The sequence below is a fragment of the Gloeobacter violaceus PCC 7421 genome (genome assembly GCF_000011385.1).
Classification (GTDB): domain Bacteria; phylum Cyanobacteriota; class Cyanobacteriia; order Gloeobacterales; family Gloeobacteraceae; genus Gloeobacter; species Gloeobacter violaceus.
This window is the reverse complement of record NC_005125.1, coordinates 1-56,838: the sequence shown is the minus strand read 5'-3', so window position 1 is coordinate 56,838 and position 56,838 is coordinate 1. Positions and strand designations below refer to the sequence as shown.

Genomic DNA, 56,838 nt, shown 5'->3' with positions numbered 1-56,838 from the left:
CGGGTCGTCCTGGACAAGCGCACGCTGCGGGTGCTCATCTCGCCGGTGCTCGCCCCCCGGGGCGACAACCTGCTCAAGGGCGTGGTGCTCACGGTTCAGGATCTCTCCAAAGAAGCCGAACTCAACCAGGCCAAAAGCCAGTTCATCAGCAACGTCTCCCACGAGTTGCGCACGCCGCTTTCGAGCATCAAGTCCTACATCGAGACGGTGTACGAGTTTGGCGACAGCCTGGATGATTCGACCAAGAACGAATTTCTCAAAACCGCCAATCAGGAGACCGACCGGTTGACGCGCCTGGTCAACGACGTACTGGATCTTTCGCGCCTGGAATCGGGCCGCGAGTATCACTTTGAGCCGGTGGACCTCGTCCAGCCCATCGAGCAGACCCTGCGTACCCACCGCCTCACCGCCCGCGACCGCGAGATTGAACTGGTGAGCGACATCGCCACCGACCTGCCGCTGGTCCTGGGCAATTACGACCTGCTGCAGCAGGTCTTCTCCAACCTGGTCGGAAACGCCCTCAAATTTACCGAGCCGGGGGGGCGGGTCACCCTCTCGGCCCGCCGCACCGACGACCCGGCCAAAGTGCGCGTCGCCGTCACCGACACCGGCATCGGCATCTCCGAGGAGGACCAGCGCCGCATTTTCGAGCGCTTCTTTCGGGTCGAAAACCGGGTGCACACCCTGGAGGGCACGGGCCTGGGGCTTTCGATCGTCGACAATATCGTCAAGAAGCACAACGCCCAGGTCCACATCGAAAGCGAAGTGGGCCAAGGTTCGACCTTCTGGTTCGACGTCGAAGCCTACATGGAAACCTGCGAGTGGCCCCGACGCGAGCAGGAAGAAGTGATCTGAGCACCTTTTGGCGAACGTCCCTTCCCTACTGAATCTATAAGCTTTGCAAAGGAGCGGGCAGGTAGGGGATGGCTTCCGAATCACTGCAGGGTTTTGCGATCGGCCGGGTGGTGGGCGGGCGCTATCGCCTCCTCGGCCGGCTCGACGGCGGCAGCATGGGCAGCGTCTACGAGGCGGCCGACACCAAACTGGCGGGCAAGGTGGTGGCCCTCAAGGTGATGCACCGCAGCCTCGCGGGCGACACCGAGGTGGTGAAGCTTTTGCGCCAGCGCTTCGAGGAGGAGGCGCGCCTCAGCGCCATTCTAGGGAGCCACCCGCGCATCATCCAGGTGACCGACTACGGCGTCGAAGGCCCCCAACCCTATCTGGTGATGGAATTACTCAAAGGCCGCAGCCTCAAGGAAGTGCTTGCCCAGGGACCGATGCCCCCCGGCCGGGCGGTGCGCCTGGCGGTGCAGTTGTGCGACGGTCTGCAGCACGCCCACGCCGCCCAGGCCACCGTCGAGGGCCGCACGATCCGGGGGATCATCCACCGCGACATCAAACCGGGCAACCTCTTTTTGATCGAGGACGAATCGCTGGGCGAGACGGTCAAGATCCTCGATTTCGGCATCGCCAAGGCCAACAGCGACATCTCTCTAGCCCTCGGCACCCAGGCGGGCTTCGTGGGCACCTCCGGTTACGCGAGCCCCGAGCAGTTGCGCGGCGAAGCGCTCGATGCGCGCTCCGACATCTACTCGCTGGGGGTGGTACTGTACCAGATGCTCACCGGCCAGATGCCCCTCAAGCCGAAAACCGAAACTTTCGCAGGCTGGTACCATGCCCACAACTACACCACCCCCACCGGCTTTCAGGCCCACCGGCTCCCCTACATGCTTCCGCCTGCCCTGGCGGCAGTGGTCCTCTCCTGCCTCGAAAAAGATCCCGCCAACCGGCCCCAGAGCATGCAGATGCTCGGGATGCAGTTGCAGTGGGCGATGGGCTGGTTTCCCAGGGAGGAAACTTCCCAACCGCTGCTGCCTAGAGATGTGTTTATCGGCGGTGCGATTGCACTACTGGCTCTGGTTGGTTTTTTGTTCCTGCTCAGCTGAATGGCCCGGTTTTATGACAGCGCAAGGAGCCGTTCAGGCGCGCTGCTGTCGACCCTGCCGAATCGCGTCGTATACTGATAGGCATGGCATTGGTGTCATGGCGTTTCGCTTCTGCAGTGCTTTTGGGTATGGTTCCGCTCGCTGGATGCTCAGGTCCTCCGGGTAAGCGAACCGAAGCGAACATTCAACTTTCCGATTGCCGATTGGCAGCGCCTGCTCAAGCGGAGCGGGTCGAAGCGCGTTGCGGGCGGCTTGGGGTCTACGAGGATCGCGCGGCGCGCTCCGGGCGGCAGATCGCTTTGCATTTGGCAGTCTTGCCCGCCACCGGGCGGCAAGTCGACTCTGATCCGCTGTTCATGCTCGCGGGCGGCCCCGGTCAGGCGGCCACCGAAGCGTTCGTGCCGCTCATCAAAGCCTTCGAGCGCGTCAACCGCAGGCGGGACATCGTGCTGATAGACCAGCGCGGCACGGGCCGATCCAACCCCCTCGACTGCCCGATCGATCCGAATACCGCGACACCCGAGCGGGCACTGGCAAGCGCGGCCGATTGCGCAAAGTCACTCCAGGCAAATCTAAAGCTCTACACGACCGCCATCGCCGCGGATGACCTCGACGCAGTCCGCTCCGCCTTAGGCTATGGGCGCATCAATCTTTACGGCGGCTCCTACGGCACCCGCCTGGCGCTGGCCTACCTGCGCCGGCACCCCGAGCGCGTGCGCACGGCGGTCCTCGACGGCGTCAATCCGCCCGACACCAGCCTGGGGGAAACGGTCGCAGCCGATGCCCAGCGCGTCCTGGAGATAGCCTTTGCCCGCTGCCGGGCCGACAACGCCTGCAACAAAGCGTTCCCGAGCCTAGGCAGCAAATTTAAAGCCCTACTGGCACGTCTGGACCGGGAGCCGCTCACCGTCACCGTCGCCGACCCGACCAGCGGCCTGCCCCGCTCGGTAAAGCTCGACAGGACGGTTCTGGCCCTCACTATCCAGTCGCTAAGCTACGCCCCGGAGACAGTGAGTCTGCTGCCGCTATTGATTCACACGGCCCACCAAAGCGGCGACTGGCGGCCCTTGGCGGCCCAGTTGCAACTGACGGTGGGCAACATCGGCGATCAGGTGAGCCTCGGGATGCGCCTCTCGGTGCTGTGCGCCGAGGACATTCCATTTATTAGCAGCAAGGAGGCGGGTCGTACCTACCTGGGAAATGCCTGGGTGCAGGCCCTGCGCGAGACGTGCAGCGTCTGGCCCCGGGGGGCGATCCCGGCCGATTTTAAACGGCCTGTCACCTCCAATGTTCCGGTGCTCTTGCTCTCGGGCGAGGCGGACCCTATCACCCCACCGCGCAACGCCGAGCGCGCCCGGCGCACCCTGCCGAACGCCCTCGCCCTGGTGGTGCCGGGTGCGGGCCACATCACCGCGTTTCGCGGCTGCACCCCTCGGATCGTGGCGGATTTTCTGGCGGCGGGCCGTGCGCGCGGTCTGGATACCGCCTGCTTGAAAAAAAACCGGGCGCTCCCTTTTTTTGTCGATCCGAGCGGACCGGAGGCTTGAAGCGTGTGATCGAAGCGCGGGAGATTTATAAATCGTTCGGCGCGGTGGCGGCGGTGCGGGGGGTGAGCTTTACCGCCCCCGACGGGCAGATAACCGGGCTATTGGGACCCAACGGGGCGGGCAAGACGACGCTGCTGCGCATCCTCGCCACGGTTTTCAAACCTGACGGCGGCAGTGCCCTGGTGGATGGATTCGCTGCAGCAAGTTCCCCACGCGAAGTGCAAAGCCGCATCGGCGTGCTGCCGGATAACCGTGGTCTTTATGCGCGCCTGACGGCCCGCGAAAATGTCCGCTACTACGGCCGGCTGCACGGGCTCAAAGGCGACGCTCTCGAAGGGCGCATCGACGAGTTGGCCGGGTTGCTGGAGATGGGCGAATTTATCGAGCGGCGCACCGAGGGCTTCTCCCAGGGCCAGCGCCTCAAAGTCGCCATCGCCCGCGCCCTGGTCCATGCCCCCGGCAACCTGCTGCTCGACGAGCCCACCAACGGCCTCGATGTGATGAGCACCCGTGCCCTGCGCCAGATCCTGCGCCGGTTGCGCGACGAGGGTTGCTGCGTGCTGTTTTCAAGCCACGTCATGCAGGAAATTGCCTCTCTGTGCGATCGGATCGTGATCATCGCCGACGGAGCGGTTGCCGCGGAGGGCACCGCGGAGCAACTGCTCGCCGCCACCGGCAAAGCGAGCCTCGAAGACGCCTTCGTGGCTGTGATCGGCAGCGAAGAAGGCTTGTTGTTATGAAACCATCTGCCCGCCGGCAAGATGCGCTCGATCGCATCGGTGTCGTTTTCTGCAAAGAGGTGATCGACAACCTGCGCGACCGGCGCACGCTGCTCACGGCACTGCTCACTCCCCTGACCGGCCCGCTGATCCTGGCGGCAACGGTGATCTTGGCTGGACAGGTGATTTCCCAGGAGGCGGAGAAGCCCGTTACCCTACCGGTGGCCGGAACCCAAAATGCACCGCAGCTGGTGGCGTTTCTAGAAAGCCAGCCGGGGGTCGAAGTGCGGCCCCTGGTCGCCGTAGACGAAGCGCAGGTGCGCAGTGGTCAGTACGACTTTGCCCTGGTGATCCCACCCGAATTCGGCCGCGAGTGGCGTGCCGGCCGACCGGCCGCGGTGCGTCTGATCGTCGATACGGGGCGCCGGCAGACCAGCGGCGCCCTGGCACGGGTGCGCGCGCTCCTAGCCGCCTACAGCCGCCAGATTGCTTCGCTGCGGCTTTTGGCCCGGGGGATCAACCCGGCCATCCAGCAGGCGGTGGCAGTCGAGAGCGTCGATGTGGCCTCCTCCGAGGGACGGGCGGCTTTTATCCTCGGACTGATGCCTTTTTACCTGATGTTCGCGGCCTTTATCGGCGGCTTCTACGTGGCTATCGACACCACCACCGGCGAGCGCGAACGCGGTTCGCTTGAACCACTGGTGATCAACCCCGTCGCCCGCTGGGAGCTGATTGTCGGCAAACTGGCGGCCACGCTGCTGTTTGCGCTGGTGGTGGTGGCCGAAACGCTCGTCGGACTGGCGGCGGTGCTCGCGGTTGTCCCCCTCGAGCAGTTCGGATTGCGCTACAGCTTCAACCCGTCGATGTTTGTGGGTCTATTTTTGCTCTGCCTGCCGGTGGTGCTGTTGGCGGGAGCGGTCCTCACGATCCTCGCCTCCTACGCCCGCAGCTTCAAAGAGGCCCAGAATTATCTGACGCCGATCATTTTGGTACCGACGTTCCCCAGTTTGCTGGTGGCCCTGCTGCCGCTCAAAGCGGAAGGATGGGCGGCATTTGTGCCCATCTACAGCCAGTTGCTGTTGATGAGCCAGATTATCAAAGGCGAGGCGGTGAACGGGGGGTTCGCCGCCGTCTCTTCGCTGTTTACCCTGGTAGTGGGTGGGGTGCTTGTCTGGCTTGCCACGCGCATCTTCGACCGCGAGTCGGTGGTTTGAAAAGTGTCGGGTGTCGGAGCGCGCTCTGACACCCGACACCTGAATTTACCGGTAGCTGGGAGGGCGCAGATTGACCAGTTCCTCGGGCGAAGCGAGCATGTCGATGGCCACGAAGAAGATCTCGCCCTTCGGATTGAGGGCGAAGCGCCAGGCGATATTCATCGCCACGTTGACGCCGAACCACGGGGTCTGGACTTTGCCGGTCACCTTGAGCTTTTTGGAGCCGTCCGGCAGCACTTCGGTGATGCCTTCGATCGGCTTCATCGTGAGCCCCTGGGCCTCCTCGCGCATGTAGGCGGCAATCGCCTCGCGGCCGACGATCGGCTTTTGAAAGGGCGGCTGCAGGGCGCCCTCGGGCTCGAACAGGGCGACAGCCGCCTCGAAGTTGTCGCTGTTCATCGCCTCGAAGTACCTGAGGGGCGTCGGGTCATCCACCCCTTTGACATCGATGCGCTCGGTGGAAACGGGCTCGGTGCGCTCGAACTGGAAATCCTCCGCCTCCGGAGCCTCATCGGGAACGACCGACGGGTCGAAGCCCATGTTGAGCACGATGTCGCGCAGTACCTGGATCTGCTGGCCGCCGTCCAGGTTTTTGATGCTCTCGAACAACAGCTGCGCGTCGGTGGACATTTGGTAGTTGGCCGGGATGGGGGCAACAGTCCCCTGGGCCATCCACTCGGCCAGCTGGTACCAAAATCCCAGTTTGGTGTTGACGCTGAAGTAGCCGTAGGAGCGGCTGATGGGTGTGTCGGCCCGGCGGGCAAGGTCGAACATCACCCGCGTCTGCTCGGCGGGGGGCATCTGCTTGATCTGGTCGAGCATGCCTTCGACTAGGGCCATGCTCGCCGCACCCAGGGCGGCACGGGTGATCGTGCGCCCGGTCTCGGTGTAAGCGTACCAGAGCAACGCGAGCCGATCTTCAAGGCTGAGCCGGTTGAAATCGGCCAGGATGCCCGGAATGGGGCTGGGCTTGCCGGTCTCGGCAAATATCGCCTGGGCCGATTCAAGGGTAAACGCCATGGAAGAACCTCCGGAGTGATTCGGGATTGAAGTTGCAATATCTAGACAGAGCGCACCAAAACAAAGGAGGACAGCCGGCAACGGCTGCTCCTGCAGCTAAACAGGGGAGCGAAAAAAAAGATGCATGCCCGACAAGGGGCTGCTCGCTCGGGAGAGGCGCACAACCGCACCTGTCATCATCGTATAACCACTCTTGCGCGGAGCAGCCAGAAGATGCGGAATTTTTCTTTGCTTTACTTTACAAAACTTCGTTAAAATCGGCCTTGATTCCACTTCGGTTGACAGTTTTGCCTATTAATGTTAAGTTTTGTGTAGAAACATTTAAGACTGCTTAGCAAAGGACGCGCCATGCTGCTGTACTTGAGCTTGATCGGTGTAGGATTTGCCGCCTGTGTTGTAATCGGTTCGGTGGCCTGGTATGCCTCCAAGCGGCCGGTAGGCTGGGAAGGTGCCGAGACGCCGGGTTGGGTCAAAAAGCTCGGAGCCGACAAGCTGCGCACGCAGGGCTAAGCACCTCAAATTGGCCGTACGTTGGAGCCTGCACGCATGCGTGCAGGCTCCTTTGGCGTTGCGCGGGCACTGTCCTCAGTCGATGTAGCGGTCGATGGCCTGATTGAGCGCCTGGATTTCTTCGTGCGCACCCCCGTTTTCGACCGCGTGCACGACGCAGTCGCTCAGGTGTTCTTTCAAAACGAGTTTGGCCACCTGATTGAGGGCGGCGCGCACCGCCGAGATCTGCACCAGCACGTCCGGGCAGGGCCGATCCTCGCGCACCATGTTTCCGATGCCCCGCACGTGGCCCTCAATGCGCGCCAGTCGGTCGAGCAGCACCTTGGTGTGAACGGGATCGTGGGTGTGGGTAGTGCCCGTCGGGCTGGTGGGCAGGCTTGGACGTACTTCGGAGGCCATAGTCGTCGGATGTCTTCCCGTTCAACGTATGCCATAACTGTTCTCCCGGCAACATGCTCGAAGCGCGACTCAGTGAATTGCGCAGAAAATCTGCGAGTAATCTGCACAGCGATTGGCTTTTTCACCCTTGTTCAAAAAGGTGAAAACTGGAACGATTTTTGTAGCACATTTCACTTTTTCCCGGAAGATCGACTATGCTGCGCAACCTTCCTGCAATCGTCCCTCTGGCTGTACTGGCGCTGAATCTGGCCCCAGCCTCCCCCGTCGCCGCCCAGGCGAATGTCGCGTTCGGCTCCACCCGCGTCGTGACCAACGACATTATTGGAGGTGCGCCCGGCACCCCCCGCAATGTCACGATCACCAACAACGGCAATGCCGCTTTGAACCTCTCCGGTCTGACGCTCACTGGCGTCAGCGGCGGCGAGGAGACCCAGTTTCAGCTCACTCCCGCTCAACCCCTGCCGCTCGTATTGACACCCGGGGCCTCGACCACCGTGGGGGTCGTCTTCAACCCGACGGTGGCCGGGCCGGTGATCGCCCGGCTGGGTTTGACCAGCGATGCCGCCAACAACGCTTCGGTTTCCGTCTCGCTGCAGGGTCTGGGTACCCTAGGTATCGGCACCGGCAAAGAGCCGTCGCTGCAGTGGGTCCTCGACACTTATTTGATTCCCGTCAACGTCGGGGATACCAATCCGGCCACCGATGCACTGCCAGCCACGGTGCCGCTGGGTGAAGAAATCAGCCCGCCGCAGTTTCGCAAGGCCAGTTCTTCCCCGGTCACCGTCGAGGCGCTCGCGGTATTCAGCGGTCAGGGTGCCCCCGGCTATGTGGTGAGCCTCGGCTACTACACCGCCGGCAACCCCAACGCCAAGACCCAGCTGTTTACCGTACCCAACGCAAACTACCAATCGCTCGCCCCGGCCACCACCGGCACCTTGAGCTTCGATCCGGGAAACAACAGCTTCGGTCTCTACTCAGTCTGGCCGTTTCTTTCTAATCGGACGGTCTACAGCGAAGAGCGTCTGAACACGTTTTCAGGGGCTATCCCGCACCAGACGCGCATCTACCCTCTCAAAAAATCCGACGGCACGCGCGAGCCGAACGCTTATGTGGTGTCTATCGAGGAGACTACTATCAACTTCGACTTTCAAGACCTCGTCTTGATCGTGCGCAATGTCAAACCCGTGCCCCCAGGTGATTTCTACGGCAACGTCGGCAAGTCGGACATTCTTTTGCGCAACCCGGTGACGGGGGAAAATACCGTCTGGCAGATGAACGACGCGGCTTTTCTGGAGGCTTTCCCTGTCGCACCTGTTGGTGATGCCAACTGGGAAATCGTCGGTACCCCCGATTTGAACTTCGACGGCAAAGTGGATATCCTCTGGCGCAACAAAGCCACCGGCGCCAATAGCGTCTGGCTGATGAACGGCACCGCCTTCGTCTCCTCCGTAGTCCTGGCGTCGGTGGGCGATCTGAACTGGCAGATAGCCGGGACGGGCGATTTGAACTTCGACGGCAAAGTGGATATCCTCTGGCGCAACAAAGTCACCGGTGCCAACAGCGTCTGGCTGATGAACGGCAGCGCCTTCGTCTCCTCCGTAGCCCTGCCGGCGGTGGCGGACCTGGGCTGGCAAATTGTCGGAGCGGGCGATTTTACCGGCGACAGTCGGCCGGACATTCTCTGGCGCAACCAGACCACCGGCGCCAACACCGTCTGGAGGATGAGCGGCACCACCTTTGGGGCCGCCGTGGCCATTGCCTCAGTGAGCGATCCGGGTTGGCTGATCGGCGGGGTGGGAGACTACAACTCCGACAACAAACCGGACATTCTCTGGCACAACCAGACCACCGGCGTCAACAGCATCTGGAGGATGAACGGGACGACGCTGAGTTCTTCGGTGGCAATCCCTGCCCTGGAGGATCTCAACTGGCAGATCCGCGGCCCCCGCTAGCGCTGGGACGGGGCCACTTGGGTGGCCCCGTCCCCTTGTGGACCTTGCCAACGGGCACTAATCCTGGAAGACTGCCCATAGAACGGGTAACATTTCTTGGAATCGGCCTGTGCATTTAATCAAATCGGTTCGGCTCGCTGCGATTGCCCTGGCATGGGCGGGGGGATCTGCGCTTTGCTGGAACGGGCCGCTGAGGGCAGAGCCGATTGTCAACGCCACCCCCGCCCAACTGGTCGTCAACGACGTGTTGGGCGGGACTGCAAGCACCCCTCAAACTGTGACGATCGCCAACGGCGGTTCGACCGGCTTGAGCATCCAGAGTCTTACCATCGTCACCATCGACGGTACCCCCGGTCAATTTCAGATTGCTTCACAGCCGACGCTGCCTGCGACGGTCGCACCCGGCACCTCCGTGAGCGTCGGGATCGTCTTTAACCCGACGGCGGCCGGACCGGCCATTGCCCGCCTCGACATTGCCACCGATGCCCCGGCCACTCCCACGGCCTCGATGTCGCTGCAGGGCCTGGGCACCAAAGGCATCGGCGGCAACCTCGAACCCTCGCTGCAGTGGATTTTCGATACGTACTTGATCGCGGTCGATGTAGGCGACCCAGACCCCGCCGAGACCGATCTGGCGGGGTCGGTCCCCCTGGGTGGGGAAATGAGTATTCAGCGCTTTCTCAAAGCCGGTTCGGGACCGGTCACCGTCGAGCCTTTGGCGGTCTTTGCTCCCCAAAGCAACTCGGGGCTCGTCTTTCGCGTCGGGCATCATCCGTCGGGCAACCCGGCCGCCAAAAGCGAACTGTTCACCGTCGCCGACGCCAACCACCAAACCCTTGCCCCGCCGGTGACGGGCAAGCGCGAGTTCGATCCGGGAGTGGGAAGTTTTGGCTTTTATGCCATTTTGCCCTTCCAGGGCAACCGCGAAGTCTTCCTCGAGGACGGGTTGAACACGTTCACCGACGCCCTGCCGCACCATATGCGGGTCTATCCCCTCAAAAAAAGCGACGGCACCGTCGAACTCAACGCCTTTGTCGTAGCGCTCGAAGGGATCACCACCAGTTTTGACTTTCAAGATCTCGTCTTTGTCGTGCGCAACGCCAGGCCGATTCCCCCCGCCCATTTCAGCGGCGGCGGCTTGTCGAATCTCCTCTGGCGCAACGGCCAGACGGGCGCCAACACCCTCTGGACAGTGCAGAGCGACACCCTCGGTTCTGCGGCCTCCTTTAGCGCACAAGCGATTGCTCTGCCTGCGGTCGGCGACCCGAACTGGAAGATTGTCGGCACCGGCGACTTCAATTTCGATACCAAGGCGGACATCCTCTGGCGCAACACCGCCACGGGTGCCAACACCGTCTGGCTGATGAACGGCACCGTCCTCGCTTCGACGGTCGCTTTGCCTGCGGTAGGGGATTTGGGCTGGCACATTGGCGGCACGGGCGATTTTGATTTCGACGGCAGTGCGGATATTCTCTGGCGCAACCACTCGACTGGTGCCAACACCGTCTGGTTGATGAATCGCACGACCTTCATCGCCTCGGTGCCCCTGCCGGCGGTGGGGGATCTCGCCTGGCAGATCGGCGGCACCGGCGATTTTGATTTCGACGGGCGCACCGACGTTCTCTGGCGCAATACCGTCACGGGGGTCAACAGCCTCTGGCTGATGGATCAGACCACTCTGAAAAACACCGCCGCACTGCCGGCCGTGGGGCTTGATTGGCAAATCGGCGGGGTGGGCGACTACGATGCCGACAACCGTCCCGATATTCTCTGGCGCAACACCGCCACCGGCGCCAACGCCGTCTGGTTGATGAACGATACGGTCCTGGGCGTCTCCGCCACCCTGCCTCCAGTCGCCGACTCAAAATGGCAAATCCGCGGACCGCGCTAGCAGCAGGTCAGCCCGGTCTTCAAAAACTATCCTGGCCGGTTTTGACCTGCAGGCGATCGATGCCCGCTTTGATCCAGGCGAGGCACTGCGTCTCTGAGGCAAACAGCTTCGGGGCGGCAATATTGTCGAGGCCGCCCGGCAGATAGTGATCGTAAAAAATCCTGTCCCCGATCCGGCAGACGACAATTAGGTTGTCGCAGTAAACGTAGCGCCGCGCAAAATGATCGTCGGCGATCGGCGTATCGCCGTGGCGGTCGAGGTGCTCATGGGCGATCTCGACAATGCCCGTAAGGGTGGACGAGTAAAGACCGGCGGGATTTTCGGTGCGGTGCCAGCGACTGCGATAGGCGAGGGCAGAAAGCAACCAGTACGAATAAATCTCCTTACCGACCATGGCACCGTAGCGAAACGGCACGATCAAAAAGCCCCGGTGCGAGACCGAATTTTCGTACAGCAGACGTTTCACGGGCGTTCCACCTGCAGGAGAGCAACCGGTGTGGATTCAGTCTACCAGTGGGTCCATCCTTCAGATCAGCAATGCTGTACTGCGTGTCCGGGCGGGGTGCGGCGGGGCTGCCGGCCCGGATCGCCGTGGGCTGCCTGCCAGTACTTGAAGTGAATACTCACCCATTGATGTCTTTTTGCAAGCTTTTCTGTGGCGTCGGGTATGGGCATTTAAGCTGATGTCAGCGACTTATCCCATTACCTTTCTGTAACATTCTGCAGAAATACGGCCATGCCACAACAACTGCTCAGCCGAGCGACGTTGGGGGAGCGCAGACCTCAGATGGTTTACCTTGCTGCTCACCGCGATTGGCCCCTGAGCGTCGGCACGACCTCGCAGGTTGTGCCCCGTACGGGTATTGCTGTGGTTCAGACCGACTCCTGGGCGCTGACGGTCTGGCTCATCGAGGCTATCAACGCCATCTTGGACGGCAAAGATTTTCACACCCGCCGTCCCCCCGGCAAGATCCAGCGCAGCGGCCGCTTCGAGGTCATTGAGGGCAATTTGTTCGTCTGGGGTTGGCCGTGGAGCTGGAGCCGCAGCAGTATTCAGGTGGCCCGGCACGTGCCCACCGCCCTCGGCGAAAAGCTGAACCTCCTGTGCGGCGCGACTGCCGCCCGAAGCGCCGAATATCCCGGCTGATGGGCGTCCGTTCTGTGCACCCGGCCGGCCGATGCGAGTGGCTGCGGATGCGCTGTGCTCTGTGGCCGGACGCGGATCCGGCCGAGTTGCCGACGAAAATCGATCGTTAGTCGAGGATGCAGCTTCTACCGTCAACTACGGGTTCTGACCGATTCTCTAGATTTCCAGCCGGGCAAAGATGGTATCCAAGTGCTTCAGGTGGTGCCTCGGCTCGAAGCAGGCTGCCAATTCGGCCGGGGCCAGGAGGATCTGCACCTCAGGATCGGCCTCGATCAGGGCTCGAAAATCGCCTCCCTCGCGGTTCCAGGCTTTGTGAGCGTTGGTCTGTACGATGCGGTAGGCTTCCTCGCGGGTGAGACCTTTTGCTACCAGTGCCAGGAGCACCCGTTGGCTGAAGACGACGCCGCCATAGCGATGCAGGTTGCGTGCCATGTTCTCGGGGTAGACCGCAAGCTTTTCGACCAGAGCGGTGAATTTGACGAGCATGTAGTGCACGAGGATCGCACTGTCCGGTAGAATCACCCGTTCCACAGACGAGTGGGAGATGTCGCGCTCGTGCCAGAGGGCCATATTCTCCAGGGCCGCCGTGGCGTTGGAGCGCACGATGCGCGCCAGCCCGGTCAGTTGCTCGGAGGCGATCGGATTGCGCTTGTGGGGCATGGCCGAGGAACCTTTCTGGCCCGCGGCGAAGTATTCCTCCACTTCGAGCACGTCGGTGCGCTGCAAGTTGCGGATCTCGACGGCAAAGCGTTCGATCGACCCGGCCGTCAGCGCCAGGGCCTGCACAAATTCGGCGTGGCGGTCGCGGCTGATCACCTGGGTGGAGGCGGTGTCGGGAACCAAACCCAATAGCTCGCAGGCGCGCGCTTCGACGCGCGGATCGAGATTGGCATAGGTGCCCACCGCTCCGGAGAGCTTGCCCGCTGCCAGACGCGGTCTGAGGGCGCGCAGGCGCTCGGCGTGGCGGGCGAGTTCTGCAAGCCAACCCGCGAGCTTGAAGCCGAAGGTGATGGGCTCGGCGTGGATGCCGTGGGTGCGGCCGATCATCACGGTGTCTCGGTGCTCGCGCGCCTTTGCGCGCGTGGCGGCGATCAGTTCCTCCAGTCTTAGAGCAAGGACATCGAGCGTCTGCACCAGCTGCAGCGCCAGGGCCGTATCGAGTACGTCCGAACTGGTGAGCCCCAGGTGGATGAATCTTCCTGCCGGGCCGACATGCTCGTTGACACTCGTCAAAAACGCGATCACATCGTGGCGCACTTCGGCTTCCAATTCAGCGATGCGCCCGACGTCGAAGCCGGCCTTGGTGCGGATCTCCTGCCACGCCCCCTGCGGAATCTCACCCAACTCCACCATTGCCTCGCAGGCGGCCAGTTCTACCTTTAACCAGTTGCGATACTTCTGCTCCTCAGTCCACAGAGCGCCCATCTCGGGCAGGGTATAGCGCTCGATCACAGTCTGTTCCGTCCAAAGGCGACAGCCTCACATTGTACCAAGAGGTTGCCGCAGACCGGACAGACTCAGCGGGCCGCATCAAGGCTCAGCAATTCCTCGAAGCGCCGGCGCATCGCGTCCACATCGAACTCCTCCACCGGCTGGATATCGCCGAAGAAGTATTGCTTGAGTTCCTGCACGTCGAAGGATCGACTTTCCAAGGGTTTCATAAGGTTGCTCCTGGCGTGAGTGCAAGATATGGGGCGAGTTAAAAAGCTTAACAGATGCAATAATTCTTAACTTAGAGACACTTCGCGGGTCTGTCAAGCCCTTTTGGGGAATCCGGTCCACTTTTTCGTATTTTTTGCGACAGTACCCGCTGCATCTGTCCGGGTGCACAGGTGCAGCGGGTGCGGGTCGGGTCTCAATGGAGTCGAAGTGCGCTGGAGTATCGCCGTGCTGCTCAAGAACAAAACCACCGACAGCCTTGTCGAAATCAACGACATCGCTCAACTGGTCAACCCGGTCGCGGAGCGGGTAAAGGCCCAGAACCAGGCCGGTGAGGAGGAGCAAAATCCCGAGATGTTCGCCAAGGCGGATCTGGTCTTTCCGTCCGGCGAGGCGCTGCCGCGCTGTTGGATAGACGCGGACTATCGCTTGAGCGTCGGCTGAGGGGCCAACAGCGCTTCGAGCACCTCAACCGGGCTAGCGTACCAGGCGGCGAGACCCGCCAGTTCCGCCCCGAGCCAGTCGTGCCACTCGTCGGCCACGACGGAGCGCCAGTCGGCGAGATAGCCCGCCTCGACGAGCGCTTCGCACAAGGCGCGGGGGGAGACCCACCACAGCTGGGCAAGACGCAAGATTTCCACGGGCCGCTCGGGCAAGTAGGTCGCTCTCAAGTGGCGCTGTAATGTCCAGGCGTGCGCGGTGGGCACAGCTTGGGCGAACAGATGCACGCAATTCGGTCGGGTGGCGGCGATCAGCCAGCGCAGGTGCAAAGGCGAGGGCGGCAGGCTCCACAGCAGCAAGTGTTCGTAGTCATGGGCCGGTTGCGGCCGGTCGTAGTGCACCGGCAGCCCGCGAGGCAACTGCGGCCTTGCGTGGCCGTAGAGCAGCACCGGGGAAGCTTGGGCAGCGACGAATGCGTGCAAAAAGGCTGCAGCTTCGCAGTGCCGATGGTCATGCCAGCGGATCGGCCGGTCCAATGGGGGCGGTTCCGGTAGTTCGATGGGGGCGGGGTGGGCGGCGCGCAGGCCCACCAACTCCAGTTCAACTTTTGAATGGCCCTGCCAGTTGTTCTCTTTGACCTGAAAGGCGATATCGACAAACGGCGGCAGTGGCAGCCACTCGGCCATCCGCCAGCCCACCGCCCGCCGCTCGGCGGTGCCGTCGCTCACGGTGAGATTGAGGTGGGTGCGGGTCTTGCCCATCGCCTTTTGCTCGACGACGCGCGCTCCTGCCACCCAAAAGACCGGTTCGGCGTTACCCAGACCGCAAGGTTGCAACCGGTCGATCTCCCCCAGCAGCCGACGATCGACCCGGGCAAGTTGCACCTGGGCGTCCACCTCGACGAGGGGGGCGACCTGCTCAGGGGCAAGCCGGGCGCGGGCAAATTGTACAAGCCGCTCCCGAAAGGCCGGCAAGTTGGCGGCAAGCAGCGAAAAGCCGCCCGCCATCGGGTGGCCGCCAAAGCCTGTGAGCAATTCAGCGCTGTCTTTGAGCGCTTCGTAGACGTGGAATTCGGGGGTACCCCGGGCCGAGCCGCGGGCGTGTTCGCCTTCGATGGCGGCGATAAACACCGGCGCGCCGTGGCGGTCCTTGAGGCGGCTTGCCACGATGCCGATCACGCCGTGGTGCCAGCCCTCGCGCGCCAGCACAATCACCCGCTCGCATCCGAGATCCAGCCCCCCGGCTTGCTCGACTTCGAGCATCCGGGCCGCCTCCGCCTCGATCTGCGCGCATAGTGCTTGGCGGTGCTGGTTGGCCAGTTCACACTCGGCGGCCCGCTCGGCGGCCACGGCCGGATCGTCGGTGGTCAACAGCTCGATGACTGTCACCGGATCGCCGATGCGGCCCACGGCGTTGATGCGCGGCCCGAGGGCGAAGCCGATGGCCTCGGGCTTGAGGTCGCTTCGACCGGCCAGGCCCGAGGCGGCAAGCAGGGCCTGCACCCCGGTATTGGACGAGCCGGGGATTTTTGCGAGTCCCGAGAGCACCCAGGCGCGGTTGACCCCTACCAAAGGCGCCAGGTCGGCCACGGTTCCCAGGGTAAACAGTTCCAGCAGACAATCGGCGAGGCCGGTTCTCCCCAGACGCCGGGCCAATTCTCCGGCCAGCACGTAGGCTACCCCCACCCCGGCCAGGGCCGCGTAGGGCGAAGTTCTGGGAATCATCTTGGGGTTGAGAATGGCGTCGGCGGGGGGGAGGCGCTCGGGCAGGTCGTGGTGATCGGTGATGATGACGCCCATGCCCAGTTCCACTGCCCGGGCGATGGGCGCATAGGCGCAGATGCCGTTGTCCACCGTCAAAATCAGCCCAATGCCCCGTTCATAAAAGGCTTCGACGATGCGCAGGTTGATACCGTAGCCTTCCTGCAGGCGGCTTGGGATTGCATACTCGATGTGTCCCCCCAGGCTGCGCACCGCCCGCAGCAGTAGCGCCGTGCTGGTCATGCCGTCGCAGTCGTAGTCGCCGCAGATGGCGATTGCCGTGCCCGACTCGATAGCTTGCGCCAGCAGGTCGAGCGCCCGGGGTAGTTGGTCGAACGCTTCGCCTGCTGAGGGCAGTACCCAGCTTTCGGGGGCCAGAAAATGCTCCGCCAATTCGCAGGTGGTGAGGCCGCGGTTGATCAGCACCTGGGCAATCAGCGGCGAGAGGCCGAACGCCTCGGCCAGTTGCCGGGCCTGCACCGGATCTTCTTGAGCAATCCGCCAGCGCTGTTTGGGGAGCATCGAGGACAAACCTATTGGCACAGATCTTAGCGGATGCGGTCCCCTCAGCCAACGGCCGCCGCCGCCGGACGATAAAAAAGGCAGGGCTCCTATCGAAGCTGCCCTGCCGGTATTGAAACAAGGTATTGAAGTATGCAGTGCAACGGAGCACCACTAGATCGATAGGGATCAGACGTTATCGATCGTCCGGTGGGCCTGATCTTTGAGATCTTCTTTCTTGTGCTCAGCCGAAGCTTCCACCTGCTTGGCCTTACCCTCAAGCTCCAGCTTCGGATCGTCGGTCAGGTCGCCCCAGGCTTCCTGAGCCTTGCCTTGCACATCCTTGGCGGTCGCTTCGGCACGTTTGTCAATTCCCATGACTTCCTCTTCCTCCCGCGATGTGAATCGTTGTGGCTCGACTTGCGTCGCTACATCTATATTCGGTAGATGCCGGGTTAACCGCCTCTACCTGCGGACACGTTGCAGGCTACGCAAAAAGAGAGGTTGAGCGGCCTGCCGATACGTCCGTGTGGCAACGCCGATACTGTCCCGCTCACAATCCGCTGGGATGCAATGAGCATCAAGACGTCCATTCTTTTCCGGGTTCGGGCCTCGGTGGTTTCGGGGCTAGGATGGGGGCGCCGAGCTCTGCTGGAAGTGCCGCCGTGTCCGTTGTCCCCAATCCGCCCAGGCGCAACACCATCGAGATTGCAAACGACGCTGCGGCCCCCTTTGACCCTCAGCGCTGGATTGCGACGATGAGCGGGGGGCTCACCGCCGCTCTGGGCGACAGCGCACAGATACTGGTGGCAAGCGACCTTACCTGGTTCCCGCTCGCGGACGACCCGGCGGTGCGCATTGTCCCTGACCTGTTTGTGGTCTTCGGTCGCCCGGCGGGTTCGCGTGGGGCGTACTACCAGTGGCAGGAGGACCATATCGCTCCCCAGGTGGTCTTCGAGCTGGTCTCGCCGGTCGAATCGCTCACCCAGGCGGCCAAAGAATTCGCCTTCTACGACCGCCACGGCGTCGAGGAGTACTACCTTTACGACCCGCTCAAAGAGGACATCTGCGGCTGGTTGCGCTACGAAAACCGGCTGGAAGTCATCGATCCTGTGCAAGGCTGGCTGAGCCCGCGCCTGGGCTTGCGTTTCGAGATCACCCGCGAGGGACTGACGCTGCTGCTTCCCGGCGGCGCGCCAATCGCCGCTGAGGCGCAACGGGAGCACGAGCGCGCCCTGGCATTGCAGCAACTGGAGGAGGAGCGCCAACGGGCCAATCTCGAACGGCTGCGCGCCGAGCGCCTTGCCGAGCAACTGCGCACTCTGGGTATCGACCCGGATAAGCTCTAAAATTAATTCGAAGGTTCGTCTGGCTAGGACTTTATGGATCATTCCCCGGACTTTATGAAACTGGTGGCCGACGCCAAAACCCGCGTCCGCGAATGCAAGATTGCCGAGGTGCGCGAGCGGCAGGCGCGGGGCGAAAATTTTCACCTGGTGGATGTGCGCGAAGATTCTGAATGGCAGGCGGGACATATTCCCGGCGCCAGGCACATCGGCAAAGGCGTGATCGAACGCGACATCGAACAGGCGATTCCCGAGCGCGCCGCGCCGATTGTGCTCTACTGCGGCGGCGGCTACCGCTCGGCGTTGGCGGCGGACAGCCTGCAAAAAATGGGCTACACCGCGGTCGTCTCGATGGACGGCGGCATGCGCGGCTGGCGCGAAGCGGGCTATGCGGAACAGAGACCCTGAAGGCCTACCCTTGAACAACCGCCCGCTGCGGGATAAGCTTTTGGCCTCAGGAACTGTTCGGCCGCCGCCTCGTCAATGGGCTGTGCCCCCTCGCTCAAGCCCGGTCGGGAGTTGACAATGTTCCGGATTCTCCTTTTGATTGCTCTGCTGGCCCTGCCGCCCGGTGCGGCTTTGGCTGCCGAAGCCGGTGACATCGACGGCGACGGCCGCGTCGATGCCGGGGACATCCAGGCTATCGACGCCTACCTTGAAGGTGCTGTCGTCCTGCAGGACAGCCAGATAGCAAGTGCTGACGCCGACGGGGACGGCAAGATCACCCGGCGCGACCGCGACCTGCTCAAGCGCCGCGTCGATGGGGTGGCCCTCAAGGGTGAGGCCCGCGTGGGCGACGGCGGCGGCGGCAAGATCGATCTCACCAGCGCCGACAGTGGCGTGGTCACCGACAAGGAGACCGGCCGGCCCCTCGCCGGGGTGGACGTGTCGCTGCCCGACGAAGGGATTACCGTGCGCACCGACAGCGAGGGCCGCTTCAAGCTGCCCAAGGCGACCGGCGGCAAGATCCTCACCGCCAAGGCCAACAACTACGCGCCTTTTTCGCTCTCGGCGGCCACCGGTTCTCCCGGCGGCGGTTTCAACCTGGAGCTGGAGCGCCTGTCTCCCAGACTGCAGGTAATCGACGACGAATTGCACCACCTGGGCGACGACCGCTTCGGCAGCGGTTCGGCCAACGCCACCGATTTTCGCCTGCGCGCCGAGGGGATCGCCTACGTGCGCACTTTCACCCTCAAAAACCAGCCCACCGGCGACATGATTTTGCGCATCGGCTCGGTGATCGGCCTCGATACGCCGCAGTCCGCCGCCGCGGGTCAGACCCAGGTAGCCTTCTTCGGCACCGAACAGGACGGCCTGCGCGTCTACCTCAACGGCAACATGATCAAACAAATCTATATCAATGGCGACAACATCCCCGTCAAGTTGCCGCGCTGGCTGCTCAACTCCGGCAAGAACGAACTGCGCATCGAGACCCACGCCTTCAACCAGCCCGCTTTCATGTCCGCCGGGGGATTGGCGGGATTGTTGGGCGCCTTTGGCATCGGCGGCATGGGCATGATGGCGGGAGCAGGCATTGTCGATCACGACGACCTTGAATTTGCCCACCTGGTGCTCGAAGACAGCGCCGGCCGTCCCCAGGAATTCAGTTCCCGCGGCCGGGTCTACGGCGGCGAGACTCCCCGCGGGGGCGAGGTCTATACTCCCCAGGTGCGTCCATGACTTCCGCCTCACCCTCCTCGGGGCGTTCAAAGATGGTCGATTTCGAGAGGGTGCTGGTCACCAGCCGCGCGGAATGGCGGGGGTGGCTTACCGATAACCACACCCGTACCAAAAGCATTTGGCTGGTCACCTACAAAAAACGCAGCGGCATGCCCCATGTGCCCTACGACGTCGTCGTCGAGGAGGCGCTGTGCTTCGGTTGGATCGACAGCCGCCCCGGCAAACTGGACGAGCGGCGCAGCATGCTGTTGCTCTCGCCGCGTCGTTCGGGCAGTCCCTGGTCAAAAATCAACAAAGCGCGGGTGGAGCGACTTATCGAGCAGGGCTTGATGACCGCTGTGGGAATGCAAAAAATCGAGCAGGCTCAGGCCGACAGCTCCTGGTCAGTACTCGACGGGGTGGAGTCGCTGGTGATCCCGAGCGATTTAGCGGCGGCCCTGGCGGAAAATTCCCAGGCGGCGGTCTACTTCGCGGCCTTCAGTCCCTCGTCAAAAAAAGGCATATTGCAGTGGATCCAAAGCGCCAAACGCGAGGAAACCCGGCGCAAGCGCATCGCTGAAACTATTGAACTGGCTGCGAACAACATCAAAGCGAATTTTCCGCGTAAAGCCTGACTTTTCCCAAAATTTGCCCTCAGAAAGCTCATTCTCCGTCCACCGCGCGGGCGAAGCCGGCCATCCGACACACCGGTACCCCATCTGACGGTCAGAATGTCGCCCGAAACTCTCCCTTGCCATCGAAGTACGCCGCCACCAGGATGCCCATGGTGACCGACCAGCATGTATGGCCGTCGCTGTCGACGGCGATGGCGGCAAAGTCGCGCCCGCGCGATTCGGCCTCGGCGAAGGAGCGCTCGAAAGCTCGCTGAAGGCTCATCCCGTCGTCCACCCGGATGGCGATGCGCGCGGCGAGCGCTTCGTCGAGGATGTCCTCGCCGTGGCCGGTGCAGCTCACCGCGCAGCGGTCGGTGGCGTAGTTGCCCGCCGGTGTGCACGAATCGCTCACCCGCCCCACCCCGGCCATGAAGCGACCGCCCGTGGAAGTAGCGGCGGCAAGCCCGCCTTCGCCGTCCACCGCCGCCGCCCCCACCGTGCCGTGGGTGCCCGCGTACTGCCCCTCGAAGCGCTCGTCCGCCCAGCGCCGGATCACCTCCGGTAAGGCCGGTTCGTGCACCGCTTCTCCGAGGGCGCGGGCCAATAGCTCGGCACCCTGCGGATCGAGAAGCCGGTCGACGCGGTTTTGCAGCTGCTCGGCCAGGCGAATCGGGTTTTTGAGGTAACGGGCGTTGACCAGGCCGCTGAAGCGGTGCTCCCGACCGTCCATCAGCGCGCAACTGAGGCGAATCTGGCCGTCGCGCTGGATGGTGGCGCCGGTACCCGCGTTAAAGAGCGGGCAATCTTCGAGGAGTTCACAGGCGCGCACCACCGCCTGGCGGGCACCGCCGTTTTTGAGCACCTCATGGGCGTCTTTGAGAATCTCCTGCAGCGCCTCGCGGCGCACCTGTCGGCTCGATTGCTCCGCCTCGGTCGCCCCAAGTCCACCATGAATAATCAGTCCTGGCCGTGGCATCTTCTCGCTCCTTTTTGCTTTGCTTATCTTACGGGCTGGGGGACGGCACCGGAGGTCCGGCGCAAGGATCGGGGCTTTCGGAGGCGAAGCTTTGCATCTGGGCGCTAGATATAGAGTAATATGGCGAACTGAAACGAAGGCCCGGCTCCATGACCTCATCCGAACTCGACCTGCGCATCGAAGAGCGCCTGCCGCCCCAAAACATCGATGCGGAGGAGACGATTCTGGGGGGACTGATGATGGATCCGGAGGCGCTCACCCGCGTCGTCGAACACCTGAGACCCGAGGCGTTCTACGTCGAGTCGCACCAGATCATCTACCGCGCCGCCCTGGCGCTGCACGCTCAGGGAAGACCCACCGACCTGCTCACCCTGAGTGCCTGGCTCGAAGATAACAAGCTCACCGAAAAGATCGGGGGCCGCACCTACCTGCGCCGCCTCACCGACGCCGCCATCAATACGATCAACATCGACGGCTACGGCCGCCTGGTATCGGACAAGTACGCCCTGCGCATGCTCATCCGCGCCGGCCAGGAAATCGCCGCCCTCGGTTTCGATAGCGCCACCGAGATTCCAAAGCTGCTCGATCGAGCCGAACAAACGCTCTTTGCCGTTACCCAGGAGCGGGTGCAACGCTCGCTGGTGCCCGCCTCCGAAGTGCTCATGAACATCTTCGAGCAACTGGAGACCCGCTACCAGGACGGCAGCAACGTCTTCGGCATCCCCACCCACTTCTACGATCTCGACAACTACACCCAGGGCCTGCAGCCGTCCGATCTGATTATCGTCGCGGGCCGCCCCGGCATGGGCAAGTGCTGCGCAGCCGATACCCCCATCGCCGATCCGGTCACCGGCGCGCTGGTCACCATCGAAGAAATCTACCGCCGCGGTGAGGCCGGAAAATTGGTGGAAGTGCTGACGCTGTTGGGCGACGGCAGACTGGCCCGCGTCGAACCGAGTCACTTCGTAGACGACGGCATCAAGCCGGTCTACCGCGTGCGCACCGGCCTCGGGCGCGAGGTGAAGACGACCCTGACCCACCCCTACCTGACCCCGACCGGCTGGAAGCCCCTCGCCGAAATCGCCGCCGGGGCGCGCATTGCTGTGCCCTGCCGCATCCCGGTTTTCGGCAGCGAGAGTCTGCCGCCCAAAGAAATCTCGCTGTTGTGCAGCCGGGCCACCCGGGATAACCGCATCCCCGACCCGGTTTTTCGGCTGCCGAGGGCGCAACTGGTCGCTTTTTTGAAGCAGCTCTGCATCACCGCCGACTCCGCCCGGGTGAGCGACCGGACCGTCGAATTTACTTCACCCTCCAAGTCTTTTTGCCACCAACTGCAGCATCTGCTGTTGCGCCTCGGGGTGCTCTCGGCTCTGCGCGAGGTGTCCGGGATATTTTATCTGGATATCAAACCCGCCGCTGAAACGCCAATCAAACCCGCCAGCCTTTGGAGCCAGGATCTCGCTCACCATTGCGACCTCCACTGGGATGAAATTGCGTCCATCGAGTATGTGGGAAACGAGCAGGTCTACGACCTGACGGTGCCCGTCACCCACAACTTTGTCGCAGCCGATATCTGTCTGCACAACACCGCCTTTTCCCTATCGATCGCCCAGCGTATCGCCCAAAAAGCCGGTTTGCCGGCGGTGGTCTTCAGTCTGGAAATGTCCAAAGAACAACTCGTCCAGCGCCTGCTGTGCTCGGAAGCGGGTGTCGAAAGCCATCGGCTGCGGGCGGCGCGCATCAGCGAAAACGAATGGCAACGCATCGGCCAGGCCATCGGTGAACTGGCCAGTATTCCCCTCTACATCGACGATTCTCCGAACGCAACCGTCACCGAAATCCGCTCCAAGGCCCGTCGCCTGCAGGCCGAGCAGGGCGGACGATTGGGACTGGTGATGATCGATTACTTGCAATTGATGGAAGGGGCAGGATCCGACAACCGCGTCCAGGAGCTGTCGAAAATCACCCGCGGTCTCAAGGGCCTAGCCCGCGAGTTGCGCGTGCCGGTAATGGCCCTCTCGCAGCTATCGCGCAGCGTCGAAGCGCGCACAAACAAGCGGCCCATGTTGTCGGACTTGAGAGAATCGGGGTCCATAGAACAAGACGCCGATATCGTCTTAATGCTCTACCGCGACGACTACTACAACCCCGACTCACCGGATCGCAACATTGCAGAAGTCAATATCGTCAAACATCGCAACGGTCCCACCGGTACCGTGAAATTGCTCTTCGAAAATCAGTTCACCCGGTTTTTAAACCTGACTTCCGGCAACCACTGACAGCAGGGATGTCAGCCGGTGGCCCACTCAGTCCCCACCACCGGAAGCGCCCAGCGCTCGATGGCGGCGGTCAACTGATCGCGGCGTACCGGCTTGATCAAACAGTCGTCCATACCCGCCGCCAGACACAGATCGTACACCCCGGCGCTGGCGTTGGCGGTGATGCCCACGATGGGGGTGCGCCGGGCCGAGTCTTCGCGTCTGCGGATCTCGGCGGTGGCCTGGAAGCCGTCCATGACCGGCATCTGGCAATCCATCAGCACCAGCGCAAAGGAGCGGCTCGCCAGCACGGTGAGGGCCTCCGCGCCGGTCTCGGCCACCTCCGCCCCGCAGCCGAGCCGCTCGAGGTGCCGCAGCAGCACCTTTTGATTGACGGCGTTGTCTTCGACGATCAAAATCGGCCCGTACTGGGGCAGCCGCACCGTCATGGGTGCGCTCGGCGGCGGCGGTTCGACCGGAGCCGAAACTTTGAGCGGCAACACAAACCAAAACGTCGAACCTTGCTCCAGACGGCTCTCGACACCGATCTGCCCGCCCATCAACTCGACGAGCTGCCTGGAGATGGCAAGTCCTAATCCCGTGCCGCCGTACTTGCGGGTGGTGGAAGTATCGGCTTGAAAAAACGACTGGAACAGGCGGCCGGTCGTCTCCGGAGCCATGCCGATCCCCGTGTCGACGACTTCAAAGCGCAGCCGCAAATCGTCGCCCCCCTGCGCCGCAGGGTGGACCCGAATGGCTATCTGGCCGCGCGGTGTAAATTTCAAGGAGTTACCCACCAGATTGGTCAGAACCTGCGCCAGCCGCACCGGATCGCCCTCCAGTTGTGCCGGCACCTCGGGGTCGATGAGCACCTGCAATCGCAGGTCTTTGCTGCGCAACTGCTCGGCAAACATGGCCACCACCGAATCGATCAACCGAGGCAACTCGAAGGGAACGACGTCGAGTTCCATGCGGCCCGCCTCGATTTTAGATATATCGAGGATGTTGTTGATCAAACTCAGCATCGTCTCACCGCAGTAACCGATAATGGCGGCCAGTTCTCGCTGCTCGGCTCCTAAATCGCTTTCCAGCAGCAGATCGGTCATGCTGATGATTCCGTGCATCGGCGTGCGCAATTCATGGCTTGCGGCGGCAAGAAAATCGCTTTTGGCCCTGGCGGCGGCCTCCGCCCGCGCCTGGGCCGCCTGCAACTCAACTTCGATGCGCTGCCGTTCGCCGATTTCCGCCCGCAGTTTCTGGTTGAGCAACTTGTAGCGAACGGTCCGTTCCCTGACGCGCTCCTCCAGTTCGGCATTCAACCTGGCGAGTTCCTCCTGGGTGACCCGGTGGGCCGCCACCTCGCGCATCAACTGCTCCCCCATGCCCGCCCAATCCTCCGGATTGAAGGGCATCTCGAGGGCGGCGCGATCGTAGGTGATGTTCAGTACTGCCACCACCTCGCCTCGACAGTTGAACTGGGGCACCGCGAGACTGTAGCAGTAAAGCTTGCAGCTTGCGTCCCCCACACTGTAGGCAAAGCTGGTAGTGCCCGGCTCGCCGGTCTCGAATACCCTGCGGATCAGCTGCTCCCAATCGGCCATCTGGGCAAGGATCGACTCGGGAATGCCCATCTCCCATAGGCTCTTGCCCAGGATCCATTCTTTGGGCATTCCCGAAAAACGGGATAAAGCAGCGTTGACGGTCAAAGTGCGCAGCTCGCTGTCTAGCAGCCCAATTTGATCGGGGGCCATCTCGATGTACTTTTCGTACATCAAGTTGCGTTGATGAATCTCGTCAAGACGCTCCTCCGCCTCCAAACGCTCGCCCACCAGCCCGGCGGCGTGCTCCAGTAGCGCGCTCTGTGCTGCGCTCAGCAACCGCTCTTGCTCATCGCAGATCCAGAGGTTGCCCGCCAGCGTCCCGTTGCAGAAAATCGGCACCGCCGCCACGAATTTCCAGGGTGACCGGCTGAAGCATGCTTCTAGTTCAGCGCTGGACAGCACTCTGAGTACCTGAACGGGAGGCTGCCTGCGAAGCAGGGGATCAACAGCAAAGTTTTGGTAATTATTGATACAAATCTGAGCGGTCGACAGGGCGAGGGCTTCGCGCACCAGTGAGGTTATCTTCCCAAGGAATTCTGCGGGTAGCAATGGCTCGAATCCGAAAATAAAAGTTTGGTATGGTAGATATTTTCCACAAAAGTAGCATACCGCTAAATCGATATTTCGAACTTAGAACCGCTGTCAAGGAGTCAAAAATGTCAGGGTCTCTGATCGTGGTGGGCACCGGCATCCGGGCTGGGCACCTCTCCCAGGAAGCCATCAGTGCTGTTCGGACAGCCGATGCTGTTGCTTACTGCATTGCCGAACCGCTTACTCGCCTATTGGTCGATGAGCTTCGCAAAGAAGCTGCCAAGCCCGTCGCCGAAGATCTGCACCGTTTTTACGCCGATGGCAAGCCTAGAACGCAGACCTACCACCAGATGGTGGCCCGAATCCTGGAACTGGTGCGCCTGGACTTGCAGGTGGCGGCCGTCTTTTACGGCCATCCGGGGGTTTTCGCCTATCCCTCCCACGAATCGATTCGCCAAGCCCGTGCGGAGGGCTACCCGGCCGAGATGCTGCCGGGAATTTCGGCGGTCGATTGTCTGTTTGCCGATCTGGGCGTAGACCCGGCCACGGCGGGCTGCCAGATGCTGGAGGCTACCGATTTTTTGTTGCGTCGTCGTCACCTTGACACAGCCTGTGGCGTGGTACTGTGGCAAATTGGTTGCGTCGGTCATGGGGATTATCAGGGCAGCGGATACGACCTGCGCTACATACCGATGCTGGTAGAGGCTTTGCTGGCGTTCTATCCGCCGGAACACGAAGTGGTCGTCTACCAGGCGGCGCACTTTGCCATGTGTGATCCGATCGTTGAATGCGTTGCCATTGCTGAGATGCTCAAGGCCAGCATCACCGCCGTCTCGACGCTATACATCCCCCCGCTGTTGGTGCCTGCAATCGATTCACAAGTGCTTAAAAAATTCGATATTGCGACATTTCGGGGAACCGAAGGCTAGAGAAACTGTCCATGGCAGTGTAATGATGTAGAAAAGTTGGAAGCAGTTATCTTATGAACGACAAAGCCAGATCTTTTCTTATCAGGCTGACGCAGGATCCTTTCCTGGCGCAGCGCTTTCGTCAAGATCCCGAGCAGCGTCGGGCGATGCTGGAGGCAGCGGACTTCGATGCCTCCACGCGCGAGGCGCTCGAAAGCCGCGACGAGGGCCGCATTGCCAAGATCTTGGGCGTAAGCGGTTTGCCCGCCATGATGATTGTCGCCATCATCGTTCCCAACGGCCCTTTCTAGCGCATCGAAGCCAGACTGAGCGGTGGACCTCGATATCCTCAAGCAAACGGCGGCTCGGCGCGCTGTCGAGCTTGTCGAAGATGGCATGGTGGTCGGGCTGGGCACCGGCTCGACCGCCGCATTTGCAGTGAGCGTCCTCGCCGAGCGAGTGCGCCTGGGGCTGCGGGTGGTGGGGATCCCCACCTCGGAGCGCACCGCCCGCCAAGCTGAGGCGGAGGGTATTGTTCTGGGGACACTGGCGGAGCAATCCAGGGTCGATCTCACCATCGATGGGGCGGACGAGGTGGCCCTGGGGGAGCTGGCCCTTATCAAGGGCCTGGGTGGTGCTTTGTTGCGCGAAAAGATTGTCGCTGCCGCGAGCGAGAGGCTGATTATCATCGTCGATGCCACCAAGCTCGTCGAACAGCTTGGTAGCCACGGCCCGCTGCCGGTGGAGGTGGCGCCGTTTGGCTGGCAGGCGACCGCCCGCGCCCTGGAGCGGCTCGGTGCCGAGGTGAATCTGCGAGCCCAGCATGGACAAGCGTTTCTCACCGACGGCGGCCACTACATCCTTGATTGTCGTTTTGGACCGATCGCCCGGCCGGCCGAACTCGAAGCGGCCATCGACCGTATCCCGGGGGTGGTGGAAAGCGGTCTGTTTGTCGGCATGGCAAGCGCGGTGATCGTAGCCGACGAGGGGGGTATCGAAGTGCTCACACCTTCTGCAGCGCCTTGAGCACCGCGAGTACCTCGTCGGTCGAGGCGTTGCTGTCGATAAACGAGAACAGGTGCCGATAGACGATCGTGCCGGTCATATCGACGATGTATTGGGCCGGCAAGGGGGCGCCGAGCGCCTGTCCCGCGCCGTAGGCCTGAAAGAGCGTGCAGCCGGGATCAAACAAAAACGGATAGGGCAGCGCCAGATCCGCAACCACCTGGGCGCTCTGCACCGGGTCGGTGCTCGTCACCATCAGCAATTCGGCTCCGGCTTGGCGGATTTCGCCGTAACGATTTTTGAGGTCCTGGAGGTGCGGGTAGCAAAACGGGCAGAAAAGTTTTTCCGTAAAGATTCGCGTAAAGGCGATCACCACCGGCATCCGTCCCCGATAATCCGACAGGCGCACCGGTGCGCCGCCGACGCGCGGCAGGACAAAGTCGGGGGCTGCCTCTCCAACTGCGGGGACGCTGAAACCCGGTAAGGGCAAAAAGTTTTTCGCAAAGCGCTGGTTGAATAATCTGGTGTCGGCGGTCATTGCGTTTTATGAAGTTACCTGATTTCAAGATAGCCCACCCGGCGCTTCGAGGCTCTCCGCGACCGCTTTAAGCCTTTGCAATTGGGCGTGCATGTCGGCACGGGTGAGCGCTTGAGCGAAGAGTGCAAATCCAAAGCGCACCACCGGGTTGGGAATGTCGAAACAAAAGCGGTTGACCAGAAGCACAGCGCCGTCCGGCCCGGTGGCTTCCCAACGGTCGGTGCCTTCGAAAAATCCCGTAAATTGCCACTGTACCAACCCAAGGGCGCGCTCGACCACCTCACACTCCAGATGGGGATACACCGGCGGCAGGCGCAGATAAAAGCGAAAGCGGCTGCCCACCGCCGTCGACCACTCCCCGACGCTGCGGCATTCGAGCAGGGGATTGAGCCAGCGGCGCATCAAGCCGGGATCGCTCAAGCAGCGCTCAGCGGCGCCCAGCGAGGCTGCGATGCGAATCTGCTGCTCAAAAATTTCCACCACCCGCCTGCCAAACCAGCAACACCGCGATTGTAGGCCGCGGCCGCAATTCACAAAAATTCATCGAGAATTTATATCGACTGCTCTTTCGCATGCGATAAGCTGTCTCCACCTGTAAGCTGGCTTTTTGGGGTCGGCAATCGGGTTTCGGCTTCGGGGTGATCGCGGGGAAAGTTTTGCCCCGCCGGGGTTTTGGTGTATACGACGGTTCGATTTGTCGCGCTGCGGTGCGCGGAGCATTGTGCTGCGAACGCTGCGGCTTTTGTCTTACTGTGAAGGGGAGTTGCGCCGTGTTGAACAACTTCTGGTATGGTCTGGCCCACAGCCCGGCCATCACATCGATACCCCGGCAGGTGGTGGTGATGGGCCGCCCACTGGTGCTCTACCGCACGGTCGGGGGGCGGGTCGTCGCCCTGGAGGACCGCTGCGCCCACCGGGATACCGCCCTTTCCGGCGGCTGGGTGGAGGGCAATTGCCTGCGCTGTCCGTACCACGGCTGGCGCTACGCGCCCGACGGCGGGTGCACGGAAATTCCGGCCAACCAACCGGGGGTGGCCATCTCGCGCCTTGCCAAAGTGGAAACATTCCCGGTGCAGGAGCGCCATGGTCTGGTGTGGGTGTTTTTGGGAGAGCTGCCCGAGGCCCAGCGCCCGGAACTGCCGTCGCTGCCGGAGTACGCGGCCCCCGGCTGGCGGGCGGTGCGCGGCGAATTTACCTGGAGTGGGCACTACACGCGCGTTATCGCCAACACCGTGGATATGTCCCACGCCCCTTTTGTGCACGCCGCCGCCTTCGGCCGCAAAGAAGCGCCCCGCATCCAGACCTACCATATCGAGTCGGAGCGCTGGCGCGGCAGTGCCTCCATCCAGTTCAAAACCAAACCGGCCTACTTCTTGAAGTTGGTGCTCGGCAAGACGCCCCCCGACGGCAGCATCACCTCCACCTTCCACCTGCCCAACGTCACCCAGGTCCACCACCGCTTCGGCCGCATCCAGTTCATTCTGTTTTTGGTTCATGTGCCGGTGGACGAACGGACCACCCATACCTGCTGGCTGCACCTGCGCAACTTCGTCACCCACGCCTGGGCGGACCCGTTTATGCACCGCGACGTCGTGCGCACCTTCCGCCAGGACGACAGTGTCGTGCGCCTGCAACCGCCCGGCCCGGTGCCTGAGCAGTTGAACGCAGAGGTCCACGCCCCCTCCGACGGCCTGGAGGTAGCCTACCGCCGCCTGCGCAGGCTGTGCGGGCGGCTGGAGTGGGCTTCCCCAACCCAGAACCCACGCATCACCGAAGGAGCTTCGCCATGAGCGCACCCGTCCTGACTACGGCCACTGCCATCGAGGAGCGCGCCGGACTGGGGGCCGACGACGGTATCGACTGGGCCGGCCTGGGCGCCCCCTATACGCGCCTGGAGAGAAGCTTCGTCGCGCGCTCGATCGGTGGAATGGCAGTGCAGGTCCAGGTGGCGGGGCACAAAGCCCCGCCTCTGGTGCTCGAAAGCTGCCCCGCCAACCACACCAACTTCGTCCTGGGTGAGATGGTGCTCTTCACGGGTCTGGAGCAAAACCCCGGCCCGATTGTCCTGGTGCTCTCAGAACCCGTCTGGGGGGCTGGGGCGCAGATCCAGCCGGACTATCCGGGCGCCTTTACCGGGGTGCTCGAAGCTTTCGACGACCAGGACCGCCCGGTGGCCTCGGTGCGCCGCGCGGGACTGAGCACCACCGCCTGTGACGGCTCGGCCATTTTCGTCGGCTTTCACTGTTTACAGGTACCGGTGGTGCGGTTGGTGTTCGCCGTCGAGGCCGCGGGCGGCCCCTACGCGCTGGCCGTCAACCGCCTCGACCTGCGGCACACTCGGGCGTAAAGCCGTCCGGCGGTGTGCGGCACTCCAGATTTAGCGTGCCGACAGGTACCATAAGCTAAGTCTGGATCGAGAGCATGGAAACTTTCCGGCCGGGTCCCCTGCTGCGGCCCGCGGCCTGGGTGCAGGTGCTCGTCGACGCACCGGCCCGGGAGCGCACCTACACCTACCGACTGGCCGACGGCATGACCGCCGCCGGGGGCGATGTGGTGTGCGTGCCCTTCGGCAGCCAGTTGGTTGGAGGTATCGTCCTCGGTTGTCTCGACCAATTGCCGACGGGCCTCGATCCTGGGCGGCTCAAAACCGTCGAGTCGGTCGTGGGGACGGGGCTGTTTGCGCCAGGCTTCTGGCCGCTGCTGGTGCGGGTGGCCGACTATTATCTGGTGCCGCTGGCGCGGGTGCTCGAGACGGCTTTGCCGCCGGGCATCTTGAGCCGTGCCCGGCGGCGGGTGCGTCTTGTGGCCGATGCCGCTCCGATGGCCCAGTGGGGGCTCAGTGCGGCAGCCAAAAGCGCGTTCGATTTTTTGCGCTCTCAGGCCCACGCGGATTTCAGCTGGCGCTTTTGTGTGCAGCGGCTGAGTGGAGGAGTGTCCTCCCTGAGAGAACTGCAGGCGCGCCGGTTACTTGAGAGTTACTACGTCTTCGGTGAGACGGCCCGGCCGCGCACGCAGCAATTTGTCGTGCTCGCAGGAGCCGGTGCCGATCTCTGCGGCCGTTCGGCGGCGGTGGTGCAGTGTTTGCGTCGGCTCGGGGGAGAGGTGAGCGTCGAGCAACTGCTCGCCGAAGCGCGCACCACCCGCGCGCTATTGCAGAAGTTGGACGCCGGGGGCCACGTGCGCATCTACGAGCGCCAGATTTTGCGCCTTGCCGCTCCGACGGCGTCCGCCGATGCGCCAAAGCTGCTCACCGACGCCCAGAAGCAGGTGCTGGACCGCCTGCAGGGGGCGACTCCCGGTCCGGTGCTGCTCGAAGGGGTGACCGGTTCCGGCAAAACCGAGGTCTACTTGCAGGCGATTGCCCCGGTGCTGGACCGCGGCGAGTCGGCTCTGGTGCTGGTGCCTGAAATTGGCCTCACCCCGCAGTTGACCGACCGCTTCGCCGCCCGCTTCGGGGCAAGGGTGCGTGTCTACCACTCGGCCCTTTCGGAGGGCGAGCGCTTCGACTGCTGGCGGCAGATGCTCACAGGTGAAGCGCAGGTCGTCGTCGGCACCCGCTCGGCGGTTTTTGCGCCCTTACCCAAGCTGGGGCTGATTGTGCTTGATGAGGAGCACGACGGCTCCTACAAGCAGGACCGTCCCGCCCCCTGCTACCACGCCCGGACTGTGGCGCTGTGGCGGGGCGAACTGGCAGGGTGCCCGGTGCTGTTGGGTTCGGCCACCCCGGATCTCGAAAGTTTCGATCGCGCCACCGCAGGCCGCTACCTGCACCTGGAGATGCCCGAGCGGGTGGCCGGGCGGCCTTTGCCCGCCGTCGAGGTGGTCGACATGCGCGAGGAACTGAACCGGGGCAACTTCACTCCCTTTAGCGCCACGCTGCAGCGGGCGGTGGCCGAGATGCATGGGGCGGGCCGCCAGGGCATCTTGTTCATCAACCGCCGCGGCTACAGCACCTTTGTGCTGTGCCGCAACTGCGGCGAGACGCTGCGCTGTCCCCACTGCGCCGTCTCGCTCACCTACCACCGCCTCGAAGCGGGCGACCATCTGCGCTGCCACTACTGCAACCACGGAGCCCCCCAGCCGCGCGCCTGTCCCCACTGCACCTCCCCCAACCTGCGCTACTTCGGGGCCGGTACCCAGCGCATCGCCGCCCAATTGAGCGAGCAATTTCCCACCCTGCGGGTGCTGCGCTTCGACCGCGACACCACCGCCCGCAAGGACGCCCACCGCCAGATTCTTGAGCAGTTCGGCCGCGGGGAGGCCGATGTCTTGGTAGGCACCCAAATGCTCACCAAGGGCCTCGATCTGCCCCAGGTGACCCTGGTGGGAATCCTGGCCGCCGATGGACTGCTCAATTTGCCGGATTTTCGAGCCAGTGAGCGGGCTTTTCAGCTGCTCACCCAGGTGGCCGGGCGTGCCGGGCGCGGCAGCGAACCCGGCCGGGTGATCCTTCAGACCTACGCCCCCGAGCATCCAGTGGTCGAAGCTGCCAGCACCCACGATTTTCGCCGCTACGCCGCCGCCGAACTCACCCAGCGCCGGGCCCTGGGCTATCCGCCTTTTGTCCAGCTGGTCGCCCTGCAACTGAGCGCAGCGGAGCAACAGAGCGTCGTCGAGTCGGCCGAAGCCCTCGCTCGCCGCCTCGACGGCTCGGCGGATTTTGAAGGTCGGCTTTTGGGTCCGGCCCCCTGCACCGTCGAGCGGGTCGCAGGCCGCTACCGCTGGCAGCTGCTCATCAAAAATCCGAACGGTGAGGCAGGCCGCGCCAGCCTGCGGGCCTTGCTCACCCAGTTTGTGCCCTGCGCGGGAGTGACGGTGGCGGTGGATGTCGATCCGCTGCGGTTGCTCTAACGACAAAAAAAAGTGAGGCCGACCGCCAGGGATAGCCTCACCCGCTCCTTTCAGCACCGGAAGTCCGGCTTGCCGTCTGCCGGGACAAGCTTGTACATAGGCTTCAGGTTCCAGGGAGCGCATCTCTCCCCGAAACCTGAAGTGGCGCTTGGAAACGATCCATACCGGCCGCGGGGCGGGATAAACCCACACACCCCGCAGCACGCAGGCTTTAGCGGCAGGCCGCGCCGGAGGCCACCGCGGGAGTGCCGGCGTAGGGCGTGGAGTCGGAGTAGGGCTCAGAGGCGCGCGGGCCGCTCTCGTCGTTGTCCGGGTTGAAGCGCGGGTTGTCGATGCAGGGCTGCTGCTTACCGGGCGAGAAAATGATGCTGCCGCTGGTGGCCAGTTCGTCGAGCTCGGCGGTTTTGGTGTCCTGCTTGGGCTGGGCGGCCTGGGCAATCGGCTCGGCGGCGATGGTGTTGCCCAGGAACTGGGCCTTGGCAGGCTCGGCCTCAGCCACTGCGGCGGTCGGGGCGCTCGCGACCGGCTGCACCTGACTGGCCTTCACCTGCTTCTGCAAATCGACAACTTCGGCGATCGTCCGGCCGGGGATGTGGGTGCGCACGCTCTTGTCGCGCACATAGGTGTTGGCGCGCTCCCACAGCTCGGCCGGCCGGCTCTGGCCGGAGGCAAAGACGATGCTGCCGCCGCCGGCGACTTCCCCGGCCAAGGCGGCCGTCGGGGCAACCAGGGCGATACCCAACAAAGCACTGACGAACAAGCGGTTCATGGCGGTCTCCTGAAAGTTTCGTGACCCTGCACTGCGTTCACTGCAGGCTTAATGATGAGTTTCGCGACCTTTTGTGAAGCGTTCGTTAAACAAAAGTGAGAGATGTCTCATGCAGGAAACAACCCTGCACAAGGCGAACCTCCCGGCGGGATCCCGAAAATCTTTGCCCTTGCATCGCCGGCGCCCGGACGCTGGGATCATGCTGTGAAGGCCCGTGAGACGATCGTGAAAACCTTATGAGAAGGCTCTAATTCTGTAAAGAAATGATCTGGATTATCATCAAAATTAAAGAGATTGACTTCGATACATGCCGCCTGGCGCGTGCAGGCCCGTCGGGTTTTGCGCTAGGCGCAGGCGGAGCTGCCTCCTCAGCAAATCGGCGTTACCAGAGAGAGTACCGTGGGCGCAGGGCGTTTTTCAGATTGGGACAAGCAATTGAACCCATCCGTCGCACGGCTCTGGCGGCGAACCTTCGGGGGAGTGCGCACGCGCATCCTCGCCTGGTACGTGCTGTTGATCGCCCTGTGCGGAGTGACCTCGGTCCTGGCGGTGCGCGAGATTCTGTTTATGCAATTGCAGGAGCGGCTGGAGACCTCGTTGGTGCGGGAGGTGCGGCTTTTTGAGCTTTTGAGCGCCGAGGAGCCGGTTGTGCAGGAGCAGCCGATGCGCGAACGCGCCGCCCACATCTTCGATCGTTTTTTTTACCGCTACGTCCCGCACGACAACGAGTTCATGCTCGCCTACATCGACGGCGAACTCTACCGGACGATGCCCCAGAAGCTCGACGGCACCATGCGCGCCAACGGCAAGCTCACCTCCCGCTGGTCGCATTTGCGCGCGCCGGAGCGCGACGAGCGCACGGGCTCGAGCGGCGAGAAGTTTTTGTACATCGCCGAGCCGTTGCGCCTGGGCGGCGAGCCGCGCGGACTGTTGGTGGCGGCTTATTGTGTCTCCTGCGAGCGCCGCGAGGTGGAGCGGTCGGTGATGGTGGTGGCCCAGGTCTTTATTGGGGCGACGCTGCTCGCTTCGCTATTGGCCTGGATCGCCGCCGGCCGGGTGCTGGCGCCTTTGCGGCTGCTCGCCGAGACGGCCCGATCGATTGGCGAATCGGATCTGACCCGGCGCATCCCGGCGGGCGACCGCGGCGAGTTGGGCGAACTGGCCGCCACCTTCAACCAGATGCTCGATCGTCTGGAGGCGGCCTTCGCGAGCCAGCGCAACTTTATCAGCGACGCAGGCCACGAACTGCGCACGCCGATTACGATTGTCCGGGGTCACTTGGAGTTGTTGGGAGACGATCCCGGCGAGCGGGCCGAGACGATGGCGATCGTGTACGACGAACTCGATCGCATGAACCGCTTTGTCGACGACCTGCTGCTTTTGGCCAGGGCCGAGCGACCGGACTTTTTGTTCTTTGAGCTGTTCGATGTCGGCGAACTGACCGACGAACTGTACGCAAAGGCCCGTGCCCTCGCCCCGCGCGAGTGGTCCATCGAGGCGCGCGGCAGCGGCCGGATGGTCGCCGATCGCCAGCGGTTGACCCAGGCGGTGATCAATCTGGCCCAAAACGCCGTGCAGCACACTGCCCCGGGCGATCGCATCGCCATCGGCTCGGCCCTGCGGGGGGTGTGGGTGTATCTGTGGGTGAGCGACTGCGGGCCGGGCATTGCGCCGGAAGATCAGCGGCGCATCTTCGAGCGCTTCGAGCGCGGCAGCCATAGCCGCTACGAGGGCAGCGGCCTGGGACTCGCCATCGTACAGGCGATCGCCACCACCCACGGCGGCAGCATCCAACTGACAAGCGTACCGGGCGCAGGGGCGACCTTTACGCTGGTGCTGCCCCTCGACCCGCCCCAGGAACTGCAATTGCACAATCAACTCGCAGGTCAGAGCTGCTCGACGGTGCTCTCGGTCTATTCGCACTGAACTCCCTCAAATTTGGAGAACCGCCATGAACCGGATTTTGATTGCCGAGGATGAGACGCGCATTGCCGCATTTCTAGAAAAAGGTCTGCGCGCCAACGGCTACACCACCATCGTCGTGCGCAACGGCGTCGAAGCGGCCCAGATGGCCTCCTGCGACGACTTTGACCTGATGATTCTCGATTTGGGGCTACCGGGCAAAGCAGGGCTCGTGGTGCTCGAGGAGATGCGTGGCCGCGGCGAGCGGCTGCCGGTGATTATCCTGACCGCCCGCGACGACATTGCCGATAAAGTGGCGGGACTCGAATCGGGGGCGGACGATTATGTGACCAAACCCTTTCGCTTTGAAGAATTGCTCGCCCGCGTGCGCGCCCGCCTGCGCGACACCGGCAACGGCCGCACCCAGGAGCAACTGGTCTTGCGCTCGGGAGAAATCAGCCTCGATCTGCGCACGCGCAAGGTGAGCGCCGGGGGGCGCACCGTCGAGTTGTCGGCGCGCGAATTCACGCTGGCGGAGACGTTTATGCGCCACCCGGGCCAGGTGATGAGCCGCGAGCATCTGTTGAGCCGCGTCTGGGGCTACGACTACGATCCGGGCTCCAACATCGTCGATGTCTACGTGGGTTACTTGCGCCGCAAGCTCAACACCGACCGTATCGAGACGGTGCGCGGCATGGGCTACCGCCTGCGCGCCTGAGGGGCGGGCGGATGTGAACTTTCTCATGGTTCACTCATCGCTGCTTTACAAAGATTTTTGAAGATCGATCTCAGGAGAACCTTTCAGCCCTGGAGACCGCCCGATGTCATTGCTGAAGACACTGCCGCTCATCGTTCCGCCCACCCAGGGTCCCTCTTCGGAGTTCTTGCACGAGGAGACGGAGGACAACCTCAGTCCTTACGGCAAGTTGGTCAGGCTGTTGCGCGAGGACTTGTGGGATCTGGTGGCGCTGGGCGCCTACACGGTCATGGTCGGGCTGTTGTCGCTGGCGGTGCCGCTTGCGGCCTCCGCCCTGGTCAACACCATCGCCACCGGCGTCTACATGCAGCCGCTGGTCGTCCTGACGCTGCTGGTACTCGGGTGTCTGACCTTCGCCGGGGTGCTGAAGCTGATGCAGTTGGTGCTGGCTGAGCGCCTGCAGCAGCGCATTTTTGCGCGCATCGCCCTCAGGCTGGCTGTGCGGTTGCCGTTTATCCGCCAGTCGGCGTTGCTCAACGAGTACGCGCCGCAGCTGGTCAACCGCTTCTTCGACGTGGTCACCGCCCAGAAGACGCTGGCGAAGATGTTGCTCACGGCACCCTCGGCTCTGTTGTCGATCCTGGTCGGCATGGTGCTGATGGCCATCTACAGCCCCTACCTGCTGGCGTTCGATTTGTTCTTGATTGTGTTTATCGTGCTGGTCTGGGTGGGGCTCGGCAACGGCGGTCTGGAGACGAGCATCAAAGAATCCTCCAAAAAGTACCGCGTGGCTGAGTGGCTCGAAGAATTGGGCCGCTGCCAGACCGGTTTCAAGATGAGCGGGGTGCCCTCCTTCCCGCTTGAGCGCACCGACGCGCTGGTGCTCGAATACATCAAAGCGCGCCGGCTGCACTTTCGGGTGCTCTTTCGCCAGGCGGTGGGCAACTATCTATTTAGTGCGGTGGCCAACGCCGGCATCCTCGCCATCGGCGGCTGGCTGGTGATCAACGGCCAGCTCACCCTGGGCCAATTGGTGGCGGCCGAACTGATCGTGCTCACGGTGCTTGCTGCCCTCGACAAGCTCATCCGCACCCTCGAAGAATTCTACGACCTGCTGACCAGCCTCGAAAAGCTCAGCCAGGCCACCGAACTACCCGTCGAGCGCCAGGGCGGCAAGCCGATGTTGCGCTCGCACCGGGGGGCAAGCATCACTTGCCGCAACGTGCGCTTTGCCTACCGCCCCGGCATGGAGGTCTTAAACGGCCTCTATTTGAGTCTCAAGCCCGGCGAGCGGGTGAGCCTGGTGGGCAACAGCGGCGCCGGCAAATCGACTTTGAGTGCCTTGTTGTGCGGCTTGCTCGAACCGAACCACGGCGCGGTGGCCGTCAACAGCGTCGATGTGCGCGACGCCAAACTCCACGACCTGCGCCAGGTGGTGGGACTGGTGAGTGACACCAACGACGAAGTGTTCGAGGGCACCATCGAGCAGAATATTTTGCTGGGCCGCACCGATACGCCCTACGAAGATCTCGTGTTGGCTCTGGAAGTCTCGCAGTTGGCCGACGAGCTGGCCACTTTGCCCGACGGTCTCAAGACGATGCTGATTAGCGGAGGGCGCAACCTCTCCCGCGGTCAGGTGCAGCGGATTTTGATCGCCCGCGCCCTGGTCGCCCAGCCGCAGCTGTTGATCCTCGACGAGGCCTTTACCGGCATCGACGAAAAGGACAAACTCGCCATCCTCGACAACATCTACAGCGGCGATCACAACTGGACCATTCTCAACATCTCCCACGACCCGGAGGTGGTGATGCGCTCGGACATCGTGCATGTGCTTGCCGACGGCCGCATCGTGGAGACCGGTTCGCCCCTGGAGATGGCCGCGCGCCCCGCAGGCCGCTTCGCTGCGCTCTTTCCCAGCCTGCGCGCCGAACTGGTCGCCTAACTTGAATCGTGCCGCTCCTATCCCGCCTACCCGCCAGGAACCGCCATGTCCGGATACGTCGATCGCCGCAGAGTTTCTAACTACGAGCCGACCTCGCTCCGCTCGCTCGCCCAGCTTGTCACCCCGGCACCGCTCTTCTCGCTGGGGACTATCTTGCTGCTGCTGACGCTCCTGACTGGTCTGGGGCTGAGTTTTATTCCCTGGCAGCAGTCGGTGGTGGGCAAGGGCAAGGTGATGGTGCTCTCGCCGATGCAGCGGCCCCAAAATATCGAGGCGCAGATTCCCGGTCGGCTGGTGCGCTGGAATATCCGGGAGGGTCAGCAGGTTCAAAAAGGCGCGGTCGTGGCCGAGCTTGCCGACCTCGATGCGAAGTTTCTCGACAGCAACCAGCTTGCCCGCCTCGAACAGCAAAAGCGCGTGCTGGTCGCCAAACGCGCCGCCGCCCAAAGCCGCATCGGCTCGATCGCCGCTCAGGTGACGGCCCTCGAAGGTTCACGCGGTCTCGCCATTCCGGCCGCCCAGCAAAAAGCTGCTCAGAGCGTCGATCGCGAGCGCGCCTCCCGCCAGAGCCTGGAGGCGGCCGAAACCAATCTCACCACCGCCGGCCTCAACGTCAAACGTCTGCGCGAACTGCACAGCAAGGGCCTGCGCTCCACCCGCGATCTCGAAGTGGCCGAGAATGACTTTGTCAAAGCGCGCACCGAGCGCGACCGCGCCGGTGCCGCTTTAGATGCCGCCCGCCGCGAGGTGAGCGTGGGCCGCTTCGACCAGGACAAAGTCGTCTTCGACACCGCCGCAAGCCTGGCCAGTTCCCGCGCCTCCCTCGCCTCGGCGCGTGAGACTTTGGCCACCATCGAAGGCGACATCCTCAAGCTCGATGTCGATATCGAGAATTTGCGCTCGCGCACCGAGCAGCGCATCGTGCGCGCCCCGAGCGACGGCGTCGTGGTGCGCCTGCTCAAAGTCGGCTCCGGCGAGACGGTCAAAGCGGGCGACGTGCTCGCGGTGGTCGCCCCCGCCACCACCGACCGGGCGGTCGAAATTTATCTTTCCGACAACGACGCGCCGCTGGTGGCCGAGGGTCGCCCGGTCCGGCTGCAGTTTGCCGGCTGGCCGGCGGTACAGTTCGTGGGTTGGCCATCGGTGGCGGTGGGCACCTTTGCCGGCCGCGTGGCGGTGATCGACGCGGTCGACGACGGCACCAGCCGCTATCGGGTGATCGTGGTCCCCGACGAGCAGGCCCAGCGCACCGAGCAACCCTGGCCCGGTCCCCAGTACCTGCGTCCCGGCACCGAGGCCACCGGCTGGATCATGCTCGATACGGTCTCCCTGGGCTTCGAGTTGTGGCGGCAATTTAACGCCTTCCCGCCTACCCTCCAGGCGGAACCGGTCAAGCTCAAAGCCAAAAAAGAGTAACCCACCACCCGCCACCAAGCCCTCGCCATGTCCATCCCGATGTGTCCCCGGGCGAAGCGTCGCTGTGCCCTTAGCCTCGCCCTCACCTTCGCACTCGCTCTGCCTGCCGCTGCCCTGGCCCAGCCCGAAGTGCCCCCGGCCCTTTCAGACCCGCTCCAGGGGGGAGCGGCGGTGGATGTGGGCGGTCCCCTCTCGCTCGATGAATTGCTCTCGCGCGTCGAGCGCTACCACCCGAAGCTGTTGGGTGCCTTTGTCGCCCGGCGCATCGCCTCAGCCAAGCTGCTGGAGAAGCAAGGAGCCTTCGACCCGGTCTTTCGCGCCTACAGTGAATCGATCGAGTACAACAGCACCTCGGCGCGCGGTAGGTTCAGCGCCGCCTTCCAAAACGAGCTCAAAGTCGAATTTCCGACCCGCTCCGGCATCAAGTACGACTTCGGCGCCCGCTACAACGTCGGGAACGTCAAATCGCCCTTGTCCTCCACCGGCGACACCGGGGAGTACTTTGTGAGCTTCTCGGTGCCGCTGTTGCGCGGGCTGGGCATCAATGAAAAAGCCCTGGCCGAGCAGCAGGCGCAACTGGGCGAGCCGCTTGCCCAGGCCGAATTGGTGCAGACGCGCCAGGAGCTCAAGCTCAAGGCGGCCACCAGCTACTGGGACTGGGTGGCGGCAGGACGGCGGCTCACGGTGGCCCGCGAGGTGCTCGACCTGGCGCAGGTGCGGTTGGCGGCGATCAATAACCGGGCCGGTTCCGGAGATTTGCCGGCCATCGACGCGGTGGAGGCCGAGCAGGAGGTGCGGTTGCGCCGGGGGGAACTGGTCAAAGCCGAGCGCGACGTCCAAAAAGAAGCCTTCAAGCTCTCGCTCTACTTCTGGCAGGAGGACGGTCGCCAGGGACCGCCGCCGTCGCTGGCGCGCCTGCCCGCCGAATCGTCTCCGCCCACGGCAATCGACCCGAGCATTCTCGCAGCGGCCCAGCGCGAAGCCATCGAGCGCCGCCCCGAACTGCAGCGGCTGGCACTGCAGCGCGACAGTGCCCGGTTGGATCTGGCCCTCGCCGAAAACCAACGCCTGCCGGGGTTAGATCTCTACGTGAGCCCTGGGCTCGATACCGGCAATTTTTCAGTCGGCGGCACGCTCAAATTCGGCGTCGCCGTCACTCTGCCCCTCGCTCAGCGCACCGCCGACGGCCTCATCGAGCAAGCCCGCCTGAAGATGCAGAAAGTCGACCTCGATTCGCTCGGCGAGCGCCAGCGTATCCTCACCGATGTAATCGACGCGGTCTCCGCCGTCGATGCGGCCTACCGGCGCTACGAGAACGCCACCCAGGAAACCCAGTTTGCCCGTCGGCTCGAACAGGGCGAGCGCGACCGCTTCGTGCTGGGCGACAGCACCGTGTTTCTGGTCAACCAGCGCGAGCGCGGCTACGCCTCCGCCCGCACCAAACAGATCGACTCCCAGGCCGAATACGAACGGGCGCTTGCCACCTTCCGGGCCGTCACCGGCCAGTTTTAAGGCCATCGAAACAATCTACGGCAAGCCCACCGATTTTTTGTTGTATTCTCGGCGGCCAGTTGCTAGGATTTGTGGAGTTCCAGTCTCCCTGCGCTTGCAATGAGCTTGTACCGCTGCGACCCTGGCGACGGCGAATCGACGTTTTTGTATTTTGCCTACGGCTCGTGCATGTGCCCGGTCGATCTGAAGCGTTCTCTGGGTGAGGATGTGCACGGCCGCGTCGTCGGAGTGGCGCGCCTGTCTGGATACCGGCTCGGTTTTTTTCATTATCTGCAGCGGCGCGATTGCGGTGCCCTCGACATCGTGCTCGACCCGCGCGGCGAAGTCGAAGGGGTACTCTACCGGTTGCCGTGGCACCTGGGGGGCCTGCTCGATGGGCGCGAGGGGGTTGCCCAGGGCGACTACCGCCACGAATTTGTCGAAGTGAGCTGCCGGGGACGGGTGCACCGGGAGGTGCGCACCTATACTGTCGTCGACAAGCTCAGCGAGGAATTGGCGCCCAACGAATGGTACAGCAGCGTCGTTTTGCGCGGAGCGCTCACCTGCGGCCTTTCTGAGTCCTACTGTTGGCGACTGTTCGAGCGGATGTGTTGGCTTGAGGCGCGCCGGCAACCCGCCGACGCAAAATGCCCGCCCCACCGGCGGCAGGGCGGGCGGATCGCCGTCTAGACGCTTAGGGCGTCACGATCGTCAGCTGCACATTGTTGAAGCCGAAGTAGGTGCGGCGGGCGCCGGACTCTTTGTAGGAAAAGGTGACGGTGTACTGGCCTTCTCCCAGGGTGCGAATGGCGGAGGTGATGTCGAAGACCCGCGTCAGCGAGGTTTTCGACAGCGTCGGGTCAAGGTCGCCGATCACCTTGGTGCCCCCGGTGGTGACATTGGTGATAATCACATCGATGCTTGAGCCGCTGGAGACAAAGTTGACCCCGAGGGTCACGAATTTAAAGCTTGAAATCAACGTCGCATCCAGAAACGGACCGGCGCCGCTGCTGGCACTGGCGGTAAACGAACCGATGTAATCGATGAACGAACCGCCGGATTCCCCGGCGCCGAGCAGGCCGTAGTCGCTCTGAAAGACATTGCCGAAGACATTGAAGTCGCCGGGGCCGTTGTTGAGAGCAACACCGCTCGCTACCCCGCCGATGCTGTCGACGTAGGTAAAGCCGTTGGTCGGATCCGCGTCCGAAACAGGAATGGCAATTTCAAGCACACCGGCGTGGCTGGGAGCCGCGATCATCAAGGCCGCAAGCGCAGCCGCAAACATGGAAGCGTATCGCATAATGATTCCTCACAGAAGGAGACGGACTCAAGCGAACGGCGCTTGAAGCCCTACGACAAAGGAGGATACCAGAGTATGCATGTTTTTATTGGTACTCGACCCAACATTTCTCAGAAGATTGTTTGCCAAGCCAAAATGCTTGCTACAAAAGCTTTTTGTTATCTAATTAGTTATCAATAAAGTCAAAAGGGTCACATGGCCACCAAAGTCTGTATTGATGTTCACCAACCGATTTGGCGTTTCACGGACGCGAGGATTGGCAGGCGCTGCGCTGCGCAAGCATCCAATTGTTGCGATATATTTTTTTACAATTTCATCATCGAATCTGCTGGGCACACTTCAGGGCACTCAGCTGGGATTAAGATTGCTAAAATCGCCGCCCGGTTAGCGGATGGCTACGAAGCCCGCCTCTTCGACGAGGCGCTGCCCTTGGCCCGACAGCAGCAAATTGGTGTAGGCGGCCCCGGCTTGCTCGTCGAGGCCGTCGTCGCGGCGCACCAGAATAAATAGCCGACGGGTAATCGGGTAGCTGCCGTTGCGGAAGGCTTCGGCATCGACGGTGCCCCCGGCGGTGAACGGTCTGACGTACTGGCGGCCGTTGCCCTTCGAGAGGGCAAGGGTACGCACGGTGCGCTGGCTGACCACTTCCGAGGCGCTCGCGTAGCCGATGCCGCCCGGGGTAGCGGCCACACTGCGCAGCGCGTCGGTGGTGTCGCGAACCACGCGCACGCGCGGGCCGAATCCGCGGCTGCGCAGCACGTTCTCGTTGAAAAAGTCGACGGTGCCCCCGTCGCGCAGATTGCGACTAAAAGGCACAATGGGCAGATTCGGTCCGCCCACCTGCTGCCAGTTGGTGAGTTTGCCGGTAAAGATATCGCGCAACTGGACGATGCTAAGCCCGGTGAGCGGTACTCCGGGGTGGGTGAATACAGCGATGCCGTCAATGGCGATGGGCAATTGTTCGAGCTTGAAGCCGCGGGTGGCGGCCCGGACGAATTCGGAATCTTTGAGCGGACGGGAGGACTGGCTGAAGCTCAATTCCCCGCGCAGCAGCATCGCTATCCCCGTCCCCGAACCGGGAGCGCCGTCAAGCGGGTCGACGTAGCGCAGCCGGAAGCTGGGGTGGGCGACGGCAAGGGCATCGAGGATCGCCGGGCCGCGCAGGGGAGCCAGCGTCGTTGACCCCCCGTAATTGAACAGTCCCGTCGGCACGTTTGGCACCTCGGCCATCTGGCTGTAGAGTTTGATGCGCTCAAAGCGGCTCGGGTAACGGTCGATTTGGGCTGCGAGCGGGGCGCTGGTGCTCACCCCTTCATCCAAACTGCTGCGCAGGATAAACAAGATGCCTCCGACCGTGAGCAATCCGGCCACGGCCCCCAGCCAGATCCGCCAGGGCACACCGGCCGGATCCCGCAACGGCTTGCCGCAAACCAGACAGGCGGCAGCGGTGCCGGGATTGTTGTTGTAGCCGCATTTGGAGCATCGAACGGCTGTGTTCTGGGTTTTCATGACTGTTTTGGGGCCTCGGTGGATGAGAAGGTGTCCCACACGCAACAGGAGCCGGCCCCTCGGCTGCTCTCGACAGCGGGCGGCAAGCCCCGAACTCCCTACAGTCTCGGGATAAAACGGCGGCAAATTTACATATTTTAGATGATCGGGCGCGCTCAAGTGTCAGAGTGCGCTTACCGACAGCTGGTACCTTCAGAAACTGGCGGTCTTGAGGAGCACCTCGCGGATACTCAGCCCCAGATAGGCCCGCCCGCCGTAGACCGTGCCACGCTTGCCGCGGAAAAAGTGGTTGCTCGCGATGTGGTAGCCCTCCTCCGGCAAGGGCACGTAGCCCACTGAAGCCGCGAGCTTCTCGCCGTTGTCCAGATAATACTTTACAAATTCGCGCACTTCGGGCTTTTTCTGGGTCGAGACGATGTTGACGTAAATGAACAGCGGCCGCGAGAGCGGGGCGTAGGTCCCCTTCTCAACATTCTTGTCGGTAGGAGGCACCGGGCCTTTGCCGCCGTCGACGGCGAGCGCCTTCAATTTATCTTTGTTCGCTTCGTAGTAGGCGTAGCCGAAGTAGCCCAGGGCGTCGGGATCTTCGCTGACCCCTTTGACCAGCACATCGTCGTCCTCGCTGTCGACATAGTCGCTGCGGGTGTCGGTGTTGGCGGAGCCCAAAATCGCCTCGGCAAAGTAATCGTAGGTGCCCGAGTCGCGGCCGGGTCCGTAGAGCTTGAGCGGCCGGTCGGGAAAGCCCGCTCGCACCTGGCTCCAGCGGGTGACTTTGCCCTGGGAGGCGCGCTCCCAGATTTTTTTGAGTTCGGCGACGGTGATCTCGCTAGCCCAGGTATTTTTGGGGTGGACGACGACCGTGAGCGCGTCGAAGGCCACCGGCAGTTCCATAAAGGCGACGTTGTTGTTGCGGCAGGCGTCGATTTCTTTTTGGAGTATCGGCCGCGAGGCGTCGCTGATATCGGTTGTGCCGGCGCAGAACTTTTTGAAGCCCCCGCCGGTACCGGAAAAGGCGACGGCAATCGTCCCCTGGTACGGCTTGTTTTGCTCCTCGAAGGCCTTGGCGGCAGCGCGGGTGATCGGGTAGACCGTGCTCGATCCATCAATTTTGACTTTGACTTGCTCGTCGGAAGCGTTCTGGGCCAGGGCCGCGCCCACCGCGCCCACCGCGAGCGCAGCAGTGGCCAACAGGTTTTTTGACATGTTCATTGGTCTGCCTCTTGCTGTAGCCGGGATAACAAAGTAAGTTCAAGTTTACTTGATGCGTTTGAGAGTGCGCTACGCTTGTCTCTGCCCACTGCGCGGACGCTCAGTACTGGGGTTTGCGGGCGAGCAGGTCTTCGATCTTGGAACCCACCTCCGCCTGACCGCCAAAGACGGTGCCGATGCGATTTTGTTGGAAGTGGCCCAGGGAGACGTTGTAAGCTGTCGTCGGCAGTGGCACGTACTTGACCTGTTTGGCGAGGGTCGGTGCGTTTTTGAGGTAGAACTCGACGAACTGGCGCAGTTCGGGCTTCTCGACCGCTGCCGCAGCATTGACGTAGATGAAAATGGGCCGCGAAAGGGGACTGTAGCTGCCGTCTTCGACCGTCTTCTCCGAGGGCAGTACAGGACCTTTACCGCCGTCGATGCCCACTGCCTTGAGCTTGTTCTTGTTCTCGGCGTAGTAGGCGTAGCCGAAGTAGCCCAAAGCGTTCTTGTCGTTGGCGATGCCCTGCACCAGGACGTTGTCGTCTTCGGAGGCGGTAAAGTCGCCGCGGCTGGCTTTGGCTTTGCCGACCACCGCCTCGGTGAAGTAGTCGAAGGTGCCGGAGTCGGTGCCGGGGCCGTAGAGCTTCAAAGGTACGTTCGGAAACGATGAACGCACCTGATTCCAGTTGGTGATTTTGATCTGGGCCGCCGGTTCCCAGATGGTTTTCAGTTCGGCGACGGTGAGGTCGCCGGCCCAAGTGTTGGATGGGTGCACCATGACGGTGAGCGCGTCGAAGGCCACCGGCAGTTCGATGTACTGAATGCCCATTTTTTTGCAGGCATCCATTTCTTTTTTGAGAATCGGCCGCGAAGCGTCGGAAATATCGGTCTCACCGCGGCAGAACTTTTTAAAGCCGCCGCCGGTGCCCGAGACCTCGACGGTGACCTTTACCGCTCCCTGTTTGCTTTTTTGAAAGGCTTCAGCGGCGGCTTCGGTGATCGGGAAGACTGTGCTGGAGCCATCGATTTGGATGAGCGACTGGGCAGCGGCACCGACGGCGGCAATTGCACCAAACAAAGCCGCCGCGATCAGGCCTAATCCTGCCTCTTTGCGGACCGACACCATGGATACCCTCTGACTTTTACCGTACCGGGGATGGGCCAGACATGGGGACAGCCAGCATCCTAACAAGCATTCTTTGCGGCAAGGTTAAAGCCGGATTAATTGAGGCGGATCGGCGCAAAGGGCTAGAAACTGGCGGTTTTGAGGAGCATCTGGCGCAGGGTCAATCCTATCTGGGCCTTCCCGCCGTACACCGTGCCGCGCTTGCCCCGCCAGAAGTGATTGTTGGCGATGTGGTAACCCTCCGGCGGCAGGGGAACATACCCGACGGCGTTCACGATCCGTCCGGCATGTTGCAGATAAAATCCGACGAACTCCCGCACCGGGGGTTTTGTCTGGCTGGAGACCATGTTGACGTAGAGAAACAGCGGCCGCGCCAAGGGTTGGTAGAGGTTTTTCTCGACAGCCTGCCGGGAGGGCGCAACAGCTCCCAGGCCGTTTGCCACCGCAAGCGCTTTGAGGCGTCCACGGCTCGCTTCGTAGTAGGCGTAGCCAAAGTAGCTCAGGGCGTCGGGATCTTCGCTGACCCCTCTGACCAGCACGTCGTCGTCCTCGCTGTCGACATAGTCGCTGCGGGTGTCGGTGTTGGCGGAGCCCAAAATCGCCTCGGCAAAGTAGTCATAAGTGCCCGAGTCGCGGCCGGGTCCGTAGAGCTTGAGTGGCCGGTCAGGCCAGCCGGGGCGCACCTGACTCCAGCGGGTGATTTTGCCCTGGGAGGCGCGCTCCCAGATTTTTTTGAGTTCGGCGACGGTGATCTCGCTAGCCCAGGTATTTTTGGGGTGGACGACGACCGTGAGCGCGTCGAAGGCCACCGGCAGTTCCATAAAGGCGATATTGTTGTTGCGGCAAGACTGAATTTCTTGCCGCGAAATGGGCCGAGAAGCACCGGCGATGTCGATTTCGCCGGTGCAAAGCTTTTTCAAACCGCCCCCGGTTCCGGAAAAGCCAACGGCGAATGCACCTTTGGCGATCTGCGGGTTGCGCGATAGAAACTCCTCGACAGCGGTCCGGGTGATCGGGTGGACCGTGCTCGAACCGTCGATGCTGACCTGTGAAGGGCGGGCGGTGGTGTTTTGAGCCGCAAGCACCATGCTGGCTGCGGCGAGTACTGCGACAGAAATACCGACAACAACTGACTTTTTCATCATGCTCTCCACTTCAGCGAAAACCTTAAGATCGTTGGCAGCCGCATCATTCGAGGCGTTAGGTGTGACTGCCGACAAATTTCAGACGCCGGCTGACGTCCTCTGCCCACATTATTTCCGTAGAGACGTCGCTTTCCCCTTATGCAGTACGCCCGGGAACCCTCCGCAGCTTGCGACCTTCAAGTTCTTGCAGCCTTTATATACAGCTATTCGGTCGGCTTTTGCCAAACAATCTCCCAGTACGACTTTCAAGCGTCAATCTTATTGCTGGCAATTACAATCGTAAGACATAATATCGACTGAAAAGATGGAAATTCTCACAACAACCGCGAGCCTCGAAACCGACAAGATACACCTCGACGGCTAGAAGCTGGCGGTTTTGAGGAGCACCTCGCGGATGGTCAGCCCCAGGTAGGCCCGCCCACCGTACACCGTGCCGCGCTTGCCCCGATGGAAGTGGTTGTTGGCGATGTGATAGCCTTCCGCCGGTAAGGGTACATAGCCCACCAAGGAAGCGAGCTTCGCGCCGTTTTCAAGGTAAAAGTCTACAAATTCGCGCACTTCCGCTTTTTTTTGCGCCGAGACGATGTTGACGTAGATGAACAGCGGTCGCGACAGCGGAGCATAGGTGCCCTTCTCGACGTTTTTGTCGGTAGGGGCTACCGGGCCTTTGCCGCTATCGACGGCCAGGGTCTTCAGTCTGTTCAGGTTCGCTTCGTAGTAGGCGTAGCCAAAATAACCCAGCGCGTTGGGATCCGCAGCTACTCCTTCTACCAGCACGTCGTCGTCCTCAGATGCCTCGTAATCGCTGCGGGTGTCGGTGTCGGCGGAGCCCAGAATGGCTTCAGCAAAGTAGTCATACGTCCCTGAGTCGCGCCCGGGGCCATACAGCCTGAGCGGCCGGTCGGGAAAGCCGGGGCGCACCTGACTCCAGCGGGTGATTTTGCCCTGGGAGGCGCGCTCCCAGATTTTTTTGAGCTCGGCGACGGTGATCTCGCTAGCCCAGGTATTTTTGGGGTGGACGACGACCGTGAGCGCGTCGAAGGCCACCGGCAGTTCCATAAAGGCGACGTTTGCCCGTCGGCACTCATCCATCTCCCTTTGGAGGATCGGCCGCGAAGCGTCGGAAATATCGGTCTCACCGCTGCAGAACTTGCGAAATCCACCGCCGGTGCCGGAGAAGTTGACGGCGATTTTGCCCTGGAATTGCTTGTGTTCGGCCTCGAAGGCTTTGACGGCGGCGCGGGTGATCGGGTAGACCGTGCTCGATCCATCGATCTTAACGGACGGTGCCTGCGCGGGAAGCCCCTGCGCCAGGGTCGCACCCGCAGCAAGCGCCACGATACTGGCGGCGACAGCAAGTGGTTTATTCTTCATTTTGAAAATCCTTTCTATCGCTACTGCTTTCTGGACAACTTCATTATTTCAAAAATTGTTGATTTATAAAAGCAGGCCGGCCGCGCCTTCTCGCATACCTGCATCACGACAGCTTCTCGCCAAGAATCCTATCCAGAAGCTAGCGAGGCATTTGAAGCCTGAAAATTGCTCAGGAAATATATGTTGCTCTCAGATTTATTAATCAAAATTTATTGATTTGAACTTACCCGAAGTGCCCCGCGACGTACTGCTCGGTCAGCTGGTTGGTGGGGTGGTCGAACATCTGGTTGGTCTGGCCGCTTTCGATCACCTCACCCAGGTACATAAAGGCGGTGAAATCGGAGATGCGGGCAGCCTGCTGCATGTTGTGGGTGACGATCAAGATGGTGATCGACTGCTTGAGCTTGCCCATCAGCTCCTCGATTTTGAGCGTGGCGAGCGGGTCGAGGGCGGAGGTCGGCTCGTCGAATAAGATAATCTCCGGTTCGCTCGCCAGGGCGCGGGCGATGCACAGCCGCTGCTGCTGTCCCCCCGAGAGGTTGAAAGCGAGGCTAGCCAGGCGGTCTTTGACTTCTTCCCACAGGGCCGCCTGGCGGAGGGCGCGCTCGACTTTTTCGTCCAGTTCCGCGCGGTTGCGCACGCCGCGCACGCGCAGACCGTAGGCGACGTTTTCGTACACCGATTTGGGAAAGGGGTTGGGCTTCTGAAAGACCATGCTCACCCGCATGCGCACCTCGATCGGGTCCACCTCGGGACCGACAATGTTGACTTCATCCGGGTAGAGCAGGATCTGCCCTTCGTAGCGATTGCCCGGATACAGATCGTGCATGCGGTTGAAGCAGCGCAAGTAGGTGGTCTTACCGCAGCCGGAAGGACCGATGAGGGCCGTCACCCGGTGCTCGGCGAGGGTGAGGTGGATATTTTTGAGTGCCTGGATCGCCCCGTAGTAGAAGCTGAGGTTGCTGGTCTGGGCCTTGGTCTTGAGGGTGGATTCAACAGCAGAAGCCATGGGGTTTCTTACCACTTGATGCGTTTGCGAAAAGAGTAGCGCAAGTAGATGGCGAGCGCGTTCATGCCGAGGGTCATCACGATAAGCACCAGTCCGGCGGCAGCAGCGTTGAGCTGAAAAGCCTCTTGGGGGCGCGACACCCAGTTGAACATCTGGATGGGCAGCACCGTGAAGCCCGAGGAAAGCCACTGGAAGGAGAAAAACGGAAACTCGGCCCGCAAGGGTAAATCCGGCAAGAAGGCGATAAAGGTCAAAGCACCGATGGTGATAAGCGGGGCCGTCTCGCCGATCGCCCGCGAGAGGCCGATGATGATCCCTGTCAGGATGCCGCCGGTCGAATAGGGCAGGATATGGTCGCTCACCACCTGCCAGCGGGTGGCCCCGAGGGCGTAGGCGGCTTCGCGGATCGAGTCGGGCACCGCCCGCAGCGATTCGCGCGTCGAGACGATCACGATAGGCAAGATAAGCAGTGCCAGGGTGAGCCCGGCAGTGAGGATGCTCTCCCCCAATCCCAGACCGTAGACAAATAACCCCAAAGCCATCAGCCCGAAGATGATCGAAGGCACCCCGGCGAGGTTGGTGATATTGACCTCGATAATCTCGGTGAACCAGTTTTTGGGGGCGTACTCCTCCAGGTAAATGCCCGACGCCACCCCCAAAGGCACCGCCGCCGCCGCCGTCACCAGCATCACCAGGCAGCTGCCCACCCAGGCCGACAAGATCCCGGCCTGCTCGGCAAAGCGGGAGGGAAAGGAAGTAAAAAATTCAGGCCGCAACCGGGCGGTACCGTCGACGGCCAGATCCACCATCAACGCCGTCAGCGTCACCAGCCCGACCAGCAGCGCCAGCAATCCGGCGGCGGCAAAGCTGAGATCGGCGCGCTTGCGGCTTTTGATCGCCTCACGCAGTTGCACCGCGTCCATCAGTAGACCTCCCGGAAGCGCTTGCGCAGCAGATGGCCGGCGATGTTGAACGTGAGGGTCATCGCGAGCAGCATCAGGCCGGCGGCAAAAATCGTCTGGTAGGCCAGTGTGCCGTGGGGCAAATCGCCTAGGCTCACCTGAACGATGTAGGCGGTGATCGTCGCTGCCGGCTCCGTCGGGTTAAGGGTCAAATTGGGCTGGGTGCCCGCGGCGATGGCCACGATCATCGTCTCGCCGATGGCCCGCGAGAAGCCCAGCACGTAGGCGGAGGCGATTCCTGAGAAGGCCGAAGGCACCACGACGCGCAGGGCGGTCTGCATGCGCGTCGCCCCCATGGCGTAGGAGCCCTCCCGAATCGCCATCGGCACCGAGCGCATCGCATCCTCGCTGAGCGACGACACATAGGGGATAATCATGATCCCGATCACCAGCCCGGCGCTCAGCATGTTGAAGCCGGGCAGATCCGGGTAGATTTTCTGCAGCAGCGGCGTCACGAACAACAGCGCGAAGTAACCGTAAACCACCGTCGGCACGGCGCTCAACAATTCGAGGACGGGCTTGGCCACCTCGCGCAGCTGGGCGGGGGCGTACTCGCTCAGGTAGATGGCGGCGATCGTGCCCAGGGGAATGGCCACAACCAGGGCAACCACCGTGGTCACCAGCGTCCCGGCCACCAGCGGCAGGATGCCGTAGCGGGGATTGGCGAACAAAGGCGTCCACTGGGTGTCGGTGAGAAATTGCCCCAGCGGCACCTGGGCGAAAAACTGGAACGACTCGAACAACAACACCGCGACGATACCGGCGGTCGTGAGCACCGAGGAGAGGGCGGCAAGCAGCAGTACCAGTTCGATCGCCCGCTCGCGCAGGTTGCGCAGGGGCCGGTAGCGCAAGGCACCGCCCGCGGGGCGGCCCCGGCTCTGAAGACTGGAAGGATCGCTGGTGGCCATCAATGCCATGACGCGTAGGGTGACAAGAAAAGGCAGGGCCGCGCCAAGGCACGCGCCCTACCCACGCAGACCAAAGTTTAGAACTTCGCTTCGCGGCTCAGCAGATCCTCGATCTTGAGGCCCACCTCCGCCTCTCCGCCGAAGACGGTGCCCATGCGGTTCTTCTGGAAGTGGCTCAGAGCCACGTCGTAGGCTTTTTTGGGCAGCGGGACGTACTTGACTTGCTTAACCAGGGTCGGTGCGCTCTTGAGGTAGAACTCGACGAACTCCTTGACCTCGGGCCGGGCCATCGCTTTGTTGCTCACGTAGATGAAGATGGGCCGCGAGAGGGGGTTGTAGGTGCCGTCTTCGACCGTCTTGTCCGAGGGGAGCACAGGTCCTTTGCCCCCGTCGACGCCCACCGCCTTGAGCTTGCTCTTATTTTCGGCGTAGTAGGCGTAGCCAAAGTAACCGAGGGCGTTTTTGTCGTTGGCGATGCCCTGCACCAGGACGTTGTCGTCTTCAGAAGCGGTAAAATCGCCGCGGCTGGCTTTGGATTTACCGACCACGGCTTCGGTGAAGTAGTCGAAGGTGCCGGAGTCGGCACCGGGGCCGTAGAGTTTCAGGGGCGCGTTCGGAAACGACGAGCGCACCTGATTCCAGTTGGTGACTTTGCCCTGGGCCTCGGGTTCCCAGATTTTTTTGAGTTCCGCTACTGTCATCGTGCTCGCCCAGGTGTTGGACGGATTGACCATGACCGTCAGCGCGTCGTAGGCCACCGGCAACTCGACGTATTGAATTGCTGCCTCCTTGCAGGCGTCCATTTCTTTTTTGAGAATCGGACGCGAAGCGTCGGAGATATCGGTCTCACCGCGGCAGAACTTTTTAAAGCCGCCGCCGGTGCCCGAGACGCCGACGGTCACCCTGACTGCGCCCTTTTTGCTTTTCTGGAATTCCTCGGCCACCGCCTCGGTGATCGGGAAGACCGTGCTCGAACCGTCGACCTTGATGGTCTGTTGGGACTGGGCCTGCGCCTGGTGCGCGGGCATGCTCAAAAACGTGCCAATCAAACCAGCCGCCGCCACACCGGCTGCCGCTGCTTTTGCGCGTACCGATAACATAGGTGTCCTCTTCTATCAAAATTGATGGACCTTGTAATCCGGTACCTACATTCCATGTCCCTGCTCTGCAGACCGTTGCACAGAAGCCCGCAAATCAAAGCAATAGGACACCTCGCAGGACCCGGACACGCCCTATCGTATCAAGATAGTTTGTTTTGTCAATATCAATAAAGCTTGATTTTATTTGGGGCTGTCGTCGCAGGAGCGCGCCGGGAGCAGCGGGCTGAAGCGCCGGTAGTCGGCCAGGTACTGCTCAACGGCGACCAGGCCGGGCAAGTTGACACTGTAGTAGACCCAGCGCTTCTCCTGGCGCGTGCGCACCAGACCGGCTTCTTTAAGCGTTTTGAGATGAAATGAAAGTTTAGACTGGGCCACCCCCAGTTTTTCGCCCAGTTCGCAGACGCACAATTCCTGGGCGCGCAGCACCTCCAGCACCTGCAGGCGCAGCGGTTCGGAGAGCGCGTGAAACTGGGCGGCGAACTGCTCGGCGCTCAGACAGTCGCTATGAATCAATTTCTGTTGGAGCAAGGGTCTACCTCAGCTAGACAGTAAGTGCGCTTTACTCACTGTAACCGGAGCAGGAACAAGACTTGTCGTATCGGATGCACAATCGTTCGAGGCCGAGTCATGGCCGGGCAAAATTCCGCAAAAACTCGATTTGCGCTTCCCTCAGTTCGACGTCGGGATTGGCGGTCTGGACAATTTGCAGTGCTTCCTCGCTCGAATGGCTCTGGGCGATCAAATAGGCCGCGAGGAAAGTGCCGGTGCGCCGTCTGCCGCTGGTGCAGTGCACGGCCACACCTGCACCGAGGGCATTTTGCTCCTCGACGAAGTCCTGCAACTGGGTAATCTGCTCGCGGGTTGGGGCTGTTCCGCCCTTCACCGGCAGCCAACGGTACGGCAGCCCCGCCCGTTCGTACAGGTCGAGATTGCCGGGGTCGTCCATCACCGAGACAATCCCTCCGACACCGCTCGCCTGCAACTCGGCGATCTCTGCTTCGGTCGGTTTGCGGACGCCTCCGAGCTTGCCGGGGATGACCCACCACAAATTTTCTGTAATCGACTGTTCCATGGGGTTGCTCGTGTTTGTGGGGAATGGGACAGAATCACGGCTTCTGGTCGGCCATTGCCTGGGCCGCCTTTTCCTTGCGCTCGCTGTAGCGGTCGGTGAGGTGGGCGGTGTGGGGACGGAGCAAGACAGTGAATTTGTACAGTTCTTCCATGACGTCGATCACCCGATCCCGGTAGGGCGAGTCCTTCATGGTGCCGTCCTCATGAAATTCGTTATAGGCCTTGGCCACCGACGACTGGTTGGGGATGGTGAACATGCGCATCCAGCGACCGAGCAAGCGCAGCGTGTTGACGGCGTTGAACGACTGGGAGCCGCCGCTTACCTGCATGACGGCGAGGGTACGCCCCTGGGTGGGCCGCAGCGATCCCAACGTCAGCGGGATCCAGTCGATCTGATTTTTGAGGATGCCAGTGATTTGCCCGTGCATCTCAGGACTCGACCACACCTGGCCTTCCGACCAGAGACTCAGATCGCGCAATTCCTGCACTTTGGGGTGATCGGGCTCGACGCCGGCGTAGACGGGCAGAGTGCGCGGGTCGTAAAAGCGTACTTCTGCTCCCATATCGGCGATAATCCGGCCGGCCTCTTCAGCGAGCAGGCGGCTGTAGGAGCGCTCGCGCAGCGAACCGTACAAAAACAAAATCCGGGGGGGATGCTCGAAGTCGGACATGCTCAGATCGCGCCAGGACAGGCCAACAGGTACAAGCGGGTATCCATTCAAGCGCGGGTGGCCGGTTGCGTGCGCAGCGCATCGACCAGATTTTGGACGCGCTGTTTGATTTCGTCTCGTACCCGGTGGAAGACCTCGACAGGTTGCCCGTCCGGGTCCTCGACGCGCCAGTCTTCGAAAATCTCGCGCGTCAGCCACGCCTCCGGCAAATTCACCCCGCAGCCGCACAGCGAGATGACCACGTCAAAATCCTCCGAGCCGAAATCACTCAGGGGCTTGGAAATTTGACCCGCAATATCGACACCCGCCGCAGCCATCACCTGGACGGCCGTCGGGTGCACACGGCTTGCCTCCAGCCCCGAGCTGACCACCTCGATCACCCCGGCTCCCAGGGTGCGGGCGTAGCCTTCGGCCATCTGCGAGCGGCAGGAATTGCGCTTGCACACAAACATCACTTTCTTCACGACGATCTAGCCTCCATCGAGTCTTGAGGACGTCTCTTCGAGCGGGTCGCGCATCTGATGCCACACCCAACCGGCTAGCAGCGCCCCGGCGATGGGTGCCAACCAGTAGACCCAGTGCGCCTCCCAGGCTCCCGCCACCAGCGCTGGGCCAAAGGAGCGGGCCGGGTTCATGCTCGCCCCGGAGATCGGTCCACCGAAGCCTGCCTCCAGTCCGACGGTCAGACCAATGGCGAGTCCCGCGAATCCTCGGGGCGCGCGCGCATCGAGGGCTGAGCCGCAGATGACCAGCATCAAAATGAACGTCAGCAGCAACTCGACTGCGAACGCTTGCGCCCAGTTGCCCGCCAGGGGCAACGTCGCCCCGAGCTTTGCCTGATTGCCGAAACAGACGAGCACCGCCACACTCGCCGCCGCCGCTCCAGCCAGTTGCACCAGCATATAGGGCACGACGCGCCGGGCCGGAAAGCGACCGAGCGCCCACAGCGTCAGCGTGACCGCCGGATTGATGTGGGCGCCGCTGATGTGGCCCAGGGTGTAGATGAGCGCCGCCACCACCGCCCCGAAGACGAAGCTGATACCCAGATGGGTGAGGGCGCCGCCCGAGACGGCGTTGACCACCACCGCGCCGGTGCCTGCGAAGACCAGTACAAAAGTGCCCACCGCCTCGGCCAGCAGTTCGCGCCGGGGCCAGGTCGATTCGACCGGGGTGTCACTCCCGGAAGGGGCACGGGCTGGGGCGGAGGCCGGACGGCTCACGGCTGCCTCGCTTGGCTGGGGTGAGATAGGTTCATCGCTCCTCTTGTCGGCGAGCACAGGGAACATGATAGGGCATCGTCGATTAACGATGGGTTTGCCAGAGCACAAAGCGCCGCTACAGCGACCCGGCAAGAGTTTTGAAGCGCCCGAGGGTGGCTGGGTCGATGCAGTAGCAGACGCGGGGTCCGTCCACCTCCCCCTGCACCAGCCCCGCCTGCTTGAGGATGCGCAGGTGCTCGGAGACGGTCGACTGCGACACCGGCAACATCTCGACTAGGTCGCCGCAGATGCAGGTGGCGCGGGTAGCAAGAATCTTGAGAATGCGCACCCGGATCGGGTGGCCGAGCGCTTTGCAAAGGGTGGCGAACTGGCGCTCTTCTTCTTCGTCTTGCGGTGTGAAGAGGGGCGCTTCGGCGGGCAAACAGGGAGCACAACTGTGGAGGCTCATCGGCAGGTCACATCCGGTATTAGCAGTATACCGACCGGCGTCAACGCGCCTACCGGGCCGTGCGGCGCTTCAACCACAGCAGGTTTGCTGAGTCGAGAGCGCCGCGGGTGCCGGAGCGCAGCAAGTTTGCTCCTGGGGCCGGCTCTCGCCCTCGCCGTGCATGGCCGCCGCTTCGTCGGTGCGCACCCAAAATTCCCAGTCATTGCCGTCCGGGTCGGTGAGCCAAAATTTATCCCCCACCGCGTAGCAGCAGGTGACGGCGTTCTCGGTGCGCATCGGCAAACCAGCGGCTTTGGCCCGCGACTGCCAGAGCGCCAGTTGCCCGGCATCGAACATTTCGATACCGAAGTGCTCGTCGCCGGAGCGCGCACGCACCGGACCCGGCTGCGCCACCAGAGCCAGGTGCAGTGCCGGCTCCTCCAGGCGAAAGTTGGCGTAATCGGCATAATGTTTGGTGGGCTCGGCGGCGAAGGCGGCACGGTAAAAGCGCACCGACGCTTCGAGGTCCGTCACGTTCAAGCTGATGTGCGGGCGAAATTCCATGGGGGACTCCAAAATCAGTTAAATCGTTGATCGACGATTAACGATTTAAAT

General features: G+C 62.4%; 56 protein-coding genes (1 of these 56 only partly in view). 27 read left to right on the top strand and 29 right to left on the bottom strand.

From position 1 onward, the window contains the following. From GLL_RS00275 to GLL_RS00255, 5 genes are all read left to right on the top strand, one after another. Positions 1-855, top strand: the 3' end of a protein-coding gene (locus tag GLL_RS00275; protein WP_011140059.1) for a HAMP domain-containing sensor histidine kinase. The gene continues 1,080 nt to the left of window position 1, outside the view; the window shows 855 of its 1,935 coding nt (coding positions 1,081-1,935); the start codon falls outside the window, past its left edge; it ends in the stop codon at positions 853-855. Between the two features lie 68 nt (positions 856-923). After that, positions 924-1,946 carry a serine/threonine-protein kinase gene (locus GLL_RS00270; protein WP_011140058.1) on the top strand — a complete coding sequence of 341 codons (1,023 nt, stop codon included), beginning with the start codon at positions 924-926 and terminating at the stop codon, positions 1,944-1,946. Positions 1,947-2,149: 203 nt separating this feature from the next. After that, positions 2,150-3,493, top strand: coding sequence for an alpha/beta fold hydrolase (locus GLL_RS00265; protein WP_164928419.1), 1,344 nt, complete (start codon positions 2,150-2,152; stop codon positions 3,491-3,493). A gap of 5 nt (positions 3,494-3,498) precedes the next feature. Continuing rightward, entirely contained in the window at positions 3,499-4,233 is a 735-nt protein-coding gene (locus tag GLL_RS00260; RefSeq protein ID WP_011140056.1) for an ABC transporter ATP-binding protein, read from the top strand. Further along, entirely contained in the window at positions 4,230-5,426 is a 1,197-nt protein-coding gene (locus GLL_RS00255; RefSeq protein WP_011140055.1) for an ABC transporter permease, read from the top strand. Before GLL_RS00260 ends, GLL_RS00255 begins: the two co-directional genes overlap by 4 nt. Positions 5,427-5,471: 45 nt before the next feature. Here GLL_RS00255 and GLL_RS00250 read toward each other — a convergent pair whose 3' ends face one another. Further along, a complete protein-coding gene (locus GLL_RS00250) occupies positions 5,472-6,446 on the bottom strand; it encodes an orange carotenoid protein N-terminal domain-containing protein (RefSeq protein ID WP_011140054.1) in 975 nt (324 codons plus the stop codon). Positions 6,447-6,794: 348 nt separating this feature from the next. Here GLL_RS00250 and psb35 point away from each other — a divergent pair, with 348 nt between their 5' ends. Further along, positions 6,795-6,956, top strand: a complete 162-nt coding sequence (gene psb35, locus GLL_RS22810; protein ID WP_011140053.1) for a photosystem II assembly protein Psb35 — start codon at positions 6,795-6,797, stop codon at positions 6,954-6,956. Positions 6,957-7,031: 75 nt separating this feature from the next. Here psb35 and GLL_RS00245 read toward each other — a convergent pair whose 3' ends face one another. Next, entirely contained in the window at positions 7,032-7,355 is a 324-nt protein-coding gene (locus GLL_RS00245) for a metal-sensing transcriptional repressor (protein ID WP_011140052.1), read from the bottom strand. Positions 7,356-7,549: 194 nt separating this feature from the next. Here GLL_RS00245 and GLL_RS00240 point away from each other — a divergent pair, with 194 nt between their 5' ends. Beyond that, on the top strand, positions 7,550-9,307 hold the full coding sequence (locus GLL_RS00240; RefSeq protein WP_011140051.1) for an FG-GAP-like repeat-containing protein: 1,758 nt from the start codon (positions 7,550-7,552) through the stop codon (positions 9,305-9,307). 109 nt (positions 9,308-9,416) lie between these two features. After that, positions 9,417-11,198, top strand: a complete 1,782-nt coding sequence (locus GLL_RS00235) for an FG-GAP-like repeat-containing protein (protein ID WP_011140050.1) — start codon at positions 9,417-9,419, stop codon at positions 11,196-11,198. Between the two features lie 19 nt (positions 11,199-11,217). On the opposite strand, the gene GLL_RS00230 is transcribed toward GLL_RS00235, so the two are convergent. After that, complete coding sequence (locus GLL_RS00230) at positions 11,218-11,664, bottom strand: hypothetical protein (protein ID WP_011140049.1); 447 nt, start codon at positions 11,662-11,664, stop codon at positions 11,218-11,220. Between the two features lie 270 nt (positions 11,665-11,934). On the opposite strand from GLL_RS00230, the gene GLL_RS00225 reads away from it, so the two are divergent. After that, complete coding sequence (locus GLL_RS00225; protein WP_011140048.1) at positions 11,935-12,345, top strand: hypothetical protein; 411 nt, start codon at positions 11,935-11,937, stop codon at positions 12,343-12,345. Between the two features lie 156 nt (positions 12,346-12,501). Here GLL_RS00225 and purB read toward each other — a convergent pair whose 3' ends face one another. Both purB and GLL_RS00215 read right to left on the bottom strand, forming a co-directional pair. Then, positions 12,502-13,797 (bottom strand): adenylosuccinate lyase, encoded by a 1,296-nt coding sequence (purB, locus tag GLL_RS00220; RefSeq protein ID WP_011140047.1) that lies wholly within the window; start codon positions 13,795-13,797, stop codon positions 12,502-12,504. Between the two features lie 65 nt (positions 13,798-13,862). After that, positions 13,863-14,006, bottom strand: coding sequence for a hypothetical protein (locus tag GLL_RS00215; protein WP_164928418.1), 144 nt, complete (start codon positions 14,004-14,006; stop codon positions 13,863-13,865). 208 nt (positions 14,007-14,214) lie between these two features. On the opposite strand from GLL_RS00215, the gene GLL_RS00210 reads away from it, so the two are divergent. Continuing rightward, positions 14,215-14,448, top strand: a complete 234-nt coding sequence (locus tag GLL_RS00210; RefSeq protein WP_231848294.1) for an acetyltransferase — start codon at positions 14,215-14,217, stop codon at positions 14,446-14,448. Here the strand turns inward: GLL_RS00210 and recJ are convergent. Continuing rightward, positions 14,427-16,727 carry a single-stranded-DNA-specific exonuclease RecJ gene (gene recJ / locus GLL_RS00205; RefSeq protein WP_164928417.1) on the bottom strand — a complete coding sequence of 767 codons (2,301 nt, stop codon included), beginning with the start codon at positions 16,725-16,727 and terminating at the stop codon, positions 14,427-14,429. The two genes, GLL_RS00210 and recJ, sit on opposite strands and share 22 nt — an antisense overlap. A 168-nt stretch (positions 16,728-16,895) precedes the next feature. After that, positions 16,896-17,084: a CsbD family protein gene (locus GLL_RS00200; RefSeq protein ID WP_011140044.1), complete on the bottom strand. Its 189-nt coding sequence runs from the start codon at positions 17,082-17,084 to the stop codon at positions 16,896-16,898. A gap of 287 nt (positions 17,085-17,371) precedes the next feature. Between GLL_RS00200 and GLL_RS00195 the strand changes: the two genes are divergently transcribed. The 4 genes from GLL_RS00195 (at position 17,372) to GLL_RS00180 (ending at position 20,346) form a co-directional block, all read left to right on the top strand. Then, a complete protein-coding gene (locus tag GLL_RS00195; RefSeq protein WP_011140043.1) occupies positions 17,372-18,055 on the top strand; it encodes a Uma2 family endonuclease in 684 nt (227 codons plus the stop codon). Positions 18,056-18,088: 33 nt separating this feature from the next. Further along, entirely contained in the window at positions 18,089-18,460 is a 372-nt protein-coding gene (locus GLL_RS00190; RefSeq protein WP_011140042.1) for a rhodanese-like domain-containing protein, read from the top strand. 117 nt (positions 18,461-18,577) lie between these two features. Beyond that, a complete protein-coding gene (locus GLL_RS00185; RefSeq protein WP_164928415.1) occupies positions 18,578-19,732 on the top strand; it encodes a dockerin type I domain-containing protein in 1,155 nt (384 codons plus the stop codon). Continuing rightward, positions 19,729-20,346 carry a YdeI/OmpD-associated family protein gene (locus tag GLL_RS00180; protein ID WP_011140040.1) on the top strand — a complete coding sequence of 206 codons (618 nt, stop codon included), beginning with the start codon at positions 19,729-19,731 and terminating at the stop codon, positions 20,344-20,346. The genes GLL_RS00185 and GLL_RS00180 overlap by 4 nt, the downstream gene beginning before the upstream one ends. A gap of 91 nt (positions 20,347-20,437) precedes the next feature. Here the strand turns inward: GLL_RS00180 and GLL_RS00175 are convergent, their stop codons facing one another. Next, positions 20,438-21,301 carry an isoaspartyl peptidase/L-asparaginase gene (locus tag GLL_RS00175; protein WP_011140039.1) on the bottom strand — a complete coding sequence of 288 codons (864 nt, stop codon included), beginning with the start codon at positions 21,299-21,301 and terminating at the stop codon, positions 20,438-20,440. Between the two features lie 149 nt (positions 21,302-21,450). Between GLL_RS00175 and dnaB the strand changes: the two genes are divergently transcribed. Continuing rightward, positions 21,451-23,580 carry a replicative DNA helicase gene (gene dnaB, locus GLL_RS00170; protein WP_011140038.1) on the top strand — a complete coding sequence of 710 codons (2,130 nt, stop codon included), beginning with the start codon at positions 21,451-21,453 and terminating at the stop codon, positions 23,578-23,580. 11 nt (positions 23,581-23,591) lie between these two features. Here the strand turns inward: dnaB and GLL_RS00165 are convergent, their stop codons facing one another. After that, a complete protein-coding gene (locus GLL_RS00165) occupies positions 23,592-25,562 on the bottom strand; it encodes an ATP-binding protein (RefSeq protein WP_164928414.1) in 1,971 nt (656 codons plus the stop codon). Positions 25,563-25,738: 176 nt separating this feature from the next. Between GLL_RS00165 and GLL_RS00160 the strand changes: the two genes are divergently transcribed. Genes GLL_RS00160 through rpiA form a run of 3 tightly spaced genes read left to right on the top strand, consistent with a single transcriptional unit; the run spans position 25,739 to position 27,625 of the window. After that, positions 25,739-26,620 carry an SAM-dependent methyltransferase gene (locus tag GLL_RS00160; RefSeq protein ID WP_197530080.1) on the top strand — a complete coding sequence of 294 codons (882 nt, stop codon included), beginning with the start codon at positions 25,739-25,741 and terminating at the stop codon, positions 26,618-26,620. Positions 26,621-26,673: 53 nt separating this feature from the next. Continuing rightward, positions 26,674-26,910, top strand: coding sequence for a hypothetical protein (locus tag GLL_RS00155; protein WP_011140035.1), 237 nt, complete (start codon positions 26,674-26,676; stop codon positions 26,908-26,910). A 22-nt stretch (positions 26,911-26,932) separates the two neighbouring features. Continuing rightward, positions 26,933-27,625, top strand: coding sequence for a ribose-5-phosphate isomerase RpiA (gene rpiA / locus GLL_RS00150; RefSeq protein WP_011140034.1), 693 nt, complete (start codon positions 26,933-26,935; stop codon positions 27,623-27,625). Here rpiA and GLL_RS00145 read toward each other — a convergent pair. Continuing rightward, positions 27,603-28,142 (bottom strand): peroxiredoxin family protein, encoded by a 540-nt coding sequence (locus GLL_RS00145; protein ID WP_011140033.1) that lies wholly within the window; start codon positions 28,140-28,142, stop codon positions 27,603-27,605. The genes rpiA and GLL_RS00145 overlap by 23 nt on opposite strands. A 24-nt stretch (positions 28,143-28,166) precedes the next feature. Next, positions 28,167-28,625, bottom strand: coding sequence for an SRPBCC family protein (locus GLL_RS00140; RefSeq protein ID WP_011140032.1), 459 nt, complete (start codon positions 28,623-28,625; stop codon positions 28,167-28,169). Between the two features lie 287 nt (positions 28,626-28,912). On the opposite strand from GLL_RS00140, the gene GLL_RS00135 reads away from it, so the two are divergent. The 3 genes from GLL_RS00135 (at position 28,913) to priA (ending at position 32,993) form a co-directional block, all read left to right on the top strand. Continuing rightward, a complete protein-coding gene (locus GLL_RS00135) occupies positions 28,913-29,932 on the top strand; it encodes an aromatic ring-hydroxylating oxygenase subunit alpha (RefSeq protein WP_197530079.1) in 1,020 nt (339 codons plus the stop codon). Then, positions 29,929-30,489 (top strand): hypothetical protein, encoded by a 561-nt coding sequence (locus GLL_RS00130; RefSeq protein ID WP_011140030.1) that lies wholly within the window; start codon positions 29,929-29,931, stop codon positions 30,487-30,489. Before GLL_RS00135 ends, GLL_RS00130 begins: the two co-directional genes overlap by 4 nt. A 74-nt stretch (positions 30,490-30,563) precedes the next feature. After that, a complete protein-coding gene (gene priA, locus GLL_RS00125) occupies positions 30,564-32,993 on the top strand; it encodes a primosomal protein N' (RefSeq protein ID WP_011140029.1) in 2,430 nt (809 codons plus the stop codon). A 211-nt stretch (positions 32,994-33,204) separates the two neighbouring features. Here the strand turns inward: priA and GLL_RS23075 are convergent, their stop codons facing one another. Continuing rightward, entirely contained in the window at positions 33,205-33,762 is a 558-nt protein-coding gene (locus GLL_RS23075) for a hypothetical protein (RefSeq protein ID WP_011140028.1), read from the bottom strand. Between the two features lie 435 nt (positions 33,763-34,197). Here GLL_RS23075 and GLL_RS00115 point away from each other — a divergent pair, with 435 nt between their 5' ends. The 6 genes from GLL_RS00115 to GLL_RS00090 all read left to right on the top strand — a co-directional run bounded on the left by GLL_RS00115 (position 34,198) and on the right by GLL_RS00090 (position 41,900). Next, positions 34,198-35,688 (top strand): sensor histidine kinase, encoded by a 1,491-nt coding sequence (locus GLL_RS00115; RefSeq protein WP_193345476.1) that lies wholly within the window; start codon positions 34,198-34,200, stop codon positions 35,686-35,688. A gap of 25 nt (positions 35,689-35,713) precedes the next feature. Beyond that, the gene (locus tag GLL_RS00110) at positions 35,714-36,382 is read left to right on the top strand and encodes a response regulator transcription factor (RefSeq protein ID WP_011140026.1); all 669 of its coding nucleotides are present in this window, start codon (positions 35,714-35,716) and stop codon (positions 36,380-36,382) included. A gap of 103 nt (positions 36,383-36,485) precedes the next feature. Then, entirely contained in the window at positions 36,486-38,303 is a 1,818-nt protein-coding gene (locus GLL_RS00105; RefSeq protein ID WP_011140025.1) for a peptidase domain-containing ABC transporter, read from the top strand. Positions 38,304-38,348: 45 nt separating this feature from the next. Continuing rightward, positions 38,349-39,719, top strand: a complete 1,371-nt coding sequence (locus GLL_RS00100) for an HlyD family secretion protein (RefSeq protein WP_011140024.1) — start codon at positions 38,349-38,351, stop codon at positions 39,717-39,719. Between the two features lie 27 nt (positions 39,720-39,746). Continuing rightward, a complete protein-coding gene (locus tag GLL_RS00095) occupies positions 39,747-41,231 on the top strand; it encodes a TolC family protein (RefSeq protein ID WP_164928413.1) in 1,485 nt (494 codons plus the stop codon). A gap of 99 nt (positions 41,232-41,330) precedes the next feature. Next, positions 41,331-41,900, top strand: coding sequence for a gamma-glutamylcyclotransferase (locus tag GLL_RS00090; protein ID WP_011140022.1), 570 nt, complete (start codon positions 41,331-41,333; stop codon positions 41,898-41,900). Between the two features lie 4 nt (positions 41,901-41,904). Here GLL_RS00090 and GLL_RS00085 read toward each other — a convergent pair whose 3' ends face one another. The 17 genes from GLL_RS00085 to GLL_RS00005 all read right to left on the bottom strand — a co-directional run bounded on the left by GLL_RS00085 (position 41,905) and on the right by GLL_RS00005 (position 56,787). After that, entirely contained in the window at positions 41,905-42,510 is a 606-nt protein-coding gene (locus GLL_RS00085; protein ID WP_011140021.1) for a hypothetical protein, read from the bottom strand. 384 nt (positions 42,511-42,894) lie between these two features. After that, entirely contained in the window at positions 42,895-44,019 is a 1,125-nt protein-coding gene (locus GLL_RS00080) for a PstS family phosphate ABC transporter substrate-binding protein (protein ID WP_164928412.1), read from the bottom strand. A gap of 192 nt (positions 44,020-44,211) precedes the next feature. Continuing rightward, the gene (locus GLL_RS00075) at positions 44,212-45,228 is read right to left on the bottom strand and encodes a PstS family phosphate ABC transporter substrate-binding protein (RefSeq protein ID WP_011140019.1); all 1,017 of its coding nucleotides are present in this window, start codon (positions 45,226-45,228) and stop codon (positions 44,212-44,214) included. 100 nt (positions 45,229-45,328) lie between these two features. After that, entirely contained in the window at positions 45,329-46,336 is a 1,008-nt protein-coding gene (locus GLL_RS00070) for a PstS family phosphate ABC transporter substrate-binding protein (RefSeq protein ID WP_011140018.1), read from the bottom strand. Between the two features lie 122 nt (positions 46,337-46,458). Beyond that, positions 46,459-47,481: a PstS family phosphate ABC transporter substrate-binding protein gene (locus GLL_RS00065; RefSeq protein ID WP_164928411.1), complete on the bottom strand. Its 1,023-nt coding sequence runs from the start codon at positions 47,479-47,481 to the stop codon at positions 46,459-46,461. A 360-nt stretch (positions 47,482-47,841) separates the two neighbouring features. Further along, the gene (locus GLL_RS00060) at positions 47,842-48,855 is read right to left on the bottom strand and encodes a PstS family phosphate ABC transporter substrate-binding protein (RefSeq protein ID WP_011140016.1); all 1,014 of its coding nucleotides are present in this window, start codon (positions 48,853-48,855) and stop codon (positions 47,842-47,844) included. Between the two features lie 223 nt (positions 48,856-49,078). After that, on the bottom strand, positions 49,079-49,864 hold the full coding sequence (gene pstB / locus GLL_RS00055; protein WP_165444148.1) for a phosphate ABC transporter ATP-binding protein PstB: 786 nt from the start codon (positions 49,862-49,864) through the stop codon (positions 49,079-49,081). 8 nt (positions 49,865-49,872) lie between these two features. Beyond that, entirely contained in the window at positions 49,873-50,787 is a 915-nt protein-coding gene (gene pstA, locus GLL_RS00050) for a phosphate ABC transporter permease PstA (RefSeq protein ID WP_011140014.1), read from the bottom strand. Continuing rightward, complete coding sequence (gene pstC / locus GLL_RS00045; RefSeq protein WP_011140013.1) at positions 50,787-51,743, bottom strand: phosphate ABC transporter permease subunit PstC; 957 nt, start codon at positions 51,741-51,743, stop codon at positions 50,787-50,789. Before pstC ends, pstA begins: the two co-directional genes overlap by 1 nt. A gap of 68 nt (positions 51,744-51,811) precedes the next feature. Beyond that, positions 51,812-52,834, bottom strand: a complete 1,023-nt coding sequence (locus GLL_RS00040) for a PstS family phosphate ABC transporter substrate-binding protein (protein WP_011140012.1) — start codon at positions 52,832-52,834, stop codon at positions 51,812-51,814. A 180-nt stretch (positions 52,835-53,014) separates the two neighbouring features. Then, positions 53,015-53,362 carry an ArsR/SmtB family transcription factor gene (locus GLL_RS00035; protein ID WP_231848292.1) on the bottom strand — a complete coding sequence of 116 codons (348 nt, stop codon included), beginning with the start codon at positions 53,360-53,362 and terminating at the stop codon, positions 53,015-53,017. A gap of 97 nt (positions 53,363-53,459) precedes the next feature. Continuing rightward, positions 53,460-53,906 carry a dual specificity protein phosphatase 23 gene (locus GLL_RS00030; protein ID WP_011140010.1) on the bottom strand — a complete coding sequence of 149 codons (447 nt, stop codon included), beginning with the start codon at positions 53,904-53,906 and terminating at the stop codon, positions 53,460-53,462. 34 nt (positions 53,907-53,940) lie between these two features. Continuing rightward, positions 53,941-54,576: an arsenical resistance protein ArsH gene (arsH, locus tag GLL_RS00025; RefSeq protein WP_164928410.1), complete on the bottom strand. Its 636-nt coding sequence runs from the start codon at positions 54,574-54,576 to the stop codon at positions 53,941-53,943. A gap of 47 nt (positions 54,577-54,623) precedes the next feature. After that, positions 54,624-55,040: an arsenate reductase, glutathione/glutaredoxin type gene (gene arsC, locus GLL_RS00020; protein WP_011140008.1), complete on the bottom strand. Its 417-nt coding sequence runs from the start codon at positions 55,038-55,040 to the stop codon at positions 54,624-54,626. Between the two features lie 6 nt (positions 55,041-55,046). Then, positions 55,047-55,862: an MIP/aquaporin family protein gene (locus GLL_RS00015; protein WP_011140007.1), complete on the bottom strand. Its 816-nt coding sequence runs from the start codon at positions 55,860-55,862 to the stop codon at positions 55,047-55,049. A gap of 49 nt (positions 55,863-55,911) precedes the next feature. Next, positions 55,912-56,244: an ArsR/SmtB family transcription factor gene (locus tag GLL_RS00010; protein WP_011140006.1), complete on the bottom strand. Its 333-nt coding sequence runs from the start codon at positions 56,242-56,244 to the stop codon at positions 55,912-55,914. 69 nt (positions 56,245-56,313) lie between these two features. Beyond that, entirely contained in the window at positions 56,314-56,787 is a 474-nt protein-coding gene (locus GLL_RS00005) for an ArsI/CadI family heavy metal resistance metalloenzyme (protein ID WP_011140005.1), read from the bottom strand. Positions 56,788-56,838 lie beyond the last annotated feature (51 nt).

Bases quoted from the DNA above. Each gene is read 5' to 3' on its own strand.
- GLL_RS00270 (WP_011140058.1), top strand. From the start codon at position 924: ATGGCTTCCGAATCACTGCAGGGTTTTGCGATCGGCCGGGTGGTGGGC.
- GLL_RS00255 (WP_011140055.1), top strand. From the start codon at position 4,230: ATGAAACCATCTGCCCGCCGGCAAGATGCGCTCGATCGCATCGGTGTC.
- GLL_RS00250 (WP_011140054.1), bottom strand. From the start codon at position 6,446: ATGGCGTTTACCCTTGAATCGGCCCAGGCGATATTTGCCGAGACCGGC.
- psb35 (WP_011140053.1), top strand. From the start codon at position 6,795: ATGCTGCTGTACTTGAGCTTGATCGGTGTAGGATTTGCCGCCTGTGTT.
- GLL_RS00245 (WP_011140052.1), bottom strand. From the start codon at position 7,355: ATGGCCTCCGAAGTACGTCCAAGCCTGCCCACCAGCCCGACGGGCACT.
- GLL_RS00240 (WP_011140051.1), top strand. From the start codon at position 7,550: ATGCTGCGCAACCTTCCTGCAATCGTCCCTCTGGCTGTACTGGCGCTG.
- GLL_RS00225 (WP_011140048.1), top strand. From the start codon at position 11,935: ATGCCACAACAACTGCTCAGCCGAGCGACGTTGGGGGAGCGCAGACCT.
- GLL_RS00215 (WP_164928418.1), bottom strand. From the start codon at position 14,006: ATGAAACCCTTGGAAAGTCGATCCTTCGACGTGCAGGAACTCAAGCAA.
- recJ (WP_164928417.1), bottom strand. From the start codon at position 16,727: ATGCTCCCCAAACAGCGCTGGCGGATTGCTCAAGAAGATCCGGTGCAG.
- GLL_RS00200 (WP_011140044.1), bottom strand. From the start codon at position 17,084: ATGGGAATTGACAAACGTGCCGAAGCGACCGCCAAGGATGTGCAAGGC.
- GLL_RS00190 (WP_011140042.1), top strand. From the start codon at position 18,089: ATGGATCATTCCCCGGACTTTATGAAACTGGTGGCCGACGCCAAAACC.
- GLL_RS00185 (WP_164928415.1), top strand. From the start codon at position 18,578: ATGTTCCGGATTCTCCTTTTGATTGCTCTGCTGGCCCTGCCGCCCGGT.
- GLL_RS00180 (WP_011140040.1), top strand. From the start codon at position 19,729: ATGACTTCCGCCTCACCCTCCTCGGGGCGTTCAAAGATGGTCGATTTC.
- GLL_RS00175 (WP_011140039.1), bottom strand. From the start codon at position 21,301: ATGCCACGGCCAGGACTGATTATTCATGGTGGACTTGGGGCGACCGAG.
- dnaB (WP_011140038.1), top strand. From the start codon at position 21,451: ATGACCTCATCCGAACTCGACCTGCGCATCGAAGAGCGCCTGCCGCCC.
- GLL_RS00160 (WP_197530080.1), top strand. From the start codon at position 25,739: ATGGTAGATATTTTCCACAAAAGTAGCATACCGCTAAATCGATATTTC.
- GLL_RS00155 (WP_011140035.1), top strand. From the start codon at position 26,674: ATGAACGACAAAGCCAGATCTTTTCTTATCAGGCTGACGCAGGATCCT.
- GLL_RS00145 (WP_011140033.1), bottom strand. From the start codon at position 28,142: ATGACCGCCGACACCAGATTATTCAACCAGCGCTTTGCGAAAAACTTT.
- GLL_RS00130 (WP_011140030.1), top strand. From the start codon at position 29,929: ATGAGCGCACCCGTCCTGACTACGGCCACTGCCATCGAGGAGCGCGCC.
- priA (WP_011140029.1), top strand. From the start codon at position 30,564: ATGGAAACTTTCCGGCCGGGTCCCCTGCTGCGGCCCGCGGCCTGGGTG.
- GLL_RS23075 (WP_011140028.1), bottom strand. From the start codon at position 33,762: ATGAACCGCTTGTTCGTCAGTGCTTTGTTGGGTATCGCCCTGGTTGCC.
- GLL_RS00110 (WP_011140026.1), top strand. From the start codon at position 35,714: ATGAACCGGATTTTGATTGCCGAGGATGAGACGCGCATTGCCGCATTT.
- GLL_RS00105 (WP_011140025.1), top strand. From the start codon at position 36,486: ATGTCATTGCTGAAGACACTGCCGCTCATCGTTCCGCCCACCCAGGGT.
- GLL_RS00100 (WP_011140024.1), top strand. From the start codon at position 38,349: ATGTCCGGATACGTCGATCGCCGCAGAGTTTCTAACTACGAGCCGACC.
- GLL_RS00095 (WP_164928413.1), top strand. From the start codon at position 39,747: ATGTCCATCCCGATGTGTCCCCGGGCGAAGCGTCGCTGTGCCCTTAGC.
- GLL_RS00090 (WP_011140022.1), top strand. From the start codon at position 41,331: ATGAGCTTGTACCGCTGCGACCCTGGCGACGGCGAATCGACGTTTTTG.
- GLL_RS00085 (WP_011140021.1), bottom strand. From the start codon at position 42,510: ATGCGATACGCTTCCATGTTTGCGGCTGCGCTTGCGGCCTTGATGATC.
- GLL_RS00080 (WP_164928412.1), bottom strand. From the start codon at position 44,019: ATGAAAACCCAGAACACAGCCGTTCGATGCTCCAAATGCGGCTACAAC.
- GLL_RS00075 (WP_011140019.1), bottom strand. From the start codon at position 45,228: ATGAACATGTCAAAAAACCTGTTGGCCACTGCTGCGCTCGCGGTGGGC.
- GLL_RS00070 (WP_011140018.1), bottom strand. From the start codon at position 46,336: ATGGTGTCGGTCCGCAAAGAGGCAGGATTAGGCCTGATCGCGGCGGCT.
- GLL_RS00065 (WP_164928411.1), bottom strand. From the start codon at position 47,481: ATGATGAAAAAGTCAGTTGTTGTCGGTATTTCTGTCGCAGTACTCGCC.
- GLL_RS00060 (WP_011140016.1), bottom strand. From the start codon at position 48,855: ATGAAGAATAAACCACTTGCTGTCGCCGCCAGTATCGTGGCGCTTGCT.
- pstB (WP_165444148.1), bottom strand. From the start codon at position 49,864: ATGGCTTCTGCTGTTGAATCCACCCTCAAGACCAAGGCCCAGACCAGC.
- pstA (WP_011140014.1), bottom strand. From the start codon at position 50,787: ATGGACGCGGTGCAACTGCGTGAGGCGATCAAAAGCCGCAAGCGCGCC.
- pstC (WP_011140013.1), bottom strand. From the start codon at position 51,743: ATGGCATTGATGGCCACCAGCGATCCTTCCAGTCTTCAGAGCCGGGGC.
- GLL_RS00040 (WP_011140012.1), bottom strand. From the start codon at position 52,834: ATGTTATCGGTACGCGCAAAAGCAGCGGCAGCCGGTGTGGCGGCGGCT.
- GLL_RS00030 (WP_011140010.1), bottom strand. From the start codon at position 53,906: ATGGAACAGTCGATTACAGAAAATTTGTGGTGGGTCATCCCCGGCAAG.
- arsH (WP_164928410.1), bottom strand. From the start codon at position 54,576: ATGTCCGACTTCGAGCATCCCCCCCGGATTTTGTTTTTGTACGGTTCG.
- GLL_RS00015 (WP_011140007.1), bottom strand. From the start codon at position 55,862: ATGTTCCCTGTGCTCGCCGACAAGAGGAGCGATGAACCTATCTCACCC.
- GLL_RS00010 (WP_011140006.1), bottom strand. From the start codon at position 56,244: ATGAGCCTCCACAGTTGTGCTCCCTGTTTGCCCGCCGAAGCGCCCCTC.
- GLL_RS00005 (WP_011140005.1), bottom strand. From the start codon at position 56,787: ATGGAATTTCGCCCGCACATCAGCTTGAACGTGACGGACCTCGAAGCG.